Annotated in this window: 53 protein-coding genes, 1 tRNA gene and 1 riboswitch (1 of these 55 only partly in view); of the genes, 31 read left to right on the top strand and 23 right to left on the bottom strand. The window is 69.7% G+C overall.

Features of this window, described 5'->3' with window-relative positions; genetic code table 11:
* The 5 genes from ACBY01_RS07100 to ACBY01_RS07080 all read left to right on the top strand — a co-directional run.
* On the top strand, window positions 1–546 hold the 3' portion of the coding sequence (locus ACBY01_RS07100; protein WP_416460104.1) for a hypothetical protein. 96 nt of this gene lie to the left of the window's left edge; the window shows 546 of its 642 coding nt (coding positions 97–642); its start codon lies off the left edge, out of view; the stop codon is at window positions 544–546.
* On the top strand, window positions 543–1,418 hold the full coding sequence (locus ACBY01_RS07095) for a hypothetical protein (protein ID WP_416460103.1): 876 nt from the start codon (window positions 543–545) through the stop codon (window positions 1,416–1,418). The genes ACBY01_RS07100 and ACBY01_RS07095 overlap by 4 nt, the downstream gene beginning before the upstream one ends.
* Window positions 1,418–1,930, top strand: a complete 513-nt coding sequence (locus ACBY01_RS07090; RefSeq protein WP_416460102.1) for a hypothetical protein — start codon at window positions 1,418–1,420, stop codon at window positions 1,928–1,930. The genes ACBY01_RS07095 and ACBY01_RS07090 overlap by 1 nt, the downstream gene beginning before the upstream one ends.
* Entirely contained in the window at window positions 1,930–3,150 is a 1,221-nt protein-coding gene (locus tag ACBY01_RS07085) for a hypothetical protein (protein WP_416460101.1), read from the top strand. The genes ACBY01_RS07090 and ACBY01_RS07085 overlap by 1 nt, the downstream gene beginning before the upstream one ends.
* Before the next feature lie 151 nt (window positions 3,151–3,301).
* The gene (locus ACBY01_RS07080) at window positions 3,302–4,651 is read left to right on the top strand and encodes a tyrosine-type recombinase/integrase (RefSeq protein WP_416460100.1); all 1,350 of its coding nucleotides are present in this window, start codon (window positions 3,302–3,304) and stop codon (window positions 4,649–4,651) included.
* 18 nt (window positions 4,652–4,669) lie between these two features.
* Here the strand turns inward: ACBY01_RS07080 and ACBY01_RS07075 are convergent.
* Window positions 4,670–4,745 (bottom strand) — tRNA-Ala (locus tag ACBY01_RS07075).
* Window positions 4,746–4,958: 213 nt separating this feature from the next.
* Between ACBY01_RS07075 and ACBY01_RS07070 the strand changes: the two genes are divergently transcribed.
* Complete coding sequence (locus ACBY01_RS07070) at window positions 4,959–6,257, top strand: DUF2171 domain-containing protein (protein ID WP_416460099.1); 1,299 nt, start codon at window positions 4,959–4,961, stop codon at window positions 6,255–6,257.
* Window positions 6,258–6,366: 109 nt separating this feature from the next.
* Here the strand turns inward: ACBY01_RS07070 and ACBY01_RS07065 are convergent, their stop codons facing one another.
* From ACBY01_RS07065 to ypfJ, 5 genes are all read right to left on the bottom strand, one after another.
* Window positions 6,367–7,374 (bottom strand): zinc-dependent alcohol dehydrogenase family protein, encoded by a 1,008-nt coding sequence (locus tag ACBY01_RS07065; protein ID WP_416460098.1) that lies wholly within the window; start codon window positions 7,372–7,374, stop codon window positions 6,367–6,369.
* A gap of 67 nt (window positions 7,375–7,441) precedes the next feature.
* The gene (locus ACBY01_RS07060) at window positions 7,442–7,621 is read right to left on the bottom strand and encodes a hypothetical protein (RefSeq protein ID WP_125962215.1); all 180 of its coding nucleotides are present in this window, start codon (window positions 7,619–7,621) and stop codon (window positions 7,442–7,444) included.
* 98 nt (window positions 7,622–7,719) lie between these two features.
* Window positions 7,720–8,163: a YaiI/YqxD family protein gene (locus ACBY01_RS07055; protein ID WP_416460151.1), complete on the bottom strand. Its 444-nt coding sequence runs from the start codon at window positions 8,161–8,163 to the stop codon at window positions 7,720–7,722.
* Window positions 8,164–8,168: 5 nt separating this feature from the next.
* The gene (locus tag ACBY01_RS07050) at window positions 8,169–8,645 is read right to left on the bottom strand and encodes a GreA/GreB family elongation factor (RefSeq protein WP_416460097.1); all 477 of its coding nucleotides are present in this window, start codon (window positions 8,643–8,645) and stop codon (window positions 8,169–8,171) included.
* Window positions 8,646–8,649: 4 nt separating this feature from the next.
* Window positions 8,650–9,546, bottom strand: a complete 897-nt coding sequence (gene ypfJ / locus ACBY01_RS07045) for a KPN_02809 family neutral zinc metallopeptidase (protein ID WP_416460096.1) — start codon at window positions 9,544–9,546, stop codon at window positions 8,650–8,652.
* A 125-nt stretch (window positions 9,547–9,671) separates the two neighbouring features.
* Here ypfJ and ACBY01_RS07040 point away from each other — a divergent pair, with 125 nt between their 5' ends.
* From ACBY01_RS07040 to ACBY01_RS06995, 10 genes are all read left to right on the top strand, one after another.
* Window positions 9,672–10,844 (top strand): patatin-like phospholipase family protein, encoded by a 1,173-nt coding sequence (locus ACBY01_RS07040; protein WP_416460095.1) that lies wholly within the window; start codon window positions 9,672–9,674, stop codon window positions 10,842–10,844.
* An 18-nt stretch (window positions 10,845–10,862) separates the two neighbouring features.
* The gene (locus ACBY01_RS07035) at window positions 10,863–11,648 is read left to right on the top strand and encodes a 3-hydroxybutyrate dehydrogenase (protein ID WP_416460094.1); all 786 of its coding nucleotides are present in this window, start codon (window positions 10,863–10,865) and stop codon (window positions 11,646–11,648) included.
* 74 nt (window positions 11,649–11,722) lie between these two features.
* Window positions 11,723–12,364, top strand: coding sequence for a DUF4893 domain-containing protein (locus ACBY01_RS07030; RefSeq protein WP_416460092.1), 642 nt, complete (start codon window positions 11,723–11,725; stop codon window positions 12,362–12,364).
* 63 nt (window positions 12,365–12,427) lie between these two features.
* On the top strand, window positions 12,428–13,732 hold the full coding sequence (locus tag ACBY01_RS07025) for an amidohydrolase (RefSeq protein ID WP_416460090.1): 1,305 nt from the start codon (window positions 12,428–12,430) through the stop codon (window positions 13,730–13,732).
* A gap of 133 nt (window positions 13,733–13,865) precedes the next feature.
* A complete protein-coding gene (locus ACBY01_RS07020) occupies window positions 13,866–14,492 on the top strand; it encodes a 50S ribosomal protein L25/general stress protein Ctc (protein ID WP_416460088.1) in 627 nt (208 codons plus the stop codon).
* 95 nt (window positions 14,493–14,587) lie between these two features.
* Entirely contained in the window at window positions 14,588–15,160 is a 573-nt protein-coding gene (gene pth, locus ACBY01_RS07015) for an aminoacyl-tRNA hydrolase (RefSeq protein WP_416460086.1), read from the top strand.
* A gap of 184 nt (window positions 15,161–15,344) precedes the next feature.
* Window positions 15,345–15,950: a TIGR02466 family protein gene (locus ACBY01_RS07010; RefSeq protein ID WP_416460085.1), complete on the top strand. Its 606-nt coding sequence runs from the start codon at window positions 15,345–15,347 to the stop codon at window positions 15,948–15,950.
* A 221-nt stretch (window positions 15,951–16,171) separates the two neighbouring features.
* Window positions 16,172–16,444, top strand: a complete 273-nt coding sequence (locus ACBY01_RS07005; protein ID WP_416460084.1) for a hypothetical protein — start codon at window positions 16,172–16,174, stop codon at window positions 16,442–16,444.
* Window positions 16,445–16,693: 249 nt separating this feature from the next.
* Window positions 16,694–17,794 carry a redox-regulated ATPase YchF gene (gene ychF / locus ACBY01_RS07000; protein ID WP_416460150.1) on the top strand — a complete coding sequence of 367 codons (1,101 nt, stop codon included), beginning with the start codon at window positions 16,694–16,696 and terminating at the stop codon, window positions 17,792–17,794.
* 212 nt (window positions 17,795–18,006) lie between these two features.
* On the top strand, window positions 18,007–19,305 hold the full coding sequence (locus tag ACBY01_RS06995; protein ID WP_416460083.1) for an alkaline phosphatase family protein: 1,299 nt from the start codon (window positions 18,007–18,009) through the stop codon (window positions 19,303–19,305).
* Between the two features lie 19 nt (window positions 19,306–19,324).
* Here ACBY01_RS06995 and ACBY01_RS06990 read toward each other — a convergent pair whose 3' ends face one another.
* The 6 genes from ACBY01_RS06990 to ACBY01_RS06965 all read right to left on the bottom strand — a co-directional run bounded on the left by ACBY01_RS06990 (window position 19,325) and on the right by ACBY01_RS06965 (window position 25,949).
* The gene (locus ACBY01_RS06990; protein WP_416460082.1) at window positions 19,325–20,113 is read right to left on the bottom strand and encodes a peptidase; all 789 of its coding nucleotides are present in this window, start codon (window positions 20,111–20,113) and stop codon (window positions 19,325–19,327) included.
* A gap of 288 nt (window positions 20,114–20,401) precedes the next feature.
* The gene (gene gcvPB, locus ACBY01_RS06985) at window positions 20,402–21,952 is read right to left on the bottom strand and encodes an aminomethyl-transferring glycine dehydrogenase subunit GcvPB (protein ID WP_416460081.1); all 1,551 of its coding nucleotides are present in this window, start codon (window positions 21,950–21,952) and stop codon (window positions 20,402–20,404) included.
* Window positions 21,949–23,307, bottom strand: a complete 1,359-nt coding sequence (gcvPA, locus tag ACBY01_RS06980; RefSeq protein ID WP_416460080.1) for an aminomethyl-transferring glycine dehydrogenase subunit GcvPA — start codon at window positions 23,305–23,307, stop codon at window positions 21,949–21,951. Before gcvPA ends, gcvPB begins: the two co-directional genes overlap by 4 nt.
* Window positions 23,308–23,391: 84 nt before the next feature.
* A complete protein-coding gene (gene gcvH / locus ACBY01_RS06975) occupies window positions 23,392–23,763 on the bottom strand; it encodes a glycine cleavage system protein GcvH (protein ID WP_416460079.1) in 372 nt (123 codons plus the stop codon).
* 12 nt (window positions 23,764–23,775) lie between these two features.
* Window positions 23,776–24,963, bottom strand: a complete 1,188-nt coding sequence (gene gcvT, locus ACBY01_RS06970) for a glycine cleavage system aminomethyltransferase GcvT (protein ID WP_416460078.1) — start codon at window positions 24,961–24,963, stop codon at window positions 23,776–23,778.
* Between the two features lie 153 nt (window positions 24,964–25,116).
* Window positions 25,117–25,219: riboswitch (glycine riboswitch) on the bottom strand.
* Between the two features lie 82 nt (window positions 25,220–25,301).
* Window positions 25,302–25,949, bottom strand: a complete 648-nt coding sequence (locus ACBY01_RS06965; protein WP_416460077.1) for a hypothetical protein — start codon at window positions 25,947–25,949, stop codon at window positions 25,302–25,304.
* A gap of 112 nt (window positions 25,950–26,061) precedes the next feature.
* Between ACBY01_RS06965 and ispH the strand changes: the two genes are divergently transcribed.
* From ispH to rnhA, 3 genes are read left to right on the top strand one after another with little or no spacing between them, the layout of a single operon-like run.
* Window positions 26,062–27,033, top strand: coding sequence for a 4-hydroxy-3-methylbut-2-enyl diphosphate reductase (gene ispH, locus ACBY01_RS06960; protein ID WP_416460076.1), 972 nt, complete (start codon window positions 26,062–26,064; stop codon window positions 27,031–27,033).
* A gap of 3 nt (window positions 27,034–27,036) precedes the next feature.
* The gene (gene thrB, locus ACBY01_RS06955; RefSeq protein WP_416460075.1) at window positions 27,037–27,990 is read left to right on the top strand and encodes a homoserine kinase; all 954 of its coding nucleotides are present in this window, start codon (window positions 27,037–27,039) and stop codon (window positions 27,988–27,990) included.
* Window positions 27,987–28,448, top strand: a complete 462-nt coding sequence (gene rnhA / locus ACBY01_RS06950) for a ribonuclease HI (protein ID WP_416460074.1) — start codon at window positions 27,987–27,989, stop codon at window positions 28,446–28,448. The genes thrB and rnhA overlap by 4 nt, the downstream gene beginning before the upstream one ends.
* Window positions 28,449–28,454: 6 nt before the next feature.
* Here the strand turns inward: rnhA and ACBY01_RS06945 are convergent, their stop codons facing one another.
* Window positions 28,455–29,549, bottom strand: coding sequence for an NAD(P)/FAD-dependent oxidoreductase (locus ACBY01_RS06945; RefSeq protein WP_416460073.1), 1,095 nt, complete (start codon window positions 29,547–29,549; stop codon window positions 28,455–28,457).
* Window positions 29,546–30,490, bottom strand: coding sequence for an alpha/beta fold hydrolase (locus tag ACBY01_RS06940; RefSeq protein WP_416460071.1), 945 nt, complete (start codon window positions 30,488–30,490; stop codon window positions 29,546–29,548). The genes ACBY01_RS06945 and ACBY01_RS06940 overlap by 4 nt, the downstream gene beginning before the upstream one ends.
* Before the next feature lie 47 nt (window positions 30,491–30,537).
* Here ACBY01_RS06940 and ACBY01_RS06935 point away from each other — a divergent pair, with 47 nt between their 5' ends.
* From ACBY01_RS06935 to ACBY01_RS06900, 8 genes are all read left to right on the top strand, one after another.
* The gene (locus ACBY01_RS06935; protein WP_416460070.1) at window positions 30,538–31,017 is read left to right on the top strand and encodes an A24 family peptidase; all 480 of its coding nucleotides are present in this window, start codon (window positions 30,538–30,540) and stop codon (window positions 31,015–31,017) included.
* Window positions 31,018–31,059: 42 nt separating this feature from the next.
* A complete protein-coding gene (gene cpaB / locus ACBY01_RS06930) occupies window positions 31,060–32,097 on the top strand; it encodes a Flp pilus assembly protein CpaB (protein ID WP_416460069.1) in 1,038 nt (345 codons plus the stop codon).
* A gap of 7 nt (window positions 32,098–32,104) precedes the next feature.
* The gene (locus ACBY01_RS06925) at window positions 32,105–33,628 is read left to right on the top strand and encodes a type II and III secretion system protein family protein (protein WP_416460068.1); all 1,524 of its coding nucleotides are present in this window, start codon (window positions 32,105–32,107) and stop codon (window positions 33,626–33,628) included.
* A gap of 20 nt (window positions 33,629–33,648) precedes the next feature.
* Window positions 33,649–34,296, top strand: coding sequence for a CpaD family pilus assembly lipoprotein (locus ACBY01_RS06920; RefSeq protein ID WP_416460067.1), 648 nt, complete (start codon window positions 33,649–33,651; stop codon window positions 34,294–34,296).
* On the top strand, window positions 34,296–35,579 hold the full coding sequence (locus ACBY01_RS06915) for a CpaE/TadZ family protein (RefSeq protein WP_416460066.1): 1,284 nt from the start codon (window positions 34,296–34,298) through the stop codon (window positions 35,577–35,579). The genes ACBY01_RS06920 and ACBY01_RS06915 overlap by 1 nt, the downstream gene beginning before the upstream one ends.
* 9 nt (window positions 35,580–35,588) lie before the next feature.
* Entirely contained in the window at window positions 35,589–36,563 is a 975-nt protein-coding gene (locus tag ACBY01_RS06910) for a type II secretion system F family protein (protein ID WP_416460065.1), read from the top strand.
* 4 nt (window positions 36,564–36,567) lie between these two features.
* The gene (locus ACBY01_RS06905) at window positions 36,568–37,566 is read left to right on the top strand and encodes a type II secretion system F family protein (protein ID WP_416460064.1); all 999 of its coding nucleotides are present in this window, start codon (window positions 36,568–36,570) and stop codon (window positions 37,564–37,566) included.
* Window positions 37,567–37,633: 67 nt separating this feature from the next.
* A complete protein-coding gene (locus ACBY01_RS06900) occupies window positions 37,634–38,188 on the top strand; it encodes a hypothetical protein (protein WP_416460063.1) in 555 nt (184 codons plus the stop codon).
* Window positions 38,189–38,361: 173 nt separating this feature from the next.
* On the opposite strand, the gene ACBY01_RS06895 is transcribed toward ACBY01_RS06900, so the two are convergent.
* From ACBY01_RS06895 to ACBY01_RS06880, 4 genes are all read right to left on the bottom strand, one after another.
* The gene (locus tag ACBY01_RS06895) at window positions 38,362–38,568 is read right to left on the bottom strand and encodes a hypothetical protein (protein ID WP_416460062.1); all 207 of its coding nucleotides are present in this window, start codon (window positions 38,566–38,568) and stop codon (window positions 38,362–38,364) included.
* Window positions 38,565–41,231 (bottom strand): pyruvate, phosphate dikinase, encoded by a 2,667-nt coding sequence (gene ppdK / locus ACBY01_RS06890; RefSeq protein WP_416460061.1) that lies wholly within the window; start codon window positions 41,229–41,231, stop codon window positions 38,565–38,567. Before ppdK ends, ACBY01_RS06895 begins: the two co-directional genes overlap by 4 nt.
* A gap of 97 nt (window positions 41,232–41,328) precedes the next feature.
* Window positions 41,329–43,554, bottom strand: a complete 2,226-nt coding sequence (gene glyS, locus ACBY01_RS06885) for a glycine--tRNA ligase subunit beta (protein WP_416460059.1) — start codon at window positions 43,552–43,554, stop codon at window positions 41,329–41,331.
* Between the two features lie 111 nt (window positions 43,555–43,665).
* On the bottom strand, window positions 43,666–44,532 hold the full coding sequence (locus ACBY01_RS06880; RefSeq protein WP_416460149.1) for a glycine--tRNA ligase subunit alpha: 867 nt from the start codon (window positions 44,530–44,532) through the stop codon (window positions 43,666–43,668).
* 431 nt (window positions 44,533–44,963) lie between these two features.
* On the opposite strand from ACBY01_RS06880, the gene ACBY01_RS06875 reads away from it, so the two are divergent.
* Window positions 44,964–45,872, top strand: a complete 909-nt coding sequence (locus ACBY01_RS06875; RefSeq protein WP_416460058.1) for a TraB/GumN family protein — start codon at window positions 44,964–44,966, stop codon at window positions 45,870–45,872.
* 109 nt (window positions 45,873–45,981) lie between these two features.
* Here the strand turns inward: ACBY01_RS06875 and ACBY01_RS06870 are convergent, their stop codons facing one another.
* The 4 genes from ACBY01_RS06870 to ACBY01_RS06855 form a co-directional block, all read right to left on the bottom strand.
* The gene (locus tag ACBY01_RS06870) at window positions 45,982–47,187 is read right to left on the bottom strand and encodes an erythromycin esterase family protein (protein ID WP_416460057.1); all 1,206 of its coding nucleotides are present in this window, start codon (window positions 47,185–47,187) and stop codon (window positions 45,982–45,984) included.
* 273 nt (window positions 47,188–47,460) lie between these two features.
* Entirely contained in the window at window positions 47,461–48,393 is a 933-nt protein-coding gene (locus tag ACBY01_RS06865; RefSeq protein WP_416460056.1) for a methyltransferase domain-containing protein, read from the bottom strand.
* Window positions 48,390–48,968: a calcium-binding protein gene (locus tag ACBY01_RS06860; protein ID WP_416460055.1), complete on the bottom strand. Its 579-nt coding sequence runs from the start codon at window positions 48,966–48,968 to the stop codon at window positions 48,390–48,392. Before ACBY01_RS06860 ends, ACBY01_RS06865 begins: the two co-directional genes overlap by 4 nt.
* 232 nt (window positions 48,969–49,200) lie before the next feature.
* Window positions 49,201–50,355, bottom strand: a complete 1,155-nt coding sequence (locus tag ACBY01_RS06855) for a GumK N-terminal domain-containing glycosyltransferase (protein WP_416460054.1) — start codon at window positions 50,353–50,355, stop codon at window positions 49,201–49,203.
* A gap of 146 nt (window positions 50,356–50,501) precedes the next feature.
* Between ACBY01_RS06855 and ACBY01_RS06850 the strand changes: the two genes are divergently transcribed.
* Together ACBY01_RS06850 and ACBY01_RS06845 are read left to right on the top strand one after the other, a co-directional pair.
* Window positions 50,502–51,857, top strand: a complete 1,356-nt coding sequence (locus ACBY01_RS06850; protein ID WP_416460053.1) for an ATP-binding protein — start codon at window positions 50,502–50,504, stop codon at window positions 51,855–51,857.
* Complete coding sequence (locus ACBY01_RS06845) at window positions 51,857–52,633, top strand: P-loop NTPase family protein (RefSeq protein WP_416460052.1); 777 nt, start codon at window positions 51,857–51,859, stop codon at window positions 52,631–52,633. Before ACBY01_RS06850 ends, ACBY01_RS06845 begins: the two co-directional genes overlap by 1 nt.
* A 200-nt stretch (window positions 52,634–52,833) precedes the next feature.
* Here ACBY01_RS06845 and ACBY01_RS06840 read toward each other — a convergent pair whose 3' ends face one another.
* Entirely contained in the window at window positions 52,834–54,228 is a 1,395-nt protein-coding gene (locus ACBY01_RS06840; protein ID WP_416460051.1) for a glutamate ligase domain-containing protein, read from the bottom strand.
* Between the two features lie 85 nt (window positions 54,229–54,313).
* Between ACBY01_RS06840 and ACBY01_RS06835 the strand changes: the two genes are divergently transcribed.
* Entirely contained in the window at window positions 54,314–55,126 is an 813-nt protein-coding gene (locus tag ACBY01_RS06835; protein WP_416460050.1) for an LD-carboxypeptidase, read from the top strand.
* Window positions 55,127–55,347: the final 221 nt, after the last annotated feature.

Below are 55,347 nucleotides of genomic sequence, written 5' to 3'. Positions count from 1 at the left end.
CAGCATCCGGGAGAGATGCTGCGCGGGTCGAGCTACCCGGTCCATCCTCTTTCGCCGATCCCTGCCGTCCTGCTGAAGGCTTTCGAGGCGGAACGGGCGATCGACGGCCATGGTGGTGATCCTTTCGACGCGATCGAAGAGCAGATGGCGTACGCCGCGCTGGAAGGCGCTCGCCATCTGCTCTTCGAATGCGGTCAGCATCGCAGTCATGACACGCAAGCCGCCGCGTTGATCGTGGCGATCGATCATGCCGACAGCCTCCTGGACGGGCAGTTCAGCACCCGCAAGCTGGAGGAGGAACTGTCGCGCGATCAGATCAACGCCATCTACCTCATGCGCGATACGATGGTCCGTCTGCTGGACTGGCACATGATGAACGGCGGCGGCGCTCTTCTGCCGATCGCGGAGTGGATGGGGATCGTCGCAGGCCGGCCGGAGATGGCAGACAACACCGCCCCGTCCTGGCGAGCAAACCTTGGGGCGGAAGTAGGAGCAATGTTCGCGGCGTGCGTCGCGCGCGACCGGTCTGGAAAGGTGGCGGCGTGACCATCTCGGCAGCGATCGCGGAGCGGTTCGATGCATGGCGGCTCGCCCAGCTCGCGTGCCACTACGCCCAGCCTTGCCCGGACGAGGTCATGAGCGCACTCGTCGCAAGCGAAGGGAAGATGTTCGGTCGGCTGGTGAACACACCAAGCCTCACCGCCGACGATCTGGTGCTGAAGCTCTTGCCGCTTGCGCTCATTGAGCACGGAGGGATGATCGGCAATCCGCCGTTGGCGCCAGTCGTGGAGCGCGATCCTGGCACCCAGTACCAAGAGGACGACATCTGGGAGTCGCTGATCCGCGACATGGCAGCCGTATCGCCTACGCTCGCGGCGGCTATGGCGCCCCCCCCATCGCAAGGCGATGCCGGCATGAGCGGTACAGCCACCGACGCCGAACTCGCTGCGGCGATCAAAGGTCTGACCGCCGGTCCCGGCGCGTCGTTGGTCGATGAGCTCAAGGACCGGGTGCGAGGCGCGCCGACGCATACCGTGCGAATGGACCCTGCCGTCGCAGAGGCCTTTCTCGGTGAACTCGAGCTCGCCCGTCTCACGGCCGCCAAGCTGGGCGTTGAAGTCGCCGCACATCGGCGCAACATCAAGATCGCCGATGCCTCGCCCCGGTCACCGATGCGCGAGTGCAGCAACTGTCTGCACTACATTTCCGCGCTCTCCCCTGACGCGACCAAGAGTCCCGAGATGCAGGCGATCGCGAAGGACGCGGGCGCGTGTACGGCGAACCCTCCGATGTCGCATCAGCGCGGTACCGCGCCACACACGTCGACCGTGTCGATATTCCCGACCGTGCACCCGCACTGGAGGTGCGGCCGGTGGGAACTGCTGACAACGGCCGGTCTGAAGGTGCCGTCGGCGTGATGTTCCGAGATCTCGAAGATCGCGCTACGGCATTCTCCGCCGCACCCGTCGGGCTGGTGAACTGGACCTCTGGTCATCGTGGAAACACGGTGATGGAGGAAAAGGTGAGCTACATCTTCAAGCTGAACGCGCTGCGCCAGCGCCACGGCGAGCTATTCGATGCCGTGGCAGGAGCCGCCCTAGTGCTCGCCGACGGTGACGATCTGGGCGCCGGCGAGCGTTCCGGCATCGTGGTTGCGGCGCTGCTCGGCAGCCCGGACAACAACGTCGTCCATGTGACCGACTTGGTCATGACGATCGGCGACGCCATCGCTGGCGGCGAGCGCGAGATCGTCGCTAGGTTGATCGGGGACGCTCGCCCACGGGATGCTGGCACGACCTGGGCGACCGCTGGAAAGATGGTCGAGATCGTGCGGCGCGTGCGCAGCCTCGACGAAGTGGTCGTCGACCGGCTCGTGCCGGTCATCCGGTTGATTGGCGAGCATCCGCTGTTTCTTGGCCATCCAAGCTGATGCCGGCGCTCGACCGCCCCTACGCCAACTTTCCGCCGGACAAGATCGTCCAGGCGGAGGAACTGGTGCGCGCAGGCTACTCGATGCGCGAAATCTGTAGGCGCGTCGGCACCCATCACCACAACATCCGTCCAATCCTCGCCCGCCTCGATGCCGCGGGCGAAGTTCCTCCGAACTGTGCCTGCGGGCAGGCGCGCGGGCACAGGGGAGATTGCACTGTCAGCACGGCGGCGCGGCGCGGCTACCCGAAGCAGCGAGTGCACGGCCTGTCATGGCCAGCAATTCACGATATCCGCCGCCGTGTAGACCAAGGTCATTCCGACAGGCGGATCGCCCGTGATACCGGTCGGTCGATTACCGCTGTGAGGCGGCATCGTCAGCTGTGGCTGGCAGAGCGGGATACGCCCTTGCCGCCGTGCAAATGCGGCCGGCCGGCGCGACATCCGGGGGGATGCATCAAGAACTCGCCATCGCTTCTGTCGCGTGACCGCCGTAGCCGCATTGAGCGGTGGGCGAGGGAAGGACTCAGCGCGGCAGAGATGCAGCGCCGATCGCGGGTCGTGGTTGAAGGATCCGGCATGCAGGCCATCCTCAAATATGCGCGCCCGATCTGGCATCAGATGGCGGCCGAGGGGATCGTCTGTGACTGCGGCCAGCAACTTGGCCACCCCGCGACCTGTTCGGCGACCTGGGATAGTGATGGACGCGTCCGCGGCCCGCAGCCGATCCCGGCAAGTGCAGCACACCGCATCTCGAACGCACTACTGAACGGAGATTCGATCCTGACGATCCGACGCGCGGTCGAGGTATCGGAACTGAAGGTTTTACGCGTCCTGCGCTCGATGCCGATCGAGGACCGTCACCACCGTGCGGTACTTGTGCGCCGGCGCGTCGGAGAAGAAGGCGAGCGAAAGCACGGCGAGGATCTGTTCGCGCGCATCAAGGCGGCGCTACCGAGCGGCCTTGATGCAAGCCTGCGCGACGAGGTGGTAGCCGAGCTCAGCTTGGCGGTGCTGCAGGGCGACCTGACCTTGGACCAGATCGCATTCCGCGCCAGCCGCTTCATCGATCATGCCTACCGCACCTGGGCCGACGCCTATGGTTCGCGCAGCCTGAACGAGAGCCTCGGCGACGACGGCGACGCCGAGCTGCTCGACCTGTTCGGCGACGACAGCGCAGTCCTGTCGTTGGACGACATCGAGATCGGCGACGGCGCATGAGTACGCCCTTCACTGAACTGACGGATCAGCTGGAGCGGTCGGCTCGAAATGGGACGCGCGCGCATCTCAACGCCGACCTTGTGCGAGCGTTGATCGAATCGTCGGCGTATCCGATCCTGATCGCCGAACGCACGAAGGAGCTTGTTTCGTCATGGGCCGGAAGGCAGCCGATACCGGTACACGCGTCCAGCTCGGGCCCTACTGGCTCGAGTACCGGGCAGAACGAGACGATTGGTCGATCTGCTGGTACGACCCCGCCGCTCGTACACGACGCCGCCGCAAGACAGGCATCGGAGGTGGCAGCGGGACTGAGCCGCCCGAGGCGGCCCGGGAAGCGCTAGCCCGTCATTATCTGGAAGCCAGCAAGCCTGCCGAGCCTCAACCAAAGGCAGCGGCGATGGTGCCCGAACTGCTGACCGGATGGATGAAGGATCACGTCTCCAAGAAGGCCGACAGCGCTCGCTATGCTATCTCCGTCCAGCACCTGCTCCGCTTCTTCGATCGCGAGAAGCGCCTCGGTCGCATCATCGGCGGTGTGACCGTCGCGGACGTGAACAAGGCCTTCGTCGATCGGTTCATCGCCTATCGAATGGACGAAGGTGTCGGAGGCCACACGATCAGTCGCGACCTCGCTGCGCTGCGCGGATCGCTGAATTGGGCATGGCGCGAGGAACTGATCGAGGCGGCGCCGTTCGTGAAGGACGTAGACGCCAAGGCGAAGGCGAAGCCGCGCGACCTCACCTATTCCATGGAGCAGGTTGCTGCGTTGCTGGAGGCCACGTGGGGTCGGCCGGAGCGTCACCACGTGATGCTCTACACCATGATAGCCTTGAGCACCTGTGGACGCGGCGAGGCGATCCTCGACCTGCATGACCATCAGATCGACGGCGGACTGATCTATTTCCTCGATCCCGATCGCGACCAGACGTCGAAACGCCGTTCCATCGTGCCGATCGCGCCAACACTCGCGCCCTGGTTGGACGGAGCGAAGGGCAAGATCATTCGCTACCGCGCCGAGCTTGCCCGTGAACGCTGGACCGACCCGGCTACGCCAGAGTTCTTCGAACGCGACTGCTACGATCTGGGAAATGCATTCGACGCCTGCCTGATCGAAGCGGGTATCAGCCGACCGGTCCTAGATGCGGATGGGAAGCCGGTCATGCTGCCGGCTCGGCGCAAACTGGGCGAAACCGAGGCCCGGCCGAGGCTGCGAGGGAGGGGCACGCCGAACACACTCCGGCACACAGCCATCAGCGAGATGCACCGCCGCGGCGTCGACGAGCGCCAGATCGATATGGCGGCCGGCCACGCGCCGATCGGAACCGGCAAGCGCAACTATATGCACCTGCGACCGGACTATCTCGCCGAACTGATCACAGCCGTTGAGGACTACTGGCAGGAGATGCGTCGCTTCACGACCGTGCATTTGCGGTCCCAGTGCGGTCCCAGCGTCGTCAGCCTCGCAGCTGCGCGAGCGGGGCGGCGGGTCGCAAATGGCTGAAAACTGCGGCTTGCGGGGTGGTGGAGCTGAGGGGAATCGAACCCCTGACCTCTGCAGTGCGATTGCAGCGCTCTCCCATCTGAGCTACAGCCCCGCCCCGTTCCCGACAATGCCGGGGCCGCTCCCTTAGCGGGGCTTTTCGGGCGATGCAACGGAATGCGTGCGCAAAATCGCTCGGCTCGTCGCTGCGCCGAACCGCCGATCGCACGCGGCGAAACACGGAACCTCCCACCCGGCCAACCTGTTGTGTTTACGAAGCCGCACCAGCGAGATGTGGCTCGTACCAAGACACGTCAGGAGAACTCCGATGGGCGACGACCGCTACAACCGAGGCAACACTACCGACGGTGACTATTACGATCGCGGGCAGGACTATGGGTCCGGCCGCGACTATACCTATTCCAGCGCGCGCGACTATGCCGCTGCCGGCCAGGACGGCGATCGCGGACGCGGCTACGGCCGTGGCGGCGGCTATGCGGGCCGCGACAGCTACGGATCGCGCGAAGGCTATGGCGGGCGCGGCTCGGGCGGCGACTATGCCGGTGCCGGGCGCTATCGCGACCGTGGTTCCAACCAGTCGTACCGCGGCAGCTATGCCAGCGACGGCCACCGCTTCGCCGATGTGGAGCGCGACGATCGCGACCGCAGCAGCTGGGATCGCGACAACCGCTATTCGGGCGAAGGCGCGTCGCGCTACGGCTCGGACCGCGCGTCGTCCGACTATTCGTCGGGCCGGGACTATCGCGGCGACCGCAGCTACGGCTCGGACTATGGCTACGGCGATCGCAACCGCAACGAGCGGAACTACGGCAGCCGCAGCTATGGCGAAACCAGCTACGGCGACCGGAGCTACGGCAACCGCTACGGGCAGGACCGCTACGATCGCGACACGCAGCGCTTCCGCGGCCGACCGCAGGGCTACAACTACGACGAGCGCGGCTTCCTGGAGCGCGCCGGCGACGAGGTCCGCTCGTGGTTCGGCGACGAGGACGCGGAGCGCCGTCGCGAATACGACCAGCGCTACGACGAGCAGCGTGATCAGCGCGACTACGGCCGCAACCGCGACCGCTATGGCAACGACACGCATTACGGCAGCTGGCGCAGTGCGCAGCTCGCCGAGTTCGATCGCGACTATGACGAATATCGTCAGGAGAACGCGACCAAGTTCCACAACGAGTTCAGCACCTTCCGCACCGAGCGCAAGGGTCAGCGCGACTCGCTGAGCCGCGTGCAGGAGCACATGGAAGTGGTCGGTTCGGACGGAAAGCACGTCGGCAAGGTCGACAAGGTGCGCGGCGACCGCATCGTCCTGACCAAGAGCGACAGCGACGCGCACGGCCACCATCACTCGATCCCGTCGCGCTGGATCGAGACCGTCGACGACAAGGTGAAGATCCGCAAGAGCGCCGACGAGGCCAAGAGCCACTGGCGCGACGAGGAACGCAACCAGTCGATGTTCAGCGACGATTCGCGGAACACCACCGGCGGGTCGACGACCTCCGGCACGACCGGCACCGGCACGACGACGACCACGGGCACCACCGGCACGACGGGGACCGGCTCGCAGACCGCCGGGACCGGCCAGTCGGGAACGACGTTCCGCTAAGCCATCGCTCCGCCGCCGGGGCTTCCCCTTCCCGGCGGCGCCTACGGCAGAAGGCCCGGACCGATCGGTCCGGGCCTTTTTGTACGTGCTGAGGTGACGCTCGGCCTCGCTACCACGCCACCCCGATCTTGCCGAAATGGCTACCGCTCTCCTCGTAGCGGAACGCGTCGGCGAGGTGCTCGAGCGAAAATCGGCGATCGACCACCGGCCGGATGCCGGTCGCGTCGAGCGCGGCGACGAACGCCTGCTGGTCAGCACGGCTGCCGACGATGAGCCCCTGCAGCCGCGCCTGCTTCGCCATCAGCGCCGCGGTCGGCACCTCGCCGCCGCGGCCGGTGAGCACGCCGATCAGCGCGATATGGCCGCCGACGCGGACCGCCTCGATCGATTGCGCCAGCGTCCCCGGTCCGCCGACCTCGACGACGTGGTCGACGCCCGCGCCGCCCGTCCAGTCGCGGATGTGGCGACCCCATGCTTCCTGCACCTTGTAATTCAGCGTGAAGTCGGCGCCGAGCGCGCGCGCGCGCTCGAGCTTCTCGTCCGACGAGGAGGTGATCGCGACCCGCGCGCCCATCGCCTTGGCGATCTGCAACGCCCAGATCGACACGCCGCCGGTGCCGAGCAGCAGCACCGTGTCGCCCGCCTTCAGCCGACCATCGACCACCAGCGCACGCCAGGCGGTGAGCCCGGCGGTGGTGATCGTCGCCGCCTCCACCGCGTCATAGCCCTTGGGCGCATGGGTGAAGGCGGTGGCGGGCAGCACCACCGCCTCCTGCGCGAAGCCGTCGATGCCGTCGCCCGGGGTGCGCGCGAAGTCGCCGACCGCCGGCGGCCCGCCCTGCCAGTCGGGGAAGAAGCACGACACCACCGTGTCGCCGGCCGCGAACTCGGTCACGCCCTCCCCCACCGCCTCGACGCTGCCGCCGCCGTCGGCCATCGGCACGCGCCCGTCGGCGCTCGGCATCGCGCCGGTCGCCACGCCATAATCGTGATAGTTGATCGAGCTGCCGTACAGCGCCACGCGGATCTCGCCGGGGCCGGGCGCGCCGGGGTCGGGGCGCTCCACCAGCCGCAACCGGTCGAGCCCGCCGGGGGCCGCTACCGTCATCGCTTTCATGCTCTGCTCCTTTGGTTCGAGGATGCAGAGACAACGTGTCCCGCCGCGGAGGTCTCCGCCGGCGCGGTCAGTGCAGCTTGGCGATCGGCAGGCCGTCTTCCTTCGCGCGCTGCTTGACCGATTCCTCGCTGCGGGTGAGCGCCTTGGCGATCGCCTTCAGCGCCATGCCCTTCTTGGCGAGCGTGTGCAGCTTCTGGATCTCGTCGGGGCGCCAGGGCTGGCGGTGGCGTTCGAAGCGTTCGGCCATGATCGTTCTCCTGTATATCGGACGGCCTCCCACAGACCGTTCGTGCTGAGTAGGGGCTGAGCATGGCGAAGACCCGTATCGAAGCATCACCGCCGGTCCTACCCCGCCCGCCCGAGCCGCACCAGCAGCGTGTCGAGCGCCTGGAGGAAGCGCGAGCGATCGGTCTTGGCGAAGGGCGGCGGGCCGCCGATCTGCTCGCCGCCGGCGCGCAGATCCGCCATGATCGCTCGCGTCGCGATCGCGCCGCCGATCGAGGCGGTGGTGAACGGCTTGCCATTGGGCGCGAGCACGCTCGCCCCCGCCTTCAGGCAGCGGTCGGCGAGCAGGATGTCGGCGGTGACGACCACCGACCGCGCGTCCGCCCGCTCCGCGATCCAGTCGTCGGCGGCATCGAAGCCGCTGTCGACCACCACCCGCTCGACGCCCGGCGGCACGCGCAGCCAGCTGTTGCTGACGATCGTCACCTGGGCGCCGACGCGCTCGGCGACGCGATAGACCTCGTCCTTCACCGGGCAGGCGTCGGCGTCGACCAGGATGCGCAGCCCGGTCAGGCGGACGGCTCCGCGATCGGACGCGTGTCGAGCACCTCGATCGCCGCGGCGCGGCCGCCGAAGTCGATCAGCTCGCCGACCTCGGCACCGGTCATCGCCACCGCCAGCGGCGCGGTGAAGGGGATCAGCCCCGCCGCCGGATCGGCCTCGTCGCTGCCGACCAGCGAGACGGTGCGCGTCTCTCCGTTCAGGCGGAAGGTCACGCACGAGCCGAACGCCACTTCGTCGGCCGGCGGCGCCGGCGCGATCGTCGCGGTGGAGAAGCGGGCATGCCAGTAGCGCAGGTCGCGGCGCAGCGCGGTGCGCTTGTCGTCGTCCTCCTCGGCCGCGACCTCTGCTTCCAGCCGCGCCACCTCCGCCTCGATCTTCGCCAGGCCGCGGCGCGTCACCAGATTGGGGCCGGGCGGCAGCGGCAGCTCGAACTTCGGCTCCTTGTGTTCGTCGTCGTCCTCACGTCGGAAAGCCACGCTCATCGGGTCAGATCGCTCCGCTGAAAGTATCGCATTTGGCCGGATCACCCGATTCCAGGCCGGTGCGCAACCACTTCATCCGCTGCGCCGAGGTGCCGTGGGTGAAGCTCTCCGGCACGACGCGGCCCTGCGCCTGCTGCTGCAGCGTGTCGTCGCCGATCGCCTGCGCCGCGCGCATCCCCTCCTCGACGTCGCCGGGCTCGATGCGGTCGCGATTGCGCGCCGCCCACACGCCGGCATAGCAGTCGGCCTGCAGTTCGAGCCGTACCGACGCCGCATTGCCCTCGGCGCGGCTGGCGCGCTGCTGGATCGCGGTCACCTTCTGTGCGGTGCCGGTCAGATTCTGGATGTGGTGGCCGACCTCGTGCGCGATGACATAGGCCTGGGCGAAATCGCCCGCCGCGCCGAACCGCTGGCTGAGCTCCCCGAAGAAGCTGGTGTCGAGGTACACGCCCTGGTCCGGCGGGCAGTAGAACGGCCCCATCGCCGACTGCGCCGCCCCGCAGCCCGACTGCGCGCCGCCGCGGTAGAAGTTGATCGTCGCCGGCTGGTAACGCTCGCCCTGCTGCTGGAAGATCTGCCCCCAGGTCTGCTCGGTCGAGGTCATCACCCGGCACGAGAACAGCTCCGCCTCGGTATCGCAGGCGACGTTGCTGCCGCTGCCGCGCCCGGCGACCTGCCCCTGCTGGACGCTCTGCCCGCCCCCGCCGAGGATGCCGCCGCCGCCGCTCATCATCAGATAGCCGACCACGACGACCGCCAGGATCGCGAAGGTGCCGCAGCCCAGGCGGCCTCGCCCGAGCAGCAGCGGCAACAGGCCGAGCAGCCCGAGGCCGCCGCCCCCGCCGCCGCCGCTGCCGAGGTCGCGCGCATTCCGTGTCGGATCGAGATCGTCGAGACGCATCGCGCCACCCCTGTTCGTTGAAGCTCCGCAACTAAATGCGCGGAACGCCGGGACGTTGCAAAAGCGTCGGCAAATCCGTGCTCCGCCGTTGAAGACGGAGCTCGCGGGGTCCATGTTCGTCGGCGATGGCCGATGCCGAACCCAGCCCGCACCGCCCCCGGCGCAGTCGCGAGGCGCTTCCCCTGCCCGACTGCGTGGCGCTGGTGCTCCAGGGCGGCGGCGCGCTCGGCAGCTATCAGGCGGGCGTGATCGAGGCGCTGGACGAAGCGGCGATCGAGATCGACTGGGTCGCCGGCATCTCGATCGGCGCGGTCAACGCCGCGATCATCGCCGGCAACCCGCCCGAACGCCGCCTGGATCGGCTCCGCGCCTTCTGGGAGCAGGCGAGCAGCGCGCTGCCGGTGTTCCCGCTCTATCCCGACGACACGATCCGCGAGGCGGTGCACGAATGGTCGGCGGGCGTCGTGCTCAGCACCGGCGTACCCGGCTTCTTCCGCCCGCGGCCGTGGCCGCCCGCGCTCGCGATCCCCGGCACGCCCGAGGCGCTGAGCTTCTACGACACCGCCCCCTTGCGCGAGACGCTCGACGCGCTGGTCGACTGGGACCTGCTCAACGACGGGCCGGTGCGGCTTTCGGTGGGCGCGGTGGAGCTGGAGAGCGGCAACTTCGCCTATTTCGACACGCGCGAGCGGCGGATCGACGCGCGCCACATCATGGCATCCGGCGCGTTGCCGCCGGGGTTGCCGCCGGTCGAGATCGACGGCCGCTGGTACTGGGACGGCGGGCTCGTCTCCAACACGCCGCTCACCCATGTCCTCGACCATCAGGACGAAGCGATGCTGGTGTTCCAGGTCGACCTGTTCGCCGCCGCCGCGGACCGGCCGCGCACCCTCACCGACGTGCTGGCGCGCGAGAAGGAGATCCGCTTCTCCAGCCGCACCCGCCAGATCAGCGACGAACGCATGCGGCTGCGGCTGGAGCGCGAGGCGATCCGCAAGGTGCTCGCCAAGCTGCCCGCCGACTGGTGCGACGATCCCGACGTCGAGGCGCTGCGATCGATGGCGGCCGAGCGGCCGGTCAGCCTGGTCCACCTCATCTACCGCGCCAACGCCTGGGAGGGCGGCTCGCGCGACTTCGAATTCTCGACGCGCACGATGCACGAGCATTGGGCCGCCGGGCGCGCGGCGGTGGCCGAGACGATGGCGAACGCGCAGGTGGTCGCCGCCAACATCCTCGACGGCAAGACCGCCGCCTACGACCTCACCCGCACGCCGCCGCCCCCGCCGGCGGCGCGCTGACCAGCGAAAGGCATTCCCATGTTCCTCAAGGGCAAGACTGCGATCGTCACCGGCTCGACCTCCGGCATCGGCCTCGCCATCGCCAAGGCGCTCGCCGCCGAGGGCGCGACGCTGGTCATCAACGGCTTCGGCGACGCGGAGGCGATCGAGCGCGAGCGCGCCGCGCTGGCCGAAGCGAGCGGCGGCGAGGCGCGCTACGACGGCGCCGACATGACCAAGCCGGACGAGATTGCGGCGATGGTCGAACGCGCCGCAGCCGAGTTCGGATCGGTCGACATCATCGTCAACAACGCCGGCATCCAGCACGTCGCCCCGATCGAGGACTTCCCGGTCGAGAAGTTCGACGCGATCCTCGCGATCAACCTCGCCTCCGCCTGGCACATGATGCGCGCCGCGGTGCCGCACATGAAGAAGCAGGGCTGGGGCCGCATCCTCTCGACCGCCTCAGCGCATTCGCTGGTCGCGAGCCCCAACAAGTCCGCCTATGTCATGGCCAAGCACGGCCTCGCCGGGCTCACCAAGACGATCGCGCTGGAAACGGCGACCCACGGCATCACCGTCAACTGCGTCTCGCCGGGCTATGTCTGGACGCCGCTGGTCGAAAAGCAGATCCCCGACACCATGACGTCGCGCGGGATGACGCGCGAGCAGGTGATGAACGACGTGCTGCTCGCCGCCCAGCCGAGCAAGGAGTTCGTGACCGCCGAACAGGTTGCCGGATTCATGGTCTATCTGTGCCGCGACGAGGCCAAGGCGATCACCGGCGCCAATCTGTCGATGGACGGCGGCTGGACCGCCGCCTGACGGCGCTTGCGCTTCCGGATCGAAGCGGCGAGCTTGTTCGTTCGACGCAAGAGAGAAAACGGGAGAGCGGGCGCATGCGGGGTCGTTGGGGCTGGACGGTGCTGACGGCGGCGATGCTGGCGGGGGGATGCGGACATCGTGCCCGCGAGGAACGCCCCACCCCGGCTCCCGCCGCGACCGCAGCGCCCGACTGGCGCAGCATGGCGACCGCCGCCGACCGAGATCGGCTCCGCAACTGGCGCAACGCCTGGGTCTCGGCACTGGCCGCGGCGCGCGCCGCCGATGCGTCGGCGGTCGCCGCGCAGGGCGTGCTGTTCGATCCCGATCGCGCGCTCCCCGGCCCGCCCCCGCCGCCGGGTGCCTATCGCTGCCGGGTGTTCAAGCTCGGCAGCGGCCGTGCCGCAGCACCCGGCTACATCGCCTATCCGTTCTTCGACTGCCGCATCGATCGCGAGGGCGACGTGCTGAGCTTCTACAAGCTCAGCGGCTCGCAGCGGCCGGTCGGGCTGATCCTTCCCGACAGCGAGACGCGCAGCGTGTTCCTCGGCACACTGGTGCTCGGCGACGAGCGGGCGGCGCTGGAATACGGCCGCGACACCACCCGCGACATGGCCGGGCTGGTCGAGCGGGTCGACGCGCGCCGCTGGCGGCTGGTGCTGCCCTATCCGCAGTTCGAATCGACGCTGGACGTGATCGAGCTGGTCCCCGCCGGCTGATCCGCCGCTTGCCAGCGCGCCGGCGCGTGACGCAGGATGGCGACAGATAAGGGGGAAATCGCCATGCGTCCGTTGCTCGCCGTCGCCGTCCTGCTTGCCGCCTCGCCTGCCGCTGCCGAGCCGGTGCGCGATGCGACGATGGCCGAGCTGCCGCAGCTGATGACGCTCTATCGCGCGCTGCACGCCGCGCCCGAACTCAGCCGCCAGGAGGTCAAGACCGCCGCGCGCCTGGCGGCCGAGGCGCGCAAGGCGGGCTTCACCGTCACCGAAAAGGTCGGCGGCACCGGCGTCGTCGCGGTGCTGCGCAACGGCACCGGCCCCACCCTGCTGATCCGCACCGACATGGATGGCCTGCCCGTCACCGAAACCACCGGCCTGCCCTTCGCCTCCAAGGTGCGCGCGACCACGCCGGAGGGTGTCGAAACCGGCGTGATGCACGCCTGCGGACACGACACGCACATGGCGAGCTGGGTCGGCACCGCGCGCAACCTGGCGGCGATGAAGGCGCAATGGTCGGGCACGCTGGTGATGATCGCGCAGCCGGCCGAGGAAGTCGGGCTCGGTGCGCAGGCGATGCTCGCCGACGGGCTCTACACGCGCTTCCCCAAGCCCGACCACGCCATCGCCTTCCACGACAGCGCCGGACTGCAGGCGGGGGTGATCGGCGTGCATTCGGGCTACACCTTCGCCAACGTCGACTCGGTCGACATCACCGTGCGCGGCGTCGGAGGCCACGGCGCCTATCCCAGCACCACCAAGGACCCGATCGTGCTGGGCGCGCGCATCGTCGGCGCGCTCCAGACCCTGGTGTCGCGCGAGCTCGATCCGCAGACGCCGGGCGTGGTGACGGTCGGCAGCTTCCGCGCGGGCGCCAAGCACAACATCATCCCGGACGAAGCGTCCTTGCTGCTTACCGTGCGCAGCTACAGCGACGAGTCGCGCAAGCAGCTGCTCGACGGCATCGCCCGGATCGCGCGGGGCGAGGCGATCGCCGCCGGCGTGCCGGAGGACCGCATGCCGACGGTGAAGGTGGAACAAAGCTACACCCCCGCCACCTTCAACACCGAGCCGCTGTCGGGCGAGCTGCGTACGCTGTTCACCCAGCGCTTCGGCGAGGCGCGGGTGCGCGACGTCCCCGCGACGATGGGCGGCGAGGATTTCAGCCGCTATTATCTGGCCGACAAGTCGATCGGGAGCATGATCTTCTGGGTGGGCGGCGTTCCCGCCGACAAATGGGCCGCGGCCGAGGGCGGCACCGCCGAGCTTCCCTCGCTGCACAGCGCCACCTGGGCGCCCGACGCCGAGGCGGTGATCGGGACTGCGACGGAGGCGCTGACGGCGGCGGCCCTGGACGTGCTCAAGAAGTAACGGCCGCTGCGCGCGGCGGCGGTTCACTTGCGTTTCGGCGCACGTTCGCCTATTCGCGCGCCCTTGTCGTGCCGGGGTCATCCCTGGAGGCCCGGTCGACGAAACTGGAACCAAGCGCAATACGGAGACTGTGATGAGCGACCAGCTTACGCTGTCGGCCGAGACGCGCGATCGGGTTGGCAAGGGAGCCTCCCGTTCGCTTCGTCGTGAAGGCCGCGTGCCCGCCGTGATCTACGGCAACAAGGAAGAACCGACCCCGATCCACGTCAACGGGCGCGAGCTGATGCGCCTGCTGATGACCGGCCACTTCATGAACTCGGTCGTGATGGTCGATGCCGGCGGTTCCTCGATCCGCACGCTGCCCAAGGACGTGACCTTCGACCCCGTCACCGACCAGCCGGTGCACGTCGACTTCCTGCGCATCGGCGAGCATTCGACCGTCACCGTCCAGGTGCCCGTCGTGTTCACCGACGAGGAAGAGGCCCCCGGCATCAAGCGCGGCGGTGTTCTGAACATCGTCCGTCACGAGCTGGAGCTGGTGGTCGACGCGGCGAGCATCCCCGACCAGGTCGAGGTTTCGCTGAAGGGCGCCGAAGTCGGCGATTCGATCCACATCTCCGCGGTGACGCTGCCCCAGGGCGCGCAGTCGGCGATCGAGGATCGCGACTTCACCATCGCGACGATCGTGGCGCCGTCGGCGCTCAAGTCGAGCGAAGGCGACACCCAGACCGAAGTTGCGGACGAGGCAGAGGGCGCCTGAGCCCTTCCCTTTTCCAACACCGGTAAAGACAGCATCGCCTCCGCAACCCGTTGCGGGGGCGATGTTCTTTTGAAGCGACCTTCTCGGAGACAGCCATGCAGCTCTGGGTCGGCCTGGGGAATCCGGGCCCGCAACACGCGATGCAGCGCCACAACGTCGGCTTCATGGCCGTCGATGCGATCGGCGAGGTGCACGGCTTCACCCCGCCGAAGAAGGCGTTCCAGGGCTGGGTGCAAGAAGGCCGCATCGGCAGCGAGAAACTGCTGCTGCTCAAGCCCGGCACCTATATGAACGAGAGCGGCCGCGCCGTCGGCGAGGCGATGCGCTTCTACAAGCTGGCGCCCGAGGACGTGACGCTGTTCCACGACGAGCTCGACCTGGTGCCGTTCAAGGTCAAGGTGAAGATCGGCGGGGGTGCCGCCGGACACAACGGGCTGCGCTCGACCGACCAGCACATCGGCAACGGCTATCGCCGCGTGCGGCTGGGCATCGGCCATCCGGGACACAAGGACCGGGTGACCGGATATGTGCTCGGCAACTATGCCAAGGCCGAGATCGACGACCTGTCGGATATGCTGGGCGCGGTGGCGGCCGAGGCCGAATGGCTCGCGCGCGGCGACGACGTCCGCTTCATGAACGAGGTCGCGCTGCGGCTGCAGCGGGATTAGGCGGGCCGACATCCTGGCCCTCCGCCACCCTCCCTTTCCGTTCGTCTCGAGTAGCCGTCGAGCCTGTCGAGACGGCGTATCGAGAGACCGGCCGGCGCTCTCTCGATACGGGCTCTCGACAAGCTCGATCCCTATTCGAGACGAGCGGGTGGGCCTTACATGCCGACCTAACTCAGGAGCCCCCATGCCCGTGCGCCACCTCTTCACCACGCCGCTTTATCAGGAGCAGCTCGACCAGCCCGAGCTGATCGCCGAGCTGGAGGACAGCGTTCGCGCGCTCGCCGAGGACGACATGGCCGGCAGGCGCTGGTCGCGTGAGCATCGCTATCGCGGCTACACCAGCTATGCCTCGCTCGACGACCTGCCGATCCGCGACCCGGCCTTCGCGGACCTGAAGCGGCTGCTCGACCGCCACGTCGCGCGCTTTGCCGAGGCGTGTGCGATGGATCTGGGCGGGCGCAAGCTCAAGCTCGACAGCCTGTGGGTCAACCTGCTCAAGCCCGGCGGCGGCCATTCGGGGCACATCCACCCGCACAGCGTCGTCTCCGGCACCGTCTATGTCGCGGTGCCCGAGGGTGCCGGGGGCCTCAAGCTCGAAGACCCGCGCCTCGCCCGGCTGATGGCCGCGCCGCCGCGCCGCCCCGACGCGCCCGACAACCTCGCCACCTTCGTCGAGGTGAACCCCGAGCCCGGCACCATCCTGTTGTGGGAAAGCTGGCTGCGGCACGAGGTGATGCCCCATGCCGGCAAGGGCGAGCGGATCAGCGTGAGCTTCAACTACCGCTGGTAAGCGGGAACGCCGCGGCGGGCTGGGCGGTTGAACGGGCATTCGCAGCCGAAAGGACCCGATCATGATCCAGGACCCGAACCCGAACGACACGCCGGCCGACGCGCAGGACGCCGAGGAACTGGAGGACGCGCAGGCCGAGGCGGCCGAGGAGCGCGAGGAAGAGGGCGGCTACCAATAAGCCTCCCCGCCCCCACCTCTCCCTCCGACCGGAAGACCCGCCCATGAGCCACACGCCACCTGTTCCCGATGCCAACCAGTCGCCATATCCGCGCCAGGCGCCGCCGCCGCCGCCGCCCGCGCTAGCCGAGACCACCGCACGCGCCGCGGCCCACACGGCTGAGACCGAGCGCCAGCGGCAGCGCGCCCTGACTTGGGCCACCGTCGCCGGGATCGGCATCGGCGGGCTTGCGGTCGGCGCGATCCTGCTGCTGTCGCGCGACAGCGAAGCGCCCAAGGCGACGACCAAGCGCAAAAAGGCCGCCAAGAAGGCGTAGGAGACTCCCCCCGCCCCGTTCGTCCTGAGGTGCCATTGAGCGCAGTCGAAGTGGCGTATCGAAGGATCGCCACCGGTGCTTCGATACGGCGCTTCGGCAAGCTCACCCCCACCTCAGCACGAACGGATTCTTCGGAAGGCCGCTCCACCCGCCTCGCCCCTACGGGTGTCGCAAGCCCATCTGGTCAACGGAGCCCGAACCGCCTATGCGGCGGGCTTCACCTTCACCAACGGGATCGAAGAACCGGACATGGGTTTCCGCTGCGGCATCGTCGGGCTTCCGAACGTCGGCAAGTCCACCCTTTTCAACGCGCTGACCCAGACGGCAGCGGCGCAGGCGGCGAACTATCCGTTCTGCACCATCGAGCCCAACGTCGGCAACGTCGCGGTCCCCGACGCGCGGCTCGACCAGCTCGCCGCGATCGCCGGATCGCAGAAGATCATCGAGACCCAGCTGGGCTTCGTCGACATCGCCGGCCTGGTGCGCGGCGCGTCCAAGGGCGAGGGCCTGGGCAACCAGTTCCTGGGCAACATCCGCGAGGTGGACGCGATCGTCCATGTGCTGCGCTGCTTCGAGAACGACGACATCCAGCACGTCGACAACAAGGTCGATCCGATCGCCGACGCCGAAACGGTCGAGACGGAGCTGATGCTCTCCGACCTCGAAAGCCTGGAAAAGCGCGTCCCCAACCTCGTCAAGAAGGGCCAGCAGGGCGACAAGGAGGCCAAGATCGGCGCCTCGGTGCTCGGCCAGGCGCTCGACCTGCTGCGCGAGGGCAAGCCCGCACGCCTGACCCAACCCAAGGACGACGAGGAAGCGCGCGTGTTCGCTCAGGCGCAGCTGCTCACCGCCAAGCCGGTGCTCTACGTCTGCAACGTGAACGAAGAGGACGCGGCCGAGGGCAACGCGCTCTCCGCCACGGTGTTCGAAAAGGCCGCGGCCGAGGGCGCGCAGGCCGTGGTCGTCTCCGCCGCGATCGAGGCCGAGATCGCGACGATGGAGCCTGCCGACCGACAGGAGTTCCTGAGCGACCTGGGGCTGACCGAAACCGGCCTCGCCCGCGTCATCCGCGCCGGCTACAAGCTGCTCAACCTGCTGACCTTCTTCACCGTCGGCCCCAAGGAAGCGCGCGCCTGGACCGTCGAGGCGGGCGCCAAGGCCCCGCAGGCGGCCGGCGAGATCCACACCGACTTCGAACGCGGCTTCATCCGCGCCGAAACGATCGCGTTCGACGACTATGTCGCCTGCAAGGGCGAAGCCGGCGCGCGCGAATCGGGCAAGCTGCGTCAGGAAGGTAAGGAATATGTCGTCCACGACGGCGACGTGATGCTGTTCCGCTTCAACGTGTGACGGGGAGCGGCGTGGCCGATGGTCTGAGCCGCCCCTGCCACGCACTGCGGTGCTCCCGCGCAGGCGGGAGCCCAGGGCCCCATACGCAGCCCCGGTTACGCTGGGCTCTGGGCCCCTGCCTGCGCAGGGGCACGAAACCCCATGCTGCGGAAATCGCCCGGAAAAACCTCGACTGTCATAATCCTGCCGCGCAACGGCGCGAGAGGCCGGGCATGTCGAAACCCCGCTTCGTCGCCGCGTTGCTCGCTGCCGCCGCGCTCACCGCCTGTGCGCAGACCCCGCCGCCGCCGGCCCTCGCACCGGCTCCCGCCCCGGCGGCAGTCGCCGCGCCCTCCGAGGATCGCGCGCCGGTCACCATCCTGGTGTCGATCGACGGCTTCCGCCCCGATTATCTCGGCCGCGGCGTGACGCCGGTGCTCTCGCGACTGGCGGCCACCGGGGTGACGGGGCCGATGCGCCCGTCGTTTCCGTCGAAGACCTTTCCCAACCACTGGACGCTCGTGACCGGCGTGCGGCCCGACCGCCACGGCATCGTCGCCAATCGCATGGAGAATCCCGCCGACCCGGCCGACGTCTTCACGATGGCGACCGACGACCCGACATGGTGGAACGGCGCGGAGCCGATCTGGGTCGCCGCCGAACGGGCGGGCATCCGCACCGCCACGCAGTTCTGGCCGGGATCCAACGTCGCGATCGGCGGCACGCGCGCCGCGGAATGGCCGCACGCGTTGAGCGGCGGCACCCGCCCGTCGGACTGGCAGCAGTATAACGAGGCGATCGGCCCGACCCAGCGCGTCAACGGCGTGCTCGACTGGCTCCGCCGCCCCGCCGCGATCCGCCCGCGGTTGCTGACGCTCTATTTCGAGGCGGTTGACACCGCCGGCCACCGCTTCGGCCCCGCGTCCCCACAGGTCGACGAAGCCATCGCCGGGGTCGACGCCTCGGTCGGCGCGCTGGTCGACGGGCTCGCCGCGCTCGGCCAGCCGGCCAATCTGGTGATCGTCGCCGACCACGGCATGGCCGCCACCAGCAGCACGCGCGTCGTGGCGCTCGACACGCTCGCCGATCCCGCGCGCTACCATGTCGTCGAGGCCGGGCCCTACGCCAGCCTCACCCCGCTCCCCGGCCAGACGGCCGCGGTGGAGAAGGCGCTGCTCGGCCACCACGACCACATGCAATGCTGGCGGAAGGGCGAGATCCCGGCGCGCTTTCACTACGGCCGCAACCCGCGCGTGCCCGCGATCCTGTGCCTCGCCGAGACCGGGTGGCAGGTGCTCGCGACCGCGCCCAAGGCGGCGCAGAGCGGCGGCAACCACGGCTTCGACAACATGGCGCCGGAGATGGCGGCGCTGTTCGTCGCCAACGGACCCGCGTTCGCCCGCGGCCGCACGATCCCGGCATTCGACAACGTCGACGTCTACCCGCTGCTGCGCGACCTGATCGGCCTGCCGCCGGGCGAGGACGTCGACGGCAGCGACGCCCCGTTCCGGCGGGTCCTGACGGCGAACTAGTCGCCGTCAAGGCGCAGGCTTACTGCGGGCGCGGTCCGCGGCGACCGCTGGAGCGCGGCCCGCCCGAGCGACCGCTCTGTCCACCCCACCGCGGGCCGGGTCGGCCACCCTGGTTGCCCCAGCTGCGGCCCGGCCGGGCGCCGGGGGTCGCCTGGCTGCCCTCGCGTCGGCGCCATTGACCGCCATTGGGGCGGTCCGGGCGCTGGACGCCCGGACGGGCGTTCTCCTGCTGCGGCCGCGACCTGGGCACCCATTCACCCGGGCGGCCCGGACGGACTCCCGGACGCCATTCCCCGCGCCCCGGACGCGCGCCGGGCCGTTCTCCGCCCGGGCGACCGGGACGAACACCCGGCCGGCCCTCTCCCGGCCGATCGGGGCGGACGCCGGGCCGGCCCTCACCGGGACGCCACGGCCGCGTTCCCGGACGCCCGTCGCCCGGACGCCCATCGCCTGGACGGAAGTCGCCCCAGTTGTTGCGCGGACGATCGCGATCGTGCCCGCGCCACCCCTGACGGCGCTGCGCCCAATAGCGGCGCTGGCTGTCGGTCCAGCGGTGCGGACGGCGATAGCGGTCGTAGACGTAATAGCCGGTGCCCGGATAATAGAAGTTGTCGTACCAGCCCCAGTACGGCGACCCGAACCCGCTGCCGTAGTAGCTGCTGCCGTAGTACGGATCATAATATCCGCCCGACCCGTAGCCGAGCGAGACGCCGCTATAGCCGTATCCGCCGTCGCCATAAGTGCAGGCGCCGAGGCCCAGACCGGCCGCGGCGAGGAGCGCGAGGGTGCGTATGCGCTTCGAAAACATGGGAAATCTCCCCGAAGAATCTGGCGCACCGATCGCACTATCGAGTTGAACGGAGCGTGAACTATGCTCGGAACAACGTAGCCCCGGCGCGGCCGGTTCCCCGCCGTTGCGGGACGCCACCTCCTGCTCGGGAGGTCGACAGCAAATCTCGTGCTAGCCCCACGTCACGGGAAGGACCGGGCGGCAGGACGCTGCGCACAACGTCCAGCACTCCGGCGCAAGCGGGAGCCCAGGGCCGTCAGGCGTATCGCCTGCGATCCGGGGCTCCTGCCGGCGCAGGAACAAAGATCAGGCCGGCGCCTTCCAGCGCAGCACCGGCTTGCGGGCGGCCTGGGTCTCGTCGAGGCGACGGCGCGGCGCGAAGTGCGGCGCGCCCTTCAGCGCCTGGTCGCCGGCCTTGGCACGTTCCGCCACCGAGCGCAGCGCGCCGATGAACTGGTCGAGCGCCGCCTTCGACTCGGTCTCGGTCGGCTCGACCAGCATCGCGCCGTGGACGACCAGCGGGAAGTACATCGTCATCGGGTGATAGCCCTCGTCGATGAGTCCCTTGGCCACGTCGAGCGTGGTGAAGCCCTCGGCCAGCCCCTCGTCGGAGAACAGCGCCTCGTGCATGCACGGGCCGCTGCCGCCGAACGGCGCGTCGAGCACGTCCTCCAGCTGGCGCAGCACGTAGTTGGCGTTGAGCACCGCGTCCTCGGACACCTGCTTCAGGCCATCGGCGCCGTGGCTAAGGATGTAGCTCAGCGCACGGGTGAACATGCCCATCTGGCCGTGGAAAGCGACCATGCGGCCGAAGCTGCCGGCATGATGCTCGCCAGCGGTCTCTTCCTCGACCAGCGCGTAGCGATCGCCATCCTTCTCGACGAAGGGCAGCGGCGCATAGGGCGTGAGCGCCGCGGAGAACACCACCGGCCCCGAACCCGGCCCGCCACCGCCGTGCGGGGTGGAGAAGGTCTTGTGCAGGTTGATGTGCATCGCATCGACGCCCAGGTCGCCGGGACGCACCCGGCCGACGATCGCGTTGAAGTTGGCGCCGTCGCAATAGACGTAGCCGCCCGCCGCATGGACCGCGTCGCTGATCGCGCGCATGTCGCGCTCGAACAGGCCGCAGGTGTTCGGGTTGGTGATCATCACGCCCGCGACGTCCGGCCCGAGCCGCGCCTTCAGCGCCTCCAGGTCGACGCGCCCTTCGGCGGTGGCGGGAATGTCCTCGACCTTGAAGCCCGCAAAGGCCGCCGTCGCCGGGTTGGTGCCGTGGGCGCTCTCGGGCACCAGGATCACCTTGCGGTGGCCCTCGCCCTTCGCTTCCAGCGCCGCGCGGATCGCGAGGATGCCGCACAGCTCGCCATGCGCGCCCGCCTTGGGGCTCATCGCGACCGAGTCCATGCCGGTCAGCGTCACCAGCCAATGCGCGAGCTGGTGGATCAGCGCCAGCGCGCCTTGCACCGTGTCGATCGGCTGGAGCGGGTGGATGTCGGCAAAGCCCGGCAGCCGCGCCATGCGCTCGTTGAGGCGCGGATTGTGCTTCATCGTGCACGAGCCGAGCGGGAACAGGCCCAGGTCGATGGCATAGTTCTGACGGCTGAGGCGCGTGTAGTGGCGCACCGCCTCCGGTTCCGACAGGCCCGGGAGGCCGATCGGCTCCTTGCGCTCCATGCCGCCGAGCCGCGACGTCGCCTGCGGCGCTTCGTCGAAGTCGACGCCGGTCGTATCGGCCGAGCCGATCTCGAACAGCAGCGGCTCTTCGAGCATCAGCGCGCGGTTGCCGGTGAAGGTCGCCTGCCCGGCCGCTTCGCCGCCGCCCATCTCGGGGCGCCAGCCGCTCTGGTTGATCGTCATGCCAGCACCTCTTCGAGCTCGGTCGCGAGCGTCTCGATATCTTCCGCAGTCACCGTCTCGGTCACCGCCACCACCAGACCGTTGGCGAGCTCCGCCTCGCCCGGATAGAGCCGGCCGAGCGACACGCCCGCGAGCACGCCCCTGTCGGCCAGCGTGCGGACGACCGGACGCGCTTCCTTCGACAGCTTGAGCGTGAACTCGTTGAAGAAGCTGGTGTTGACCAGCTCGATGCCCGGCACCTTCGCCAGCCGGTCGGCGGCCGCCGAAGCGCGCGCATGGTTGCTCGCCGCAAGCTGACGCAGGCCCGTCTCGCCCAGCAGCGTCATGTGGATCGAGAAGGCGAGCGCACACAGCCCGGAGTTGGTGCAGATGTTCGACGTCGCCTTTTCGCGGCGGATGTGCTGCTCGCGGGTCGACAGCGTCAGCACGAAGCCGCGCTTGCCCTCGGCATCCACGGTCTCGCCGCACAGCCGCCCCGGCATCTGGCGCACCAGCTTGTCCGAGCAGGCGAACAGGCCGACGTAGGGGCCGCCGAACTGCAGGCCGACGCCCAGCGACTGGCCTTCGCCGACGACGATGTCGGCACCCAACTCGCCTGGCGAGGCGATCGCGCCCAGCGCCACCGGCTCCGTGACGACGGCGATCAGCAGCGCCTTGTTGGCGTGCGCCGCATCGGCGATCGGGCGCAGGTCCGGAATGCGGCCGAGGATGTCGGGGTACTGAACCACCACGCACGAGGTGTCGCCGTCGATCGCGGCGATCAGCGCCTCGGCATCGGTGTCGGCGGTGAGCTTGGGCGCGGAGGTCTCCAGCACGTCGCCGGTGAACTTCGCCATCGTCTTGGCGACCGAGACGTAGTGCGGGTGCAGACCCGACGACAGGATCGCCTTGCCGCGGCGGGTGACCCGCCGCGCCATCGTGATCGCTTCCCAGCAGGCGGTCGAGCCGTCGTACATCGACGCGTTCGCCACGTCGCAGCCGAGCAGCTGCGCGACCTGCGTCTGGAACTCGAACAGCATCTGCAGCGTGCCCTGCGCGATTTCCGGCTGATAGGGCGTGTAGGCGGTGAGATACTCGCCACGCTGGATCAGATGGTCGACGCTGGCCGGGACATGATGGCGATAGGCGCCGCAGCCCAGGAAGAACGGCGCCGCGCCGGCGGCCAGGTTCTTGGCGGCGAGGGTGGAGAGCTGGCGCTCGACCGCGAGTTCGCTGGCGTGGTTGGGCAGGCCGGGCACCGGCCCGTCGAGCCGTGCCGCCTCGGGCACGTCGGCGAACAGCGCGTCGATCGAGGGCGCGCCGACGGCTGCGAGCATCGCAGTCCGATCGTCGGGCGTAAGCGGCAAGTAGCGCATGGCGTTCCTTCGCGGGGCGTCACCCCGCCCGGGGGTTCGAGCCGCGGGCGCAGCCGGAGCGCGCCCGCGGCATCGGGAGAAAGATCAGAGCTTGGCGACGAACGCCGCGTACTTGTCCGCGTCCATCAGCCCGTCGAGCTCGGACGAATCGGACAGCGTCAGGCGGAAGAACCAGCCCTCGCCTTCCGGATCCTCGTTGACCAGCGCCGGGTTCGCCTCGAGCGCGGGGTTGCCCTCGAGCACGGTGCCAGAGGCCGGGGTGTAGACGTCGGAGGCGGCCTTCACCGACTCGACCACCGCGGCATCGTCGCCCTTGGACAGCGCGCGGCCTTCCTCGGGAACTTCGACGAACACGATGTCGCCCAGCTGGCTCTGGGCATATTCGGTGATGCCGACGGTCGCGACCTCGCCGTCGACCTCGACCCATTCATGTTCTTCGGTGAAATAACGGCTCATCGACGGCGCTCCTCAGCGGACGTAACGGTGGGGGACAAAAGGCATGGGCACGACTTCGGCGCGATGCGCCTTGCCGCGCTGGGACAGGGTGACGGCGGTGCCGGCGACCGCAAGCGCGGCGGGCACGTAGGCCATCGCGATCGGCGCGCCGACGCTCGGCGCGAAGCCGCCCGAGGTGACGCGGCCGACGGTCGCGCCGGTCTCGTCGACGACGGTCGCGCCCTCGCGCACCGGCTGGCGGCCGTCGACGCGCAGGCCGACGCGCTTGGTCGCCGAACCCTCGGCACGCTCGGCCAGAATGCGCTCGGCAGCGGGGAAGCCGCCTTGCTCGCGGCGGCGCTTCGACAGCGCGAAACCCAGATCGGCGGCGATCGGCGTGGTCTCTTCGTCGAGGTCGTGGCCGTACAGCGGCAGCCCGGCCTCCAGGCGCAGCGAGTCGCGCGCGCCCAGGCCGATCGGCTGGACCTCCGGCTCGGCAACCAGCGCGGCGGCGAACGCCTCGGCGGCCTCGGCGGGCAGCGAGATCTCGCAGCCGTCCTCACCCGTGTAGCCCGAGCGGCTGATCCACAGCGCGTGGCCGGACCATTCGAACGCACCCGCGGTCATGAAGCGCAAGGCGTCGACGCCGGGGACGAGCCGCGCGAGCGTGGCGACGGCTTCCGGCCCCTGCAGCGCGAGCAGCGCGCGCTCTTCGAGGTGGTTGATGGTGATCGAATCGGCCAGCGCCTCGCGCAGGTGGCCGAGGTCGTCGTATTTGGTGGCGCCGTTGACGACCATGTAGAAGGCGTCGCCCGCCGGGGCCGGCTCGCCCGCCTCACCGAACGGGTGCGCCTCGGGCAGGCAGGTCACCATCAGGTCGTCGAGGATGCCGCCGTTGTCGGCGAGCAGCAGCGAATAGCGCATGCGATTGGGCCCGAGCGCCTGGAGGTCGCCCGGCAGCAGCGCTTCCAGCGCCTCCGCCACGCCTTCGCCCGTGAACAGCAGCTGGCCCATGTGGCTGACATCGAACAGCCCGGCATGCTCGCGGGTCCACAGATGCTCGGCCATGATGCCTTCGTACTGCACCGGCATCTCGTAGCCGGCGAAGGGCACCATCCGGCCGCCCTGGGCGCGGTGCCAGGCGTCGAGCGGCAGCAGCGCGGGGGCGATCGGCTCGACGCCGTCGGTGTCGGTCGCGTCGTTGGGGGAAAGGTCGCTCATCCGCAGTCTCCGGCAGGTCAGGCACGACGACGGCGCGGGCCTCCCCGCATCCTCGCCGCCCCCTCTGTCACGGAACCTGAGAGCTTTCGCACGGGCGGTCCGCGCTTACCCCTTCGGTGGCATCGGCGTGCCGATGCGCTTTCCAGAGTGTCGTCGACGCGCGCGGTCCCGTTTGCCTGAGAGATTCCGGGGCGGTTGCTCCTTCGGCGGCCGCATGCGGCCTCGAAGACCGGCGGCGCTCTCCCGCGCGTGCCCTTGGCCGTTGCCGGCCATCGACCCGCTCGCTGTGGCTCGGCCGCTTGGCCGAGTCAATCGGCCACGCGGCGAAGCGCGTCGAATCAGCGCGTGGCGTTGTAGCGCAGCTGGTCCTGGGTCAGCTGGAAGCCGACCAGCGCCTCGAACGAGGCGTTGAGCACCGCCTGGCGCACTTCCGGGGTCGACAGCGGATCGGTCGCGGCATCCTGCTCGCCGGCCTTGCGGCGGCGGGTGATCTGGTCGCGGATCTCCTGCGGCAGGGTCGCGGCCGAGCGCTGGACGACCGCCGTGGCGCTGCCCTGCGCCTGCGCGCGCGCCTCCCCCGCGGCGAAGCTCAGCGCGGTGTGGTTGACCCGCTTGGCCACCACCTGCGACCCGCCGCGGACCACCGTCAGGAAATAGGGGAGATCGACCTGGCGCGCGGCGTCGGTGCGGGTACGGCGCGCCTGGATGTCGAAGGTGACCGTCGAGACGATGTCGTCGCCCGCGTCGTTGCAGGTGGCGCGCACGTTGGTGATCGTCGCGGTGACGTCGATCGCGCTCGCCAGACGGCTGCCGGCGGGATCGAACAGCGTGATGTCGCCGGTACCGGCCGGCACGCCGGTCGCCGGGCAGGCGGAGCGCACGGTGGTGATGCCGACGCCGCGGGTCACGTCGATCTCGCCTTTACGGCTGCACCCGGCGAGGGCGAGGAGCGCGACAGCGGAAACAGCGAGCGTTCGGACGATCACGGGGGGTACACCTTTCACGACGAACGGGCCGTCGCTGACGCGCCGACCCGGACCGCCGCCAGCATAGGAACCGCCTTTCAAGCGCGCAAGCAATCGCGTAGATGCCGGGGCGATGACCGATCCCGCCAGCCCGTCGACCGCCAAGCCCGCCCTCGATCTGCTGATCGCCGCCCCGCGCGGCTTCTGCGCCGGAGTCGACCGCGCGATCCGCATCGTCGAGCTCGCGATCGAGAAGCACGGCGCGCCGGTTTATGTCCGGCACGAGATCGTCCACAACAAGTTCGTCGTCGACACGCTGAAGGCGAAGGGCGCGGTGTTCGTCGAGGAGCTCGACCAAGTGCCCGAGGGCGTGCCGGTCGTGTTCTCCGCCCACGGCGTGCCCAAGTCGGTGCCGGTCGAGGCGCAGGACCGCGGGCTGGAGTATCTCGACGCCACCTGCCCGCTCGTGTCGAAGGTTCACCGCCAGGCCGAGCGGCTGGTCGGGTCCGGCCACCACATCCTGTTCGTCGGCCACGCCGGCCATCCCGAGGTGATCGGCACCTTCGGCCAGGTACCGCCGGGTCAGATGACGCTGATCGAGACGGTCGCGGATGCCGAGACGGTCGAGCCGGCCGATCCGAGCCACCTCGCCTTCCTCACCCAGACGACGCTGTCGGTCGACGACACCGCGGACATCATGGCGACGCTCCAGCGCCGGTTCCCCGCGATCGTCGCGCCCAAGGCGGACGACATCTGCTACGCCACCTCCAACCGCCAGGCCGCAGTCAAGGCGATCGCATCGTCGTGCGACCTGGTGCTGGTGATCGGCGCCCCCAACTCTTCTAACTCGCTGCGGCTGGTCGAGGTCGCGGAGCGCGAGGGCACGACCGCGCACCTGATCCAGCGCGGCGATGACATCGACTTTGCGTGGCTGGAGGGAGTCGGCTCGCTCGGCCTCACCGCCGGTGCGTCGGCACCCGAGATGCTGGTGCGCGAAGTGGTGGAGCGGCTCGCCGAGCGGTTCGCGATCACCGAGCGCGAGGTCGAGATGACTCGCGAGACGCTGACCTTCAAGCTGCCCCGCGGCCTCGAAGCCGCCGCCTGACCGGTGGCAGTCTACACGCAGGTTTCGGCGGAGGCGCTCGGCGCCTTCCTCGCGCGCTATGACGTGGGCGCGCTGGTCTCCGCCAAGGGGATCGCCGAAGGGGTCGAGAATTCCAACTATCTGGTCGACACCACGCGCGGCCGGTTCATCCTGACGCTGTACGAAAAGCGCGTGGATGCGGGCGACCTGCCCTTCTTCTTCGCGATGATCGACCGGCTGGCCGATGCCGGCAACCCGGTGCCGCGCGCGCTGCCCGACCGCACCGGCACGGTGATCCAGACGCTGGAGGGGCGTCCCGCCTGCCTGATCGAGTTCCTGTCGGGCGTCTCGCTCAGCCAGCCGACCCCGAACCAGGCCCGCGCCGGCGGCGAGGCGATGGCGCGGATGCACGCCGCGCTCGCCGATTTCGCGCCCGTGCGCGCCAACAGCATGGGCGTCGCCGTCTGGCCCCAGCTGTTCGAGCAGTGCGCGCCGGGGCTCGACGGTATCCAGCCGGGCCTGCGCGATCGGGTCGCGGGTGCGCTCGACCGTGTGGTGGGCGCGTGGCCCGGCGACCTGCCGGTCGGCGCGATCCATGCCGACCTGTTTCCCGACAACGTGCTGATGCTCGGCGACCGGGTGACCGGCCTGATCGACTTCTATTTCGCCTGCACCGATGTGCGCGCCTACGACCTGGCGGTGATGCACTCCGCGTGGAGCTTCGACGGCGCCGGCACGCCGCTCGACCCGGCGGTGGGCCGCGCGTTGCTGGAGGGGTATCGGGAGGGCTTCGGCCTGTCGGACGCGGAGCGCGCGGCGCTGCCGGTGCTGGCGGAGGGCGCGTGCCTGCGCTTCCTGCTGACCCGCGCCTGGGACTGGATCAACACGCCGGCCGACGCGCTGGTGACCCGCAAGGACCCGCTCGCCTATCTGCGGCGGCTCGACTGGTACGAGAACAACAGGAACGCGTTTGCATGACCGAACTGACCCCCGTCGAACTCTTCACCGACGGTGCGTGCAAGGGCAATCCGGGCCGCGGCGGCTGGGGTGTGGTGATCCGCTCGGGCGAGCATGAGCGCGAGATGTCGGGCGGCGAGGCGCACACCACCAACAACCGCATGGAGCTGATGGCGGCGATCGAGGGGCTGAACGCCTTGAAGCGCCCGTGCCGGGTGACGCTGTCGACCGACAGCCGCTACGTGATGGACGGGCTCACCAAGTGGATCAAAGGCTGGCAGAAGAACGGCTGGAAGACCGCCGACAGGAAGCCGGTCAAGAACGCCGAGCTGTGGCAGGCGCTGCTCGCCGCCGCCAAGCCGCACCAGATCCAGTGGGTGTGGGTGAAGGGCCATGCCGGCCATCCGGAGAACGAGCGCGCCGACAAGCTGGCGAGCGACGCGGCGATCGCGGCGGGACGCACCACCGCCGCCGCCTGAGACGACTCAGCCGAAGCGATCGGGTCGATAGAGGTCGGGATCGACGCCCTCGGGCATCGCGCCCCGCCCCAGCAGCGCCGCACATAGCGCGGCGCCGGCCGGCGCGGTCTGGATGCCGAAGCCGCCCTGGCCGGCGCACCAGAACAACCCCTCGACCTTCGGGTCCCAGCCATAGACCGGCAGCCGATCGGGCGCGAAGCTGCGCAAGCCCGCCCAGCGCCGCTCGACCGCCTCGATCCGCCAGTCGACCACCCGCTGCATGCGATCGATCGCGACCGCCACGTCGAGTTCCTCCGCGGCGACGTCGCCCGGGTCGACCGGCGTCTCGTCGTGCGGGGTCAGCCACACGCGTCCACCCGGCTCGGGCTTGAAATAGAAACCGCCGGCCGCGTCCATCACCACCGGCAGATCGGCCGGTGCGGGCGGATCGACGCGCACCTGCACCATCGTTCGGCGATAGGGCTGGATGCCGACCGGTCTCGCGCCCGCGATCCGCGCAACGCGATCGGCCCAGGCGCCCGCCGCGTCGACCAGCACGTCGGCAGTGAGGATCGCCCCGTCCGAGAGCCGCAACCGCCACATCCAGTCGGCGCGCGTGGCCTCCACCAGCGCCGCGTCGCAGCGCAGCTCGGCGCCCAGCCGCCGCGCGCGTGCCAAATAGGCGGCATGCAGCCGCGCGACGTCGATGTCGGCGCAGCTCGGCATCCACAGCCCCTGCCAGCCGCCGCACAGGCCCGGAACCCGCCTGGCGGCATCCTCGCGCACCATCGCAATTCCCGAGCCCGCGAACTCGGCGGCGAACGCATCGAGCGGTGCAGGGTCGCCGGCCGGCGCGATCCTCAGTTCGCCGCGGGCGCTGAGGAAGCTCGCGCCGCCGAACTCGGGCGGCGGCGCGTGGAGGAACGGTCCCGAGGCGCTGGTCAGCGGCTGCACGCCCGGCCCGCCGTAGGTCTCCGACCAGAAGGCCGCGGAGCGCCCGGTGGCATGGTAGCCGGGATGCGCCTCCGCCTCGAGCAGCACCACCCGGTCCTCGCCCGCGAGCAGCGCGGCAAGGCTCGCACCGGCCATTCCGGCGCCGACGATCGCGATTCGCCGTGTCATGCCAGGGCGTCGTCGAGGAAGGTGTCGATCGCGTGGATCGCGCGATCGCGCACCGCATCGGTTTCGCGCAGCAGCTCGTGCCGCGCCTCCGGCCCGAATCGGACCAGCGTCGCGCGGCCGAGCCGCTCCGCCACGGCGAGCGCGGCGCGAGGGTCGACCAGCGCGTCGCGCTCCGCAACCAGCAGCTGTACCGGCACGCTCAGGCGGGCCAGCGCCGGGCTCTCCGCCAGTTCGCGGGTCGAGCGGAACGCATCCACCACCCAGCGCCAGCTCGGCGGCCCGGTGCGGGTGTCGGGATTGGCGCCGAGCCACCACAGTTCGTCCTCGTAGCGCTCCCGGTCGCCGGTCAGCAGGCTCTGCCGCGCGGCGCGGGTGAAGGGGCGCTCGTTGCTGCCCCATGCCCGCCGCGTCGGCCGGCCGAGGGCGGCGAGCAGCCGCGCGGCGCGCTCGCCGAAGCGCGGGCCGATCGGCGCCTTCAGCCCGAGCATCGGCGCGACCAGCACCGCCGCGTCGGCCGCGACTCGCCCCTCGGCCAGCCCGCGCAGCACCAGATGCCCGCCCATCGAATGGCCGACCAGCACGTGCGGCCCGGCATTCTCCGCCCGCCACTCGGCGACGAAGGCGGCGAGATCATCGACATAGGCGTCGAACGACTCGATGTGGCCGCAGTGCGGATCGTCGGTCAGCCGACCCGATCCACCCTGCCCGCGCCAGTCGAAGCTGGTGATCGACCAGCCGCGCGCGCGCCAGTGGGCGAAGCTCTCCAGATATTTCTCGAACACGTCGCCGCGGCCGACCTGGAACAGCATCGCCCCGCGCTGCCGCCGCCCAGGGGCGGCGGGCCAGTCGAAGCGGCGGTGCGCCCATCCGTCGGGCGCGTGCCATCGGGTGATCCGCGCCGCAGCAGGAATCGCGCGGCGGTACAGGGCGTGCGCAGCCATACATCCCGGTTACGGTTTCGTAAGCCGCCGCGTCTAGGGCCTTAACCATGACGCATCCGCTCCTTTCCGCGCTGCTGGTCGTGCTGGTGGTGCTGCTGCTCTCCGCCGGCATCGAGGACGTGCGCACGCGTGAGATCGCGAATTGGAAGAATGCGGCGATCGCGCTGCTCGCGCCCCTGTGGTGGGTGGCGACGGGCGTGTCGCTGTGGCCGGGCGTCCCGATCCAGCTGGCGGTGGCGGTGCTGGTGTTCGGCCTGTTCGTCGGCGCCTTCTGGATGGGCCAGATGGGTGGCGGCGACGTCAAGCTGATCGGCGCGCTCGCGCTGTGGCTGCCGCCGTTCCCGCTCCTGTGGATGCTGGTGGCGATGTCGCTGCTCGGCGGCGTCCTGACGCTGCTGATGCTCGGCGACAAGCTGTTGAGGAAAAAGAAAGAACTTCCGGAGATACCCTATGGCGTGGCGATCGTGATGGCCGCGCTGCTGGCGATCCGCGAACCCATCCTTAACCAGTTTGCGCTGACTGCATGATGCCGGATCAACCCCGCCGACGGACAAGAAAGTCTCGAATTCATGGATTCTCGTAAAGTCCTTCTCCTGGTGGGCGCGCTGTTCGTCGCGGCGATCACGGCGTTCATGGCCCGCAACCTCATGCAGGGCGCGCCGACCCCGGTCGCGACCGCCGCTGGCGAGCCCGTCGTGGTCGAGGGCCCCAAGGTCCTGGTCGCCAAGCGCGCGCTTCCCGTCGGCACGATCATCGATGCCGGTGCGATCGCGTTCCAGCCCTGGCCCAAGGACCTGGTGACCAACGCCTACTACACCGAAGGGGCGTCCGATTCGCGCAACCTCGTCGGCACCGTCGTGCGCTATGCGATCCCCGCCGGACAGCCGATCACCCAGGGCGCGGTGGTCAAGCCGGGCGACCGCGGGTTCCTTGCGGCAGCGCTGGCGCCGGGCATGCGCGCGGTGACCGTTCCGGTCTCGACGCAGGGTTCGGTCGGCGGCTTCGTCTTCCCGGGCGATCGCGTCGACCTGATCCTCACCCAGACCGTGACGGGCGGCGGCGACGGCGAACCGCTCAAGGCGTCGGAGACGATGCTGCGCAACCTGCGCGTGCTCGCCACCGACCAGCGCACCGACAAGCAGGTCGACGACAACGGCAAGACCGTGGTCGACGCCTTCTCGACCGTCACACTGGAAGCGACGCCGCGCATCGCCGAGAAGATCGCGGTGGCGCAGACGGTCGGCCAGCTGTCGCTGTCACTGCGCTCGCTCGCCGACAACAGCACCGAACTGGAAGAAGCGATCGCCGACGGCGACGCGGACCTGCCGGACGGCGACGATCCCAAGGCCGAACGCGCAGCGCTCGCCCGGCTCGCGGCGCGTCCGATCGAAGGCGGCGCCACCTATTCGACCGGCGCCGACGTGTCGCGCTTCCAGCGCAGCTCGGTCCCCGGCAAGCCGCAGAACGCGTCGCCGATGATCAACAGCGGGCCGATGATGCCGGGCGTGCCGGTCGCGCCGGGTCAGTCCGCCACACCCACCGGGCCTTCTGTTCGCGTCGCCCGCGGCAGCACGCTCACCGTAGTCCCGATCGGGGGGAAAAACTGACATGCGCATGAAGCTCAGGCTGCCGGGCGCACCGCTGGCGCTGATCGCCGCGCTGATGTCCGGCGTGGCGGTGCCCGCACCGCTCGCGGCGCAGACCGCGGCCCCGTCGCCGCCGCTGGTGCAGATGAACACCGGTCGCGGCGAACTGATCACCCTGCCCGCGTCGATGACCGACGTGTTCGTCGCCGACGACAAGATCGCCGACGTTCAGGTCCGCTCGGCGCACCAGCTCTATGTGTTCGGCAAGGCGCCGGGCGAGACGACGATCCACGCTACCTCGAAGAGCGGCGCGACCGTCTACGCGGCCACGGTGCGGGTGGGGAACAACATCAGCACCGTGGGCGACATGCTCGCACTGGCGATGCCCGATGCGCAGATCGTCGCCACACCCATGAACAAGATGGTGCTGCTGACCGGCACCGTCCGCAGCCCCGAGGACATCGCCGAGGCGCAGTCGCTCGCCCAGGCGTTCGTCGGCGAGGACACGCGCGTGCTCAGCCGGCTGAAGACCGCGACGCCGTTGCAGGTGAATCTCCAGGTCCGCATTGCAGAGGTCAGCCGCAGCTACGTCAAGAACATCGGCGTCAATCTCACGTCGCGTGACACCACCGGCGGCTTCATGTTCAACATCGGCCAGGGCCGAGCGGGCACGATCACCGACGGCGCAGGCGGCACCGCCTTCACCAATGCGGGAAGGCCGGAAATCGGCACTTCGCTGGGTGCCGCCGGCCGGCTGCTCGGGCTCGACCTGCTCGGCTCGCTCGATCTCGGCGAGCGCAACGGGCAGGTGACCACGCTCGCCAACCCGAATCTCACCGCCGTCTCGGGCGAGACCGGCACCTTCCTGGCGGGCGGCGAGATCCCGATCCCGATCAGTCAGGGCGGCGTCGGCGGCATCGGCAGCATCACCGTCGAGTACAAGCAATATGGCGTCAGCCTCGCCTACACGCCGACGGTGATGTCGGACGGGCGAATTTCGCTGCGCGTCCGCCCGGAAGTGTCGCAGATCACCAGCACCGGCGCCGTCGAACTCAACAACATCGCCATCCCGGCGCTCACCACCCGCCGCGCGGAGACCACGGTGGAGCTCGGCTCGGGCCAGAGCTTCATGATCGCGGGGCTGCTGTCGAACAGCCACGACAATTCGGTCGACCAGGCGCCGTTCCTCGCCAACCTGCCGATCATCGGCTCGCTGTTCCGCTCCAATGCGTTTCAGCGCAACGAGACCGAGCTGGTGATCGTCATCACCCCGTATCTGGTGAAGCCGGTCGATGCCAACCGGATCGCGCTGCCCACCGATGGCTATCGCGCGCCCAACGACGCGGACCGCGTGCTGCTCGGCGGTATCGCGCGCAGCGACGCCACGGGACAGCGGCCGGTGCCGGCGCTGGCACCGTCGCTACCCGTCCTCGGCGCGCCGGTCGCGGGAGCGCCGCTCCCCTCGGGTCCCGGCCTGCCGGTGCTGCCGGAGAACCGCGCGGATCGACGCAAGAAGAAGTCGGCCGCCGCGCCGGGCTTCAGCAACCTTTGACGCCGTCGTTGGAGAAGATCATGTCCTCGCGTCTCGCCGCGGTCGCGCTGTGCGCCCCCGCCCTGCTCCTCGCCGCCTGCGACTCCACGGTGAACCGCGGCATCGAATCGGTACACCAGCCGGTGGTGTCGCACAGCGACTATGCGGTCGATCTCGCCACCACGCCCTACGGCCTTGCCGAGGGCGAGGCGAGCCGGCTCGCCGGCTGGATGTCCGCGCTCCAGCCCGGCTACGGCGACCGCATCGCGATCGATGAGTCGGGTGGCGGGAGCGGCGCACGTGCGCAGATTGCGGCCGAGGTCGCGCGCTACGGGCTGCTGCTCGCCGACGGCATGCCGGTGACGCAAGGCGCGGTGACGCCGGGTACGGTACGCGTCGTCCTGTCGCGAGCGACGGCGAGCGTGCCGAACTGCCCGCGCGACGACCCGTACGACGCCTACACGATCGACGCGCATACCAACGCCAACTACGGCTGCGCGATCAACACCAACCTGGCGGCGATGGTCGCGAATTCCGACGATCTGGTGCGCGGACAGACCGGCAGCGGCCTCGCCGATACGATCACCGCGACCAAGGCGATCGACGCCCACCGAAAGGCTGCACCCAGCGGCGGCGGGGGCACCCAGTTGCTGTCGCCCGGCGGCGTGCGCGGAATGGCGGGGAACTGATGCCGAACCGCACCACCCCTCCCGAGCCGTTCGCCGGTTTCCTCACCGACGAAGCCTCGATCGAGACGCTGCGCCCGATCGTCCACGCCTTCGGCTGGTCGGTCGACAAGGTCCAGCGCGGCAACCTGCGGACCGCCGTGCAGGCGCTGTCGGTCTCCTCAAGCCCGAACGTGCTGTTCGTCGACCTGTCCGAGTCGGGCGATCCGATCCACGACATCAACTCGCTGGCGGAGGTGTGCGAGCCCGGCACGGCGGTGATCGCCACCGGCCAGGTGAACGACGTGCGCCTGTACCGAGAACTCGTCGCCAGCGGCCTGCAGGACTATCTGCTCAAGCCGCTGAACCCGGATGCGGTGCGCGAAGCCTTCAACCAGGCGCAGAGTGCGCTCGCCGGCCCCAAGACGCCCGAGGTGGTCGCGACCAAGCGCCCGCACGCCGCGGTGGCGGTGATTGGCACGCGGGGTGGCGCCGGCGCGTCCACGGTCGCAACCTCGCTGGCCTGGCTCATCAGCGAGCGCGCGTCGCGCACCACCGCGCTGCTCGACCTCGACGTGCACTTCGGCACGGACGCGCTCGCGCTCGATCTCGAGCCCGGCCGCGGGCTTACCGACGCGATCGAGAACCCGAGCCGGATCGACGGGCTGTTTATCGAACGCGCGATGGTGCGCGCCTCCGATCGTCTGGCGGTGCTCTCCGCCGAGGCGCCGATCAGCAGCCCGGTGCTCACCGACGGCAGCGTGTTCCGGCGGCTGCAGGAAGAGATGCGCAGCGCCTACGAGTGCACCGTCGTCGACCTGCCGCGCTCGGTGCTGGTCAACCATCCGCAGCTCGCACAGGAAATGCCGGTGGCGGTGATCGTCACCGAATACACGCTCGCGGCGGCGCGCGACGCGATCCGTATCCTGTCGTGGTTCAAGACCCACGCGCCGCAGGCCACGGTGCTGCTGGTCGCCAGCCGCGTCCAGCCCACCCCGCAGCTCGAGATCAGCCGCAAGGACTTCGAGACCTCGATCGAGCGGCCGGTCGACTATCAGCTGCCGTTCGATCAGAAGCTCGCCGCGCAGGCCGCCAAGCTCGGCAAGCCGCTGGCCGAGGTGGGCAAGGGGTCGAAGACGGTTGCGCCGCTGGTCGACCTCGCCGGACAGGTGATCGCGCTTTCGGACGCGCTCGCCGAGACGGCGACGGCAACATCTTCGACGCCGGCGGCACCCGGCGCCCCGTCCCTGCTCGGGCGGATCGGCATGCTCAAGTCGCGGCTCGCCGGCGGCCAGGCCAAGCGGTAGGCGCGCACCGTGGATCCCACGCCGTTCCTCCTGCTGATCCTCGGGTCCTCGCTGGTCCTGCTGATGCTGGCGCTCGCCTTCATGGGACCGTCGGCGGAAAAGGCGCGCACGCGGCGGCTGGCGGCGGTGCGCGACAGGCATCAGGCCTCGCTCGGCACGTCGATGGACGCGCAGATCCGCCGCATCACCACGGCGCAGGCGACGCGGATGGATCGCGCCGCGGGACGGCTGCTGCCCAATCCGGCGCAGTTGCAGAAGCGGCTCGACATGACCGGCAAGGAGTGGACGGTCGGCCGCTACGGCCTCGCGACGCTCGGCATCGCGGTCGTCACGGCCGCGCTGCTGCTGTTCCAGGGCGCGCCGCTGTTGCTGGCGCTGTTCGTCGGCCTGTTCCTCGGCGCGGGCATTCCGCACCTGGTGGTGGGGATGATGATCAATCGGCGCGTCACCCAGTTCACCGCCAAATTCCCCGACGCGATCGACCTGCTGGTCCGCGGGCTGCGTTCGGGCCTGCCGATCACCGAGACGATGGGCGTCGTCGGCCAGGAGGTGCCGGGAGCGGTCGGCGAGGAGTTCCGGGCGGTATCCGACCGGATGAAGATCGGCCGCACGCTCGATGCGGCACTTCAGGAATCGGCCGACCGCATCGGCACGCCCGAGTTCCAGTTCTTCCTCATCACCATCGCCATCCAGCGCGAGACCGGCGGCAATCTGGCGGAGACGCTGAGCAACCTCTCCGACGTGCTGCGCAAACGCGCGCAGATGAAGCTCAAGATCCGGGCGATGTCCTCGGAATCGAAGGCATCGGCCTATATCGTCGGATCGCTGCCGTTCTTCGTGTTCGCGATGATCTGGTTCGTGAACGGCGAGTATCTTTCCGCCTTCTTCACCGACCAGCGGCTGACCATCATCGGCATCGGCGGCTTCGTATGGATGGCGATCGGCGGCTTCATCATGGCCAAGATGGTAAGCTTCGAGATCTGATGCGATGCTGAGCAACCCCGACGGTCCGACGATCCTGGGCGTGGACGTGACGATGGCGGCGACGCTGCTCGCCGCCATCGCCGCGCTCGCAGTGCTCGTCGCGATCTACGCCGCGCTGTCCGTGCGCGACCCGATGGCCAAGCGCGTGAAGGCGCTCAACGAACGGCGCGAGCAGTTGAAGGCCGACGTGACCGTTGCGCCGTCGCGCCGCCGTGCGCAGCTGGTCAAGAAGAACGAGACGACCGACCGCATGCGTGTGCTGCTGTCGTCGCTCAAGGTGCTCCAGGACGAGCAGATCAAGGTCGCGCAGACCAAGCTGCTCCAGGCCGGCATCCGCAATCGCGACCTGGCGGTGGCGGTGATCTTCGGCCGGCTGGTGCTGCCGATCCTGATCGGCGGGCCGGTCCTGTTCCTAGTCTATGGCACCGACACCTTCGCGACCTGGGGCCCGATCAAATCCTATCTGGTCGCCGCAGGCGCGCTGGTCGGGAGCTACAAGGCGCCCGACATCTACCTCAAGAACCGCATCCAGAAGCGGTCGGACGCGATCCGCAAGGGTCTGCCCGATGCGCTCGACCTGCTGGTGATCTGTGCCGAGGCCGGGCTCACCGTCGACGCCGCCTTCGGACGCGTGGCCCGCGAGCTCGGGCGCGCCTACCCCGAACTCGGAGAAGAGTTCTCGCTCACCGCGATCGAACTGGGGTTCCTCAACGAGCGGCGTCAGGCGTTCGAGAACCTCGCCCAGCGCATCGACCTGGAGGCGGTGCGCAGCGTCGCCACGACGATGATCCAGACGGAGAAATACGGCACCCCGCTCGCGTCGGCGCTGCGCGTGCTCTCGGCCGAGTTCCGCAACGAGCGCATGATGCGTGCGGAGGAAAAGGCCGCGCGGCTGCCGGCGATCATGACGGTGCCGCTGATCCTGTTCATCCTGCCGACGCTGTTCGTGGTGATCCTGGGGCCGGCCGCCTGCTCGATCTCGGACGCCTTCGTCAACCGCTGAGCCCCCCACAAGGAACGCACGGCCGGCCCGCGTCGTTGACGCACCGAATCGACTTCGGAGGCCGGCCATGCTGTTTCAGACGCCCACCCAGTATCTCGTGCTCGTGCTCTGCCTGGTCGCGGGCTGGCTGTTCGGGCTCGCCTCCAGCTCGGGCGGCCGCAAGTGGCGCGAGCGACTGCGCGCCGAGGAGGTCGAGCACAAGCGTTACCGCGAGGAAGCCGCCGCGGAACTGAAGGCGCGCGACACGCGGATTCACGAGCTGGAAGCCGAGCGCGACCGCGCGCTGCGTGCGGCGCCGGTCGGCACCGCGCCCGTCGCGGTCGCGACCGCCACGCCGGTGACGGCGGACACGCATCGCCACGAGGGGCTGGGCGGCTGGTTCGGCTGGGGTCGCGACAATCTGTCGCGCATCCGCGGCATCGACGAGGCGCAGGAGCGCGAACTCAACGACCGCGGCATCAAGACCTTCAAGGCGATCGAGACGATGAGCCCCGACGACGAGCAGGCGCTCGAAGTCCAGCTCCGCCTGCCCGCCGGCACGATCGCGCGCGACGGCTGGCGCGAACAGGCGGCGATGATCCGCGAAGGCCGCGACGACGAGCACGTTCGCCGCTGGGGTTGAGGTCTAGAAGGCGCCTCCTGCCGCCACCCCAGCGCAGGCTGGGGTCTCCGCCGAGAAAGCGGGACAGGAGCCGCGGGAGACCCGAGCTTTCGCTGGGGTGACGGTCAGAAAGTGGGTGATGGTGGGTCCGGGAACGTGACGGCTCCGCCCGCTCCCGCATCCTCACGCCTCCGCTAGAACGTTACCCACTCCGTCCCGCCCGGCCACAGCCGGTCCTCGATCCGATCGCCGGCCATCGTCAGCACCGCGAGCACCGCGAGGATGGCGATCAGGTCGACCAGCAGCACCGCCGCCCAGACGACATAGGGGTGGAAGGGTCCGATCCGATCGAACCCGTCCCGCGTCAGCTTCTGGCCCTCGCCCGGGCGATGCATGCTCATGCCGTGACCTTCAATGCTGCCTGCGCCGCCGCCAGCCGCGCGATCGGCACGCGATACGGCGAGGCGGAGACGTAATCGAGTCCGGTGCGCTCGCAGAATGCGATCGAGGCCGGGTCGCCGCCATGCTCGCCGCAGATGCCGAGCTTGACGTCGGGCCGGGTCTTGCGGCCGCGCTCGGCAGCGATCTCGATCAGCTCGCCGACGCCCTCGACATCCAGGCTCACGAACGGGTCGCGCGCGTAGATGCCCTTGTCGACGTACGCACCGAGGAAGCGGGCGGCATCGTCGCGGCTGACGCCCAGCGTCGTCTGGGTCAGGTCGTTGGTGCCGAACGAAAAGAACTCGCCGACCTCCGCGATCTCGCCCGCCTTGAGCGCCGCGCGGGGCAGCTCGATCATGGTGCCGACCAGATACTCGATGGTGCGGCCCTTTTCGGCGAACACCGCCTTCGCCGCCTTGTCGACGACGGACTTCATCAGTTCCAGTTCCTTGCGGGTGCCGACCAGCGGGATCATCACCTCCGGGATCGGCGCGTCGCCCGACTTCTCCGCGACCTCGCACGCCGCCTCGAAGATGGCGCGCGCCTGCATCTCGTAGATCTCGGGGTAGGTCACGCCGAGCCGGCAGCCGCGATGACCGAGCATCGGGTTGAACTCGTGGAGCTCGGCCGCGCGGCGCTTGAGCTGGTCGACCGCGATGCCAGCCGCCGACGCGACCTCGGCGAACTCGGCCTCTTCGTGCGGCAGGAACTCGTGCAGCGGCGGGTCGAGCAGGCGGATCGTGCAGGGAAGCCCCGCCATCACCTCGAAGATCTCGACGAAGTCGCCGCGCTGTTCGGGCAGCAGCTTGTCGAGCGCAGCGCGGCGGCCCTTCTCGTCCTCGGCCAGGATCATCTGGCGCACCGCGGTGATGCGCGATCCTTCGAAGAACATATGCTCCGTCCGGCACAGCCCGATGCCCTCGGCGCCGAAGTCGCGCGCGGTGCGGCAGTCGAGCGGCGTCTCGGCATTGGCGCGCACCTTCAGGCGGCGGACGCCGTCGGCCCATTCCATCAGCGTACCGAAGTCGCCGGCAAGCTCGGGCTGCACCGTCGGCACCAGCCCCGCCATCACCTCGCCGGTCGCGCCGTCGATGGTGAGCGTGTCGCCCTCCTTCACCTCGCGCCCGCCGACGCGCAGCACGCGCGCACGGCTGTCGATCGCGAGCGACCCCGCACCCGACACGCACGGCCGCCCCATGCCACGCGCCACCACCGCCGCGTGGCTGGTCATGCCGCCGCGCGCGGTCAGGATTCCCTTGGCCGCGTGCATGCCGTGGATGTCCTCGGGCGAGGTCTCGACACGCACCAGGATTACCGGCTCGCCGGTGGCGGCGCGACGCTCGGCGGTGTCGCTGTCGAACACCGCCACGCCCGAGGCGGCCCCCGGCGACGCCGGCAGCCCCTTGGTCAGCACGTCGCGCGGCGCTTGCGGGTCGAGCGTCGGGTGAAGCAGCTGGTCGAGTGCGGCCGGGTCGACGCGCGCGACCGCTTCCTCGCGGGTGATGAGCGCTTCCTCGGCCATCTCCACCGCGATCTTGAGCGCGGCCTTGGCGGTGCGCTTGCCGGCGCGCGTCTGGAGCATCCAGAGCTTGCCCTGCTGCACCGTGAACTCGATGTCCTGCATGTCGCGGTAATGCCGCTCCAGCCGGTCGAACACCGCCGCCAGCTCGGCATAGGCGTCGGGCATCGCCTCTTCCATCGACAGCGGCTTGGCGCCCGCACCTTCACGCGCCGCCCTGGTAAGGTACTGCGGCGTGCGGATGCCCGCGACCACGTCCTCGCCCTGCGCGTTGATCAGGAACTCGCCGTAATAGGCGTTCTCGCCGGTCGCCGGGTTGCGCGTGAAGGCGACGCCGGTGGCCGAGGTGTCGCCCATGTTGCCGAACACCATCGCCTGGACGTTGACGGCCGTGCCCCAGTCGCCGGGAATGTTGTTGAGCCGGCGATAGACCTTGGCGCGCTCCGCCTGCCACGATCCGAACACCGCGCCGATCGCGCCCCACAGCTGGTCGTGCACGTCCTGCGGGAACGGCTTGCCCCACAGCTCCTCGACCAGCGCCTTGTATTCGGCGACCAGCGCCTGCCAGTCCTCGGCGGTCAGCTCGGTGTCGAGGTTGTAGCCGTTATCCTCCTTGGCGATCTCCAGCGCTTCCTCGAAGCGGCCGTGATCGAGCTCCAGAACGACGTCCGAATACATCTGGATGAAGCGGCGGTAGCTGTCCCAGGCGAAGCGCGCGTCGCCCGACGCGGTCGCCAGCCCCTCGACCGTCCGGTCGTTGAGGCCGAGGTTGAGCACCGTGTCCATCATGCCGGGCATCGACACGCGCGCGCCCGAGCGGACCGACACCAGCAGCGGATCGGCGGCATCGCCGAACGTCTTGCCGGTCACGCCCTCGATGTGCGCGATCCCCTCGGCGACCTCGTCGCGCAACGAGTCGGGGAAGCTCTGCCCCTCCTCATAATAGCGCGTGCACATTGGGGTGGAGATGGTGAACCCCGGCGGCACCGGCAGGCCGATCGACGCCATCTCCGCCAGGTTCGCGCCCTTGCCGCCGAGCAGCGTCTTGTCGCCGGAGCCCCCGTCCGAAACTCCGCCGCCAAAACGGTACACATACTGCGTCATCGTGGTTCCTTGCGTGGGTTGGAGTGCGTTCCCTGGGGAGGAGGATCACAAACCAGACCGTCGGGCCGAGGATAGCATCAGCGCATGGGGCTGTCCGCTATCCTTCGATCCGCGAGAAATCGGCCACGCGATGCACCGCCGCGCGCACCCGCGCCAGCAACGCGAGCCGTGCCGTGCGCTTGGCGGGATCGGCATCGTTGACGGTCACCTGATCGAAGAAGGCGTCGATCGGCGCGCGCAGCGACGCGAGTGCCGCCATCGCGCCTTCGAAATCCTCCGCCTCGACCGCCGCGGCGGCACGCGGCTCGGCGGCGTCGAGCGCGGCGATCAGCGCCGCCTCGGCCGGCTCGGGCGCATAGCCGGGCGCGGTCGCCTCGGCGGCACCCTCGAAGCCTTCCTTCTTGAGGATGTTGGCCGCGCGCTTGTAGCCGGCGAGCAGGTTGGCGCCATCCTCGGTGCCGACGAACCCTTGCAGCGCCTGCACCCGCGCGAGCAGCCGGACGAGATCGTCCTCGCCACCCAATGCGAACACCGCGTCGACCAGGTCGTGACGCACGCCCGCCTCACGCTGCTGGACCTTGAGGCGGTCGGCGAAGAAGTCTAGGCTGCTGGTGTACGCGTGGTCTACAGATGGTGGCACACTCAAACGCGCGAACATCCGCCAGAAACTCCACGCCTTATAGAGGGATAGGCGGAGACTATTTGCGGTAATCAGTGAAATTACCCCGAGCGCCGCGCGACGAAGCGCGAACGGATCTTTGGATCCCGTCGGCTTTTCGTTGATCGCAAAGAACGCAAAGATCGTGTCGAGCTTGTCGGCAAGCGCCACTGCCACCGTTACCGGCGTGGTGGGGACGTCGTCGCCCTGGCCGACCGGCTTGTAATGGTCGCGGATCGCCTCGGCGACCTCGACGGGCTCGCCCTGGGCGGCGGCGTAGTAGCCGCCCATCAGCCCCTGCAATTCGGGGAACTCGCCGACCATGCCGGTGACGAGGTCCGCCTTGGCGAGGCGTGCCGCACGCTCGGCCATGTCGGCGAGGCGGGCGGTGGCGCCATCAGCCCCACCCGTCATGCCAGCGGAGGCTGGCATCTCCCGCGGCTCCTGTCCCGCGCGCTCGGGGGAGACCCCAGCCTTCGCTGGGGTGACGGGATGGGTGGTGCTGACGGGAGTGGCGAAGGGCGACGACGCCGCATCCGCCGCGCGCACGACACCCGCCTCGACCAGCCAGCGCGCGAGCTTCGCCACGCGCTCGACCTTGTCGGCGACGGTGCCGAGCTTTTCGTGGAAGACGATCTTGTCGAGCTTGGGACGCAGTTCGTCCAACGGCGTCTTGAGGTCGGTCTCGTAGAAGAACTTGGCGTCCGACAGTCGCGCCGCCAGCACCTTGCGGTTGCCCTCGACGATCTGGTCGCCGCCGTCCTCGGCATCGATGTTGGCGGTGCAGACGAACGCGTCGGCGAGATTGCCGTCGGCGTCGCGGCAGACGAAATACTTTTGGTTCACGCGCGCGGTGAGCTGGATCACCTCGGGCGGCACCGACAGATAGCTGGCGTCGAAGCGGCCGAGCAGCGGCATCGGGAATTCGGTGAGACCGGCGTTCTCGAACAACAGCCCCTCGTCCTCGACCAGGCTCAGCCCGGCGCCCTGCGCGGCGAGCTTGGCGCCTACCGCGATGCTCGCGCGGCGCTCGGCCCCGTCGACGACGACGTGGCAGGCGCGCAGCTTTTCGACGTAATCCTGCGCCGAACCGATGGTGATGACGCCGGGATGGTGGAAGCGATGGCCGACCGTCGCCGCGCCCGAAGCGACGCCGGCGACCTCGAACGGCACGACGTCTTCGTCGAGCAGCGCGACGATGCCCTGCAGCGGGCGCACCCAGCGCGGGCTTTCGGTCGAGGAAGAGGCGGCGCCCCAGCGCATCGCCTTGGGCCAGGGAAAGGCGCGGATCACCGCGGGCACGGCCTCGGCCAGCACCTCGGCAGTCGCGCGGCCCAGCTTGTCGGTGATCGCGAACAGCACGCCGTCGCGCTCGACCAGATCGTCGCGGGTCAGGCCGGTCTTGCGCAGGAAGCCTTCCAGCGCCTGCGGCGGCGCGGAGGCGCGCGGGCCCTTCACTTCCTCGCGCACCGCCTCGGTCGCGAGCGGCAGATCGCGCGCGATCAGCGCCAGCCGGCGCGGGGTCGCATAGGTGACGATCTCCGCCGTCTTGAGCCCCGCCTTGGCAAGCTCGGCCGCGAACAGCTTGGCCAGATCTTCGCGCGCCCGCTCCTGCATGCGCGCCGGGATTTCCTCCGAGCGGAGTTCGAGAAGGAAATCAGACATGCGCACTCTCCCGTGCCCCGGCGCAGGCCGGGGCCCAGAGCCACGAGCGCTGCACCTTGCAACCCTGGGCTCCTGCCTGCGCAGGAGCACGCATCCTCGCGAACGCGCGCATCATGCCGTCCACCCCGGAAAGCGCGCCTGCCATTCGGGCGTCTTCTTCTCGATCCACGCGGCGCACGCGCCCTTCGCCAGATCGCGCACCCGGCCCATATAGGCCTGGCGCTCGGCGACCGAGATCACGCCGCGCGCCTGCAACAGGTTGAAGGTGTGGCTGGCCTTGATCGCCTGCTCGTACGCCGGGATCGGCAGGTTTGCGGCAAGGCACCGCTCGCACTCGGCCGCGGCCTTGCGGAACTGGTCGAACAGCGTGTCGGTGTCGGCGACCTCGAAGTTCCAGGTCGACATCTGGACTTCGTTCTCGTGGAACACGTCGCCGTAGGTGACGCCCGCGTCGTTGAACGCCAGGTCGTACACCGAATCCTTGTTCTGGATGTACATGGCGAGGCGTTCGAGGCCGTAGGTCAGTTCGCCCGCCACCGGCTTGCAGTCGAACCCGCCCATCTGCTGGAAATAGGTGAACTGGGTGACTTCCATGCCGTCGCACCAGACTTCCCAGCCGAGACCCCAGGCGCCCAGCGTCGGCGACTCCCAGTCGTCCTCGACGAAGCGGATGTCGTGGCGGGTGAAGTCGATGCCGATCGCCGCCAGCGAGCCCAGGTAGAGCTCCTGCAGGTCGGCCGGGCTCGGCTTCAGGATCACCTGATACTGGTAATAATGCTGGAGCCGGTTCGGGTTCTCGCCATAGCGCCCGTCGGTCGGGCGGCGGCACGGCTGGACGAACGCGGCGTTCCACGGTTCCGGCCCCAGCGCGCGCAGCGTCGTGGCGGTATGGAAGGTGCCGGCGCCCATCTCCATGTCGTACGGCTGGAGGATGAGACAGCCCCGGTCGCTCCAATAGTCATGGAGCGTGAGGATCATGCGCTGGAAGCTGAGTGGCTCGGACACGGCGGCGCTTTGGCGGATGGCCCGAAAGGGGTCAAGCATCGAGCCATCCGGGGCGGTGGGAGTGTGGGTCAGCAGCCGCGGCTCTCGATCCCCGAGCGCGCGCTTGCGGCTCGAGACCCCAGCCTGCGCTGGGGCAACGGGACGTTGTCAGCACCCGGACCGCTCCCCCCACCGTCATGCCAGCGAAGGCTGGCATCTCCCGCCGCATGCGCACCGCCGCTGCCCCGAATCCTCTCCCCCACCCGCCACGCTACCGAAGCTCAACGATCGAACGCCACCGCACGCCAAGCAGTCCCGCCCCGCAACGCCGGGGAGCGTGCCCACGCGCTCCACCCGAAAGGAAGCCACCGCGCCCCACCCGCGCCCCAGGTGACGCCCGCACCCCCTCCGGCTACACCACGCCGATGCCGCTGTTCCGCCTGTTCCTCGCCGCCCTGGCGCTCTTGGTCGCCGGCCCGGCCGCGCGACCGGCGGCGGCCGCCCGCCCGGCATTGTGGGTCGTGCGCGACTCCGACACGACGATCTACCTGTTCGGATCGGTGCACGAACTCCGCCCGGACCTCGCCTGGTTTCAGGGGCCGGTGCGTCGCGCCTTCGCCGCGAGCGACACGCTGGTGCTCGAACTGGTGGCGCCGCCCGATGCCGAGGTGCAGGCGGCGCTACGCCGCGCCGCGCCACCGGCCGACGCGCCCCCGCTCCCCCAGCGCCTGCCGCCCGGCTACGCCGCCAAGCTCGCCGCGGCGATCCGCGCCGCCGGCTACCCCGAGGGCGCGTTCGACCACATGGACCCGTGGCTGGCAGCGACGTCGCTGTCGGTGCTGCCGCTGCGTCGCACCGGATACCGACGCGAGGCCGGGGTGGAGGCGGTGCTCACCGCCGCGGCGGCGCGCGCCGGCAAGCCGGTGCTGGGACTGGAGACGCAGGGCGACCAGATCGCGATGTTCGACCGGCTGCCCGAGCCGGTGCAGATCGCCATGCTGACCCGCGTCCTCGACGGGCAGGATTCCGCGACGGACGTGATGCGCCGGACCGCCGACGCCTGGAGCCGCGGCGATACCGACGCGCTCGCCGCGATCGTCGCCGAGGACCTGCGCCAGACGCCGGACGCGGTGCAGCAGCGCGTCCTCACCGATCGCAACGCCGCCTGGGCCGACTGGATCGCGCGCCGCATGGCACAACCGGGCCGCGTCTTCGTGGCGGTAGGGGTCGGCCACCTCGTCGGGCCGGGGTCGCTGCAGACCGCGCTCGCCACCAGGGGGCTGCGCGTCCGCCGGCTGGGCCCGGCAGCCGCCTCGGGCGAGCCGCATCGCTAAAGCACTGATGGCGCCAAGTGGGTCTGGACCGATGTCGCATGAGTTGCGTCGACGAACGACCCGATCGATACCGTTCCGGGTTGCTCGGGCGTCGCCCGATAGCGGACGGTTATCGCCGTTCGGGCTCCTGCTGGGGCAGGATCAGAAAGGCGTCGGCAGCGGCGGTATCGATCAGTTGTTCGTCGCTTCCGTTGATCCCGATGCGGACGGTGGACCTCCTCAGCGTCGGTCGCGCATCGGCGAGAACGACGCACGGCTTCGCGCAGTCGGTGCGAAAGGCGGGGATCAAATCGGGCACCTGCGAACCGTCTGCCGGCGCGGGCTCGACGTTCGCGATGACATAGTAGCGGCTGGCCAGTCGCTGTCGCAGCACTTCGCCCATGCTGGTCGGCGGATGTTCCTGTGTGCGCCACTGGCCGCCGCGGCGTGCAACCTTCAACACATGGCTGGTGTGCGCAAACAGAACCACGCTTTTGCCGGCGGACCGCCGAAGGGCGTTGAGCGCATTGCTTGCCATCGCCTCGTCTCGCCGGGATACCGAAATCCAGGCGTCGTTCGGGATCGAGCCTGGCGTCACTGCCGTGGGAATGCCGTCGAACACCGCCGCGCTCTGCAAGACGATCCGGCCGCAGGTGCGCGCTTCCACGGACGCGGTCGGCGACAGCGCGGCGTTCAGCCGATCCGCGAGGTCGCGGAAGGCGGCCTTCTGCCGCGTCGTCACCGTAGGGGCGCCCAGTCCAGGCTTCACCGCTTCGAGGAACCGGGCGGTCAGCGTAGCGCGGCGTTTCGCATCTCCAACCCCTTCGAGCGCGCAGCGCACGGGGGCCATCGTCGGCGCGCTGTCGAGCGGACCGCCGAGGCTCAGATCGATTCCGATCACGCCTACTTTGTCGCGCTCCGCCCGGAGCGCATTTGCAGCGCGCAGGTCGCGTAGCAGCGCGACGTTCGCTTCGAACGCCCCGAACCCGGACGTGAACCCGTGTTTCGCGACATCGGCTGCCTCTCCGGCTCCGCCGCGGACGAACGCATCCAGCAGGCGCGATTCGGCAAAGCCCGTCTCCAACGCAACCCAGCCGATCCTTCCCTCGTCGACGAGTTGCAGGATCAGGCGATTGCGGGCGCGAAGGATATCCTCGTTGCCATGCGAGGCTTCCCCCAACGCCAGTATCTGCTGCTCCCCGATCGGAAACGCATCGGCATCGAGCGGGACTATGCCGGCGGCGTCATCAACGCTGCGCGCCGGCAAGGATGCGCCAAGCGGGGCCGCAGCTATCATCGCGATGGCAGCAACGCCGCCGAACCAGCTGCGTGTCATCCCTTCTCCCCGCACGAACCAGGCGTTGTCCGCGGTCGGCGAGCATGGGGCGAACGCCGCCTTTCAGCAATCCACCCGTTCCGGCCGTTCCATAAGAGGCGCGCGGCACCGTTGCTTGGCGCGCACGGCCCACTTGCCGGTTGAAGGACACGTCTGGATTACAAGCGGTCCGCGCAACGCGATGCATCGCCTGCCCGTGCATGCTCCATTTTCGACCCGCCCCCGCGGTTCAGCCCTCGCGGCGCACCGCCGCAACGGTACCGATACGGCCACTCACTCCACTCGCCGCGCGAGGTACAGCATGTCGCGGAAGCGCGAGCGGTAGGGGATCACCAGCGGCACCGGCTGGCCGAGCAGCTTCTTGACCAGCGCCTTGGCGGCCCAGCCGGCGGTGTCGAGGCGGACGGCATCGCAGCGATACGGCTCGAACCCGGCATTCCTGAGAAACGCCTCTAGTTGCTCGCGGCCGGCGAACACCAGATGGTCGGGCAGGTCGAGCCGATCCGGATAGCCGTCTGCACTGGCGAGGTCGGCGCCGTTTCCGGTCACCAGCAGCAGCGTCCCCCCGGGCCGCACCAGCCGCCGGATGTCGCGCAGGAAGGCGGCCGGGTCGGGCAGGTGCGAAAAGACGTTCACCAGCGACACGAAGTCGAAGCGCTCGCGCACCTCCGCCAGCCGCTCGGACCCGACCGGCAGGCCGCGTGCACGCGCATGCGCCGCCTTGACCGCCATCGGCTCGATCCCGCGAATGCGCGATCCGGCCGGCAAAACGGTGCCCAGCGCCTCGACCAGTTCGCCGAAGCCCGCGCCGATATCGAGCCACGAGACCGGATCCTGCCCCACTTCGCCCGCCAGCACCCGCCGCATGCGCGCGCGATACCGCGCGAGCTTTCGCCGGCTGGGCGTGTAGACGACCGACAGCGCGCCGGCCTCGTGGCGATGCTGGCCGGTGCGGGTGGCCTCGCTGATCGCCTCGTCGACCGGGCGCGGCGAGACATAGACCAGCCCGCAGCCGACGCATTTCACCGCCGAATAGCCGTTCTCCCAACCCCATCCCCAGGCATCGGATTGCCCGCAGAGTGGACAGGCAACCGCGACCTGTGCCGCGACCGCCTGCATCGGCCCCTCGCCCGCGAGCATGCCGGTCCCGTGCGCGACGGGATCGGCATGCTGCGGAGCCAGCCGGAGCGCCGAGGACGGGTTCACGCCGCCTGCGCGATGCCGCCGGTGTAGCCCAGGCTTTCGAGGTAGTTCTCGAGCGCGTTGAACTCAGTGGTCTGAGAATTGCCGGGCAGGTTGCTGATCACGTCGGCCAGCCACACCGTCTGGGTGTCGCCGCTCTGCGAGGTCAGCGTCAGGCGCACGTCCTGACGATCGCCGTTCTCGAAGAAGCTGTCGGGCAACGTCGCGAATTCGGCACCGGTGATCGTCACGCCGTTCTTCAGCTCCAGCGTATCGCCCTCGTACCGCTTGAAGTCCTTGATGACGTCGACAGTGCCGTCGGTGTACTGGAAGTCGTCGAACACGAACCGGTCCGCGTCATAGCCGCCGACCAGGATATCGTTGCCCGATCCGCCGAACAGGATGTCGCGGCCTGAATCTCCCTGCAGATAGTCGTTGCCGTGGCCGCCGGCGAGATTGTCGTCGCCCGAGCCGCCGCGCAGGATGTCGTTGCCGTAGCCGCCGTTGAGCCGATCGCTGCCGGCATGACCCGACATCACGTCGTCCTCGTCGCTGCCGACGAGGGTGCTCTTGCCCGGAGTACCATTGTAATAGGCCATCGCTTTTCTCCCAAGAAAATGCGTCCGACCAGTGACCGCAATGTCGAACGATCAAGAACAGGCACCGGCAATCCCGCGCCCGAAGACAATGTGCCGCACCAGAGATCGCGCGGCAATTGCAGCCCGCACTTAGTGGACGCGATACTAGTCCGAACTGGACTCACCCTTTACCACTACGGACCCATATCGCTGTGACTGCATGACGGGACTCGGCACGCGACATCTTTCCCGTTCATGCGGCAGCGCCCACCAACGTCAGCAACTCGCCCGCGACCGAATCCCAGTCCGCCACATCGCCGCGCGGCCCCCGCCCCCGCGCCAGTGCCGCCCGCAGGGCATCCTCGGCGCCGCGCGGATGACCGGGATCATAGGCGAAGCCCCCGGCAAGCCCGCCGATGGCGAAGCCGGGGCCGACCACCGGCAGCCCGCAATAGCGATACTGGAGGTTCTTGAGGCTCGACTCGGCAAGGTAGGAGAGGCCCGGCACGGCGCGATAGAGCGCGAGGCCCACGTCGGCATGCTGCACGAACGGCACGAGCCGCTCGAACGGCTGCCCGCCCCACGCGATCAGGTTCGGCGGCGGCGCAAAGCCAAGCGGCGTGCGGCCGAAATAGTGGAAACGGACGTGCGGGAACCGTCCCGCCAGCCAGGCTAGCAGCATCTGGTCGAGCATCATGTCGCCGATCAGCACGGCGTTCGGACCGCCGTCGTACGGCGAGGGCGAGGCGCGATCGAACGCGCGTCGATCGATGCCGTGGCGGACCAGCGCCGCGCGCGCGCCCGGAAGGTCGTCGAGCAGCGCCGCCGAGGGCACGCGCACCAGATCGTAGCGCGGCGCGTCGGCGCGCAGCCGCCGATCGAGCCCCGGGTGCATGCCCACCACGGTCAGACGATCGCTCATGCTGTAGAGGATCCGCGCCTGGTGGGCGATGCCGCGGATGCGGCGGAACAGCGCCACCGCCGCGCAGCTCTCGATCACCACCAGCCGCGCCTCGCGCAGCGGCCGGACGATCGCACGCGGCAGCATCGCGCCATAGACCGCGATCAGCGGAGCCGCGAGCCACTGCCCCCATCGTCCGCTCGCACCGACAGGATGGACCGGCGGCACCCACAGGAAGCCGCGCATGCCGTCCACCTCGTACCAGCGGTTCCGCGGCACGTCGGGAAGCGCCTGGAGCTTGTTGCCCGACCGCAGCCGGCTCAGCCAGCTCAGTTGGGTGGTGACGACGTGCACGCGATAGCCCCGCCGCGCCAGCGCCTCGGCCAGGAACACCATGCTGGTCTTGCGCGCGCCCAGTCCGATGGTCTGTTGCGTGAACAGGAACGCGGCGCCCCTGTCCGCGCCGTCGATCGGCACAGCTTCGTCGAGCAGAATGTCGCCTGCCATAGCTTCTCCCCACCGGCGCGACTGCACCGTTAGCCGAGAAGGTCTCTTCGGAACGTTGGGAGAACAAGATCGGATAGGTTCAATACTGCCGCACTTGTTCGAGCACCGGACTTCTCCGTTGCGCGGGCCGTTTGTACCTCTTGAGCATGATGGAAAAAGCCTCGGACGGATGGTGGCATTGGCTGCCACAGTCGACCGCCAGCCTCGTGCGCTGGCTGCTCGGCGAGCCGCCTGTCGCCATGCCGCTACCGTCCGAGGGACCGACGACCTCCGAGCCGCCAGTGCGAGCGCCGGCAAGTCGATCCGTCGTGGAGACGATCGCGCCTGCCGACGAACGCGACCCGGACGCGACGCAGGAGAGCAGTCAGGCGGCGCGCCGCTTCGCCGTCGCGGCCGGCGCGCAGTCGCCGCGGGCGCGGGTGATCGCAGCATTCGATGCCGCGCAGCCGGTGGACGATCGCTACGAACTGCTCGGGCGGATGGCCGAGCTCAACCGCCTGGTCGACGGCGTGGTCGAGCGCCACCAGCATGCGGTGATCTTCGGCGCGCGGGGATCGGGCAAGACGTCGCTTGCGCGAACCTTCGGCGACCTGGCCGACGAGGCGGACTGCCTCGCGCTCTACCATGCGGCGACCGGCGACAGCGGGTTCGTCGAGCTGCTGCGCCCCTATCTGCCGTTTCTGGTTGCGGAGGCGCGTCCCGCTGGTCGCGCCGAGATCTCCGCGCTGGCGGACCGCGATTTCACCGCCCGCGAGCTCGTCAGCGCCGTGGTGCCGGCATTGTCGCGGCGCGTGTTCCTGATCGTCGACGAGTTCGACCGGATCGCAGCTGCCGAAACCAAGGCGCAGCTTGCGAGTCTCCTCAAGCTGCTGTCCGACACGCGCGCGCCGCTGCAAATCCTGCTGGCAGGCATCGCCGCCGATGTGGAGGCGCTGATCGACGCCCATCTCTCGCTCCGCCGTCACCTCATCGCGGTGCCGGTGCGCCCGTTCGACTCGCGCGCGGTGGAGGCGGTAATCGACGAGGGTACCCGCCGCTGCGGCATCGCCTTTCCGGCCGAAACGCGCGCGGCGATCGCTGCCGTGGCAGCGGGGTCGCCCTACCATGTGCGCCTGTTCTGCCAGGCGGCGGCGCTCGCCGCGCTGGAAACCGGCCGCGACGCCGTCGACGCCGCGACGGTGCGTGCCGGGTTGCAGGCGAGTCTCGACGACTGGGCGACGGTCAACGCGCCGGTCGCACTGCTCTTCGACCGCCTCGCCGAGCATCCGGAGTTGCATCCACGGCTGCGTTCGCTCGCCTGCGATGCGGCGACGCACCAGCAGGTCGCGGTGGACGCGGTGCCCCACACCCTGGCCCCGGCGCTGACGATCGGCGGCGACGGGCTGGCATGCTTCGCCGACACGCTGGCGCCGCAGTTCCTGCTCGCGCGGCTGCACCTCGCCGGGGATGCGTTGGCTCCCGACCTTTCAACAACGTCGCCACCCAGCCGGAGATTCGCCTGATGAGACTGCGCTCCAGCGCCCTCGCCCGCCATCCCGACCTTCGGGACGTCTCCCGCGGGCCAGCCGCGGCATTCGGCCGGAGCGATGCCGCGGCGATCGAACCGGCGGGCGGCGACATCCCTTTGCTCGCGCCCGGCGATCCGCGCGTCGATCCGCGGATCGCGACGGCGTTCGCGGGCCGTAGCGACATGGCGACCCAGGTGCGCGACCTCCGCAGCGCGTTGTCGAGCCGCTGGCACGCCGATGCTCCCGACGTCCGGCGCAGCGTCGCGCTGGTCGGAGCCGATCCCGCCGCGGACGTGGCGACGGTTGCGGCCAATCTCGCGGTGGCCTCGGCGCAGTTCGGCTGGCGCACGCTGCTGGTCGACGGCGATCTGGCGGCGCCCGCACAGCACCGCCTGTTCCGCCTGCCCGGCGATGCCGGACTCTCGACGCTGCTGCTGCAGCGAGCCCCGGCCGAGCTCCAGCCGACCGCGATCGAGCGGCTGTCGCTGCTCGCCGCCGGGCCGGCCCCGGCCAGCCCCACCGAACTGATCGAGCGCCAGCCGCTGCTCGATGCGCTCGACGGAGTCCTCGCACGACAACGGCTGGTACTGCTCAGCCTGCCGATGCGGGGGCAACCGCCGCGCTTCGGGGCGATCGACACGATCCTGAGCGGCTTCGACGGTGCCCTGACGGTCGCCAGCCGCCACCGCAGCGCGCTCGGCGCGCTTCAGCGGCTCGTGGAGATGCTGGAAGAGGGCGGGGTTCCGCTGCTGGGAACGGTGGTGGTGTGACGCGGCGGCGGGCGGCGGGCGGCGGGCGGCGGTGTTCACCAAGTGGGAGATGCCAGCCTTTGCTGGCATGACGGAGGGCTTGTGGTCTTTTCGCGGTGGCGCTCCCGAGTAGCGACCGTCTCCCTGCCGGCCCGCGTGGTGTTCACGCATTCAGCGGCCGCCGTTCGCGATCGACATTTCCCCGGCCTTGCAATGACAACTCAGCTTTTCAGCCCCTCCACCATGTCCACCGCCAGCTGGCTGAGCGTGTCGTCGCGGGCGCCCATGATGACGATGCGGTCGCCGGGCTTGGCCTCCGCCACCAGATGCGCGGCGGCGGCGGCGCGTTCAGGGATGTGGCGGGCGTCGATGCCGGCGACGGCTAGGTCGGCGACGATGTCGGCGCTGGTCACCTCGCGGGCGACGGTGCCGCCCTGATAGACCGGGTCGGGCAGCACCAGCCGGTCGCCGGGGGCGAGCCTGGCGAGGAACATCGCGACCAGCTCGCGGCGCATCACCTTCAACGGGCCATAGCCGTGCGGCTGGAACAGCAGCAGCAACCGGCCGGGAAAGTCGTGGAGCGTGTCGAGCGTGGCGCCGATCTTGTCGGGGTTGTGGCCGAAGTCGTCGAGCACCGCGACGCCGTTCGCCTCCCCCACCAGCTCGAAGCGGCGCTTGAGGCCGGCGAAGCCCTCGATCGCGGCGGCGGCTTCGTCGCGGTCGATGCCGGCGGCCACCGCGGCACCGATCGCGGCGAGCGCGTTGGCGACATTGTGGCGGCCGGGGACGCCCAGCCGCACGCGGCGGCGGGTGCCCTCGGCGACGAGGTCGAAGGCGATGCCGAACGGCTCTGGTGCCAGCGCCTCGGCCGACAGGTCTGCCGGAGCCTCGACCGCGAAGCTCAGCAGCTTGGCCGAGGGGATTGCGGCGGCAAGCGCGGCGGACTCGGAGTCGCCGACGTTCACCACCGCCGTCTGCGCGCGCTCGGCAAAGCTCCCGAACAGAGCGCGCAGTTCCTCCAGCGTCTTGTGATCGAGGCTGACGTTGTTGAGCACCGCGACGCGCGGGCGGTAGAAGGTGATCGAGCCGTCGCTTTCGTCCACTTCGCTCACGAACGCGTCGCCCGCGCCCACCAATGCGCTGGCGAACGGTGCGTCCGGGGTCGCGAAATTCTTCATCACCGCGCCGTTCATCACCGTGGGGTCGCGGCCGACGGCATGGAGAATCCAGGCGATCATGCCGGTGACGGTCGACTTGCCGCTGGTGCCGGCGACGCCGATGCTTAAGCGACTGGCGTTGAACAGCTCGGCGAGCAGTTGCGGGCGGGTCATCCGCCGGGCGCCCACCCGGTCGGCGGCGACCATGTCGGCGACGGTCGCCTCGACCGCGGCCGAGGCGACGACGGTCTGGTCCGCCGACACGATGCCGCTGCCGTCCTGGGGAGACAGCGCAATGCCCTGCGCCCGCAGCGCCGCGAACTTCGCGGCCAGCGCCGGATTGTCGAGCGCCCGGTCGGAGCCCGCGACGGTCGCGCCGCGCCGCGCGAGGATAGTCGCGAGCGGGAGCATGCCGCTGCCGCCGATGCCGACGAGGAAGAAGGATTTGCCGTGGTCCATTTCCCCGCGCTATCGGCGGGGCGGCCGGGGGGCAAGCCGCTGGCGCGTCGCCGGTGGGCAGGCCGGCTCATGCGAAAGGCAGTTCATGCGCATCGGTATCGTCGCCCCCGCCCGCGCGATCACGCCCGAAGCGGCCGCGCGCGTGCAGGCGTTCGCGGCGATCACCTTTCCGCAGGTCGACGTGGTGGTGCATCCGCAATGCTTTCTGGAGGCCGGGCATTTCGCCGGCAGCGATGCCGAGCGTGCGGCGGCGTTCCTGGAGTTCGCCAACGACCCCGGCTTCGACGCGATCTGGTTCGCGCGCGGCGGCTATGGGTCGAACCGGATCCTGGGCACGGTGCTGCCGAAGCTCAACCGCGCGGCGGCGGCCAAGACCTATCTCGGCTATTCGGACATGGGGTTCGTGCTGGGGGCGCTCTATGCGCGGCGGATCGGGCGGCCGGTGCACGGGCCGATGCCGATCGACGTCGGCCGCTCGGACGCGGGCGCCTCGGTGGGGCGGGCGCTGGCGTGGCTGGTCAACGGCGACCGGCGCGTGCTGGAGCCGAACCTGGACGGGCGGCCAGCGGCGGCGTTCAACCTCGCCATTCTCGACGCGCTGGTGGGGACGCCGTGGCTGCCCGACCTGACCGACCACGTCCTCTACGTCGAGGAGGTGTCGGAGGCAGTCTATCGCATCGACCGGATGCTGTTCACGGTCGGCAACGCGACGCAGTTGCATGGGCTGGCCGGCATCCGCCTGGGCCAGGTCACCGACGTGCCGGAGAACGGCGAGTTCGGCGAGACGCTGGAGCAGATCGTCACCCGCTGGGCCGGCGTGCTGGGGGTGCCGTATCTGGGGCGCGCGGCGATCGGGCATGCCGCGGGGAACATGGTGGTGCCGTTCGGGGCGGTGTGAGGCGCTTCGTCATCCCGGCAACGACCGGGCCTTTGCAAAGCGGGCGCCACTGTCCCTATCGTCATCCTGACGAAAGTCAGGATCCATTGCCGCTTCGCTTGCGCCTCTAGCGCTGCGTGTCTGGATGCCCCGAGTTCACAAACGAAGTGCAACACCAGGTTGAGGTGTTGCGATGGGAACCAGGTACCGACAGCTCTCGTATGCGGAACGGTGTGCGATTG

Source organism: Sphingomonas mangrovi (assembly GCF_047975845.1).
Classification (GTDB): domain Bacteria; phylum Pseudomonadota; class Alphaproteobacteria; order Sphingomonadales; family Sphingomonadaceae; genus Sphingomonas.
The sequence above is the reverse complement of the archived record's forward strand: the minus strand, read 5'-3'. Positions and strand labels throughout refer to the sequence as shown.

Bases quoted from the DNA above. Each gene is read 5' to 3' on its own strand.
- ACBY01_RS07090 (WP_416460102.1), top strand. From the start codon at position 1,418: ATGTTCCGAGATCTCGAAGATCGCGCTACGGCATTCTCCGCCGCACCC.
- ACBY01_RS07085 (WP_416460101.1), top strand. From the start codon at position 1,930: ATGCCGGCGCTCGACCGCCCCTACGCCAACTTTCCGCCGGACAAGATC.
- ACBY01_RS07080 (WP_416460100.1), top strand. From the start codon at position 3,302: ATGGGCCGGAAGGCAGCCGATACCGGTACACGCGTCCAGCTCGGGCCC.
- ACBY01_RS07070 (WP_416460099.1), top strand. From the start codon at position 4,959: ATGGGCGACGACCGCTACAACCGAGGCAACACTACCGACGGTGACTAT.
- ACBY01_RS07065 (WP_416460098.1), bottom strand. From the start codon at position 7,374: ATGAAAGCGATGACGGTAGCGGCCCCCGGCGGGCTCGACCGGTTGCGG.
- ACBY01_RS07060 (WP_125962215.1), bottom strand. From the start codon at position 7,621: ATGGCCGAACGCTTCGAACGCCACCGCCAGCCCTGGCGCCCCGACGAG.
- ACBY01_RS07050 (WP_416460097.1), bottom strand. From the start codon at position 8,645: ATGAGCGTGGCTTTCCGACGTGAGGACGACGACGAACACAAGGAGCCG.
- ypfJ (WP_416460096.1), bottom strand. From the start codon at position 9,546: ATGCGTCTCGACGATCTCGATCCGACACGGAATGCGCGCGACCTCGGC.
- ACBY01_RS07040 (WP_416460095.1), top strand. From the start codon at position 9,672: ATGGCCGATGCCGAACCCAGCCCGCACCGCCCCCGGCGCAGTCGCGAG.
- ACBY01_RS07035 (WP_416460094.1), top strand. From the start codon at position 10,863: ATGTTCCTCAAGGGCAAGACTGCGATCGTCACCGGCTCGACCTCCGGC.
- ACBY01_RS07030 (WP_416460092.1), top strand. From the start codon at position 11,723: ATGCGGGGTCGTTGGGGCTGGACGGTGCTGACGGCGGCGATGCTGGCG.
- ACBY01_RS07025 (WP_416460090.1), top strand. From the start codon at position 12,428: ATGCGTCCGTTGCTCGCCGTCGCCGTCCTGCTTGCCGCCTCGCCTGCC.
- ACBY01_RS07020 (WP_416460088.1), top strand. From the start codon at position 13,866: ATGAGCGACCAGCTTACGCTGTCGGCCGAGACGCGCGATCGGGTTGGC.
- pth (WP_416460086.1), top strand. From the start codon at position 14,588: ATGCAGCTCTGGGTCGGCCTGGGGAATCCGGGCCCGCAACACGCGATG.
- ACBY01_RS07010 (WP_416460085.1), top strand. From the start codon at position 15,345: ATGCCCGTGCGCCACCTCTTCACCACGCCGCTTTATCAGGAGCAGCTC.
- ACBY01_RS07005 (WP_416460084.1), top strand. From the start codon at position 16,172: ATGAGCCACACGCCACCTGTTCCCGATGCCAACCAGTCGCCATATCCG.
- ychF (WP_416460150.1), top strand. From the start codon at position 16,694: ATGGGTTTCCGCTGCGGCATCGTCGGGCTTCCGAACGTCGGCAAGTCC.
- ACBY01_RS06995 (WP_416460083.1), top strand. From the start codon at position 18,007: ATGTCGAAACCCCGCTTCGTCGCCGCGTTGCTCGCTGCCGCCGCGCTC.
- ACBY01_RS06990 (WP_416460082.1), bottom strand. From the start codon at position 20,113: ATGTTTTCGAAGCGCATACGCACCCTCGCGCTCCTCGCCGCGGCCGGT.
- gcvPB (WP_416460081.1), bottom strand. From the start codon at position 21,952: ATGACGATCAACCAGAGCGGCTGGCGCCCCGAGATGGGCGGCGGCGAA.
- gcvPA (WP_416460080.1), bottom strand. From the start codon at position 23,307: ATGCGCTACTTGCCGCTTACGCCCGACGATCGGACTGCGATGCTCGCA.
- gcvH (WP_416460079.1), bottom strand. From the start codon at position 23,763: ATGAGCCGTTATTTCACCGAAGAACATGAATGGGTCGAGGTCGACGGC.
- gcvT (WP_416460078.1), bottom strand. From the start codon at position 24,963: ATGAGCGACCTTTCCCCCAACGACGCGACCGACACCGACGGCGTCGAG.
- ispH (WP_416460076.1), top strand. From the start codon at position 26,062: ATGACCGATCCCGCCAGCCCGTCGACCGCCAAGCCCGCCCTCGATCTG.
- rnhA (WP_416460074.1), top strand. From the start codon at position 27,987: ATGACCGAACTGACCCCCGTCGAACTCTTCACCGACGGTGCGTGCAAG.
- ACBY01_RS06945 (WP_416460073.1), bottom strand. From the start codon at position 29,549: ATGACACGGCGAATCGCGATCGTCGGCGCCGGAATGGCCGGTGCGAGC.
- ACBY01_RS06940 (WP_416460071.1), bottom strand. From the start codon at position 30,490: ATGGCTGCGCACGCCCTGTACCGCCGCGCGATTCCTGCTGCGGCGCGG.
- ACBY01_RS06935 (WP_416460070.1), top strand. From the start codon at position 30,538: ATGACGCATCCGCTCCTTTCCGCGCTGCTGGTCGTGCTGGTGGTGCTG.
- cpaB (WP_416460069.1), top strand. From the start codon at position 31,060: ATGGATTCTCGTAAAGTCCTTCTCCTGGTGGGCGCGCTGTTCGTCGCG.
- ACBY01_RS06925 (WP_416460068.1), top strand. From the start codon at position 32,105: ATGAAGCTCAGGCTGCCGGGCGCACCGCTGGCGCTGATCGCCGCGCTG.
- ACBY01_RS06920 (WP_416460067.1), top strand. From the start codon at position 33,649: ATGTCCTCGCGTCTCGCCGCGGTCGCGCTGTGCGCCCCCGCCCTGCTC.
- ACBY01_RS06915 (WP_416460066.1), top strand. From the start codon at position 34,296: ATGCCGAACCGCACCACCCCTCCCGAGCCGTTCGCCGGTTTCCTCACC.
- ACBY01_RS06905 (WP_416460064.1), top strand. From the start codon at position 36,568: ATGCTGAGCAACCCCGACGGTCCGACGATCCTGGGCGTGGACGTGACG.
- ACBY01_RS06900 (WP_416460063.1), top strand. From the start codon at position 37,634: ATGCTGTTTCAGACGCCCACCCAGTATCTCGTGCTCGTGCTCTGCCTG.
- ACBY01_RS06895 (WP_416460062.1), bottom strand. From the start codon at position 38,568: ATGAGCATGCATCGCCCGGGCGAGGGCCAGAAGCTGACGCGGGACGGG.
- ppdK (WP_416460061.1), bottom strand. From the start codon at position 41,231: ATGACGCAGTATGTGTACCGTTTTGGCGGCGGAGTTTCGGACGGGGGC.
- glyS (WP_416460059.1), bottom strand. From the start codon at position 43,554: ATGTCTGATTTCCTTCTCGAACTCCGCTCGGAGGAAATCCCGGCGCGC.
- ACBY01_RS06880 (WP_416460149.1), bottom strand. From the start codon at position 44,532: ATGATCCTCACGCTCCATGACTATTGGAGCGACCGGGGCTGTCTCATC.
- ACBY01_RS06875 (WP_416460058.1), top strand. From the start codon at position 44,964: ATGCCGCTGTTCCGCCTGTTCCTCGCCGCCCTGGCGCTCTTGGTCGCC.
- ACBY01_RS06870 (WP_416460057.1), bottom strand. From the start codon at position 47,187: ATGACACGCAGCTGGTTCGGCGGCGTTGCTGCCATCGCGATGATAGCT.
- ACBY01_RS06860 (WP_416460055.1), bottom strand. From the start codon at position 48,968: ATGGCCTATTACAATGGTACTCCGGGCAAGAGCACCCTCGTCGGCAGC.
- ACBY01_RS06855 (WP_416460054.1), bottom strand. From the start codon at position 50,355: ATGGCAGGCGACATTCTGCTCGACGAAGCTGTGCCGATCGACGGCGCG.
- ACBY01_RS06850 (WP_416460053.1), top strand. From the start codon at position 50,502: ATGATGGAAAAAGCCTCGGACGGATGGTGGCATTGGCTGCCACAGTCG.
- ACBY01_RS06845 (WP_416460052.1), top strand. From the start codon at position 51,857: ATGAGACTGCGCTCCAGCGCCCTCGCCCGCCATCCCGACCTTCGGGAC.
- ACBY01_RS06840 (WP_416460051.1), bottom strand. From the start codon at position 54,228: ATGGACCACGGCAAATCCTTCTTCCTCGTCGGCATCGGCGGCAGCGGC.
- ACBY01_RS06835 (WP_416460050.1), top strand. From the start codon at position 54,314: ATGCGCATCGGTATCGTCGCCCCCGCCCGCGCGATCACGCCCGAAGCG.